The sequence below is a fragment of the Lysinibacillus sp. NPDC086135 genome (assembly GCF_044746345.1).
Classification (GTDB): Bacteria; Bacillota; Bacilli; order Bacillales_A; family Planococcaceae; genus Lysinibacillus.
On record NZ_JBIVCA010000007.1, the window covers coordinates 159769 to 215903 of the forward strand.

Below are 56135 nucleotides of genomic sequence, written 5' to 3' on the forward strand. Positions count from 1 at the left end.
ATTAGTGGCGTTCCTAGCTTGATTAGCGGCGGAATTTCGGGTTTTAGCGGCGTTCTTAGCTTGATTAGCGGCGGAATTTCGGGTTTTAGCGGCGTTCCTAGCTTGATTAGCGGCGCAACGCATACTTTTAGCGGCGATACCCAATATAAGCTGGACAAGTTTGACAAAACTAAAGTCAACTGTGAAAAACTTTGTATAGAGTTTTTCGCTATTTTATGGACTTGACGAAAACTACTCAAATAGGCTGAGGGAAATTCGCTTAAGTAGACCTCAGAACTGCTTGAGCAAAACTCAGATCAATAAGTGTTCCAATCTATAATTTCCACGCTAAGCAAACATCGCGAAATAATCATGCCATAAAAAAAGCCTTTCCACAAATATAAAGTGGAAAGGCTTTTATAGTTACTGAGTGCTATCTTTATCTGTTGAATCTTTGCCAGCAGCGTTATCTTTATCAGTATTTTTATTCGTTAAGCTACTAGATGCTTTACTAGTGTCAAGATGGTTCTTTAGCGTTTGTGATATTTCATCAACTGATTTTTGATTTAATTGATAGTAGTAAACACCAGTAGACATATCATCTGTACCATCTAATGTTAAAGAATCGATACGTGGCATCCCTTGTGATAAATAAGATAGGAATGACTTCATTTCGCTAAATGTCATATTTGTCTTCATGTTATCACCAAGTGCTCTAATGACATCATCGTATTTTGTAATGGATCCTACAGAAGAAACTTTATTGATGATCGCTGTTAAAATCTCTTGTTGACGTTTGCCGCGTTCAATATCACTGTCTTGCTTACGTGTTCTTGCTAGTGCAAGTGCTTGACTTCCGTTTAAATGCTGTAGACCTGGCTCTAAATTGATGGCATTGCGATCGAATTCGTCTTTTTCGTGTAACTTGTACGGTACTTCAGCTTCAATTCCACCTAATGCATCAACAACATCAATAAACGCATTAAAGTTCATACGAACATAGTAATCAATTGGCACATCTAATAGTTTTTCTACTGTATCAATTGTTGAAATTGTTCCACCATAGGCATGTGCATGAGTAATTTTATCCTTATGTTGTACAGAAGGGATATATACATATGAATCTCGAGGGATACTCAACATTTTAATTGTTTTTGTTTTATTATTTAATGTTGCTAGAATAAGGGCGTCCGAACGTGAGTGCTCAGAGCCTTGCCCGCGATTTTCACTATCATCAACACCGACAAATAGGATTGAAACGTTATCGTGTACGGGTTCTACCTTCTCACTACGAAGTGCAGAAATGTCTCGCCCTTTTAATTCTTCGTGTGCTGAGTCAGCTGCATGCTTTACTTGCTTCGTAATATATACACCATAAGCAGTTGCACAAATTAGTAAACTAGCAACAAGAAGAAGGGAAATTTTTATAATTAGGGAGGCTTTATACGACCTCTTTTTGCCTTGCTTTTTAATTCTATTTTTCATTTTTAATATATTCTCCTCTAAATTTTGGGAATAATAAAGCGATTAAACAAACTTATTCAAGTAATTTTAGAATATGCGTAAAAGATAAAATAGCTCAATATTAAAATTATACTATGGATATTTAGTATTCGACAATTAAAACTATTTATTTCACAACAAATTCAATAAATTGAGCATTCTCAAAAGTAATGTTTGCTTGTCCGTTTGTCATTTCAGTTACCCAGTTTTGGAACTGTTCTTCTTCCTCTTTTAATACGGATACAATAATTTCGACGCCTTCTAAATAGCGAATTTCTTCTAAAGTATATGAAGAACCTCGAATTTCATTTTCTACTTTACCTAGCCATGTGTAATCAATAGAAATGTTCATAAAATGGTGAAGCTTACGTTCTACTACTTGGGCAGCAAGTAATCCTTCTGTTGTCGCTTTTCCATACGCACGAATAAGACCGCCACCGCCAAGCTTAATGCCACCAAAGTAGCGTGTGACGACAACGACCGTATCTTTTAACCCTTGTTTTTTTAGGACTTCTAACATAGGGACGCCAGCTGTGCCACTAGGTTCCCCATCATCGTTTGCTTTTTGAATATGATCATGTTCTCCAATAATATAGGCTGAACAGTTATGTGTTGCATTATGATGCATTTTTTTTATGCTTTCAATAAAAGAAATTGCATCCTCTTCCGTTTCTGCACGTTCTATATAAGTAAGGAAGCGAGATTTTGAAATAACAATTTCACTTTCTCCGTATCCTTTTACAGTTAAATAGTTTTCTCTCATCAGTATCAATCTCCTTTAAAGTAGAGTTCTATTCTATAATTTTCATAAAGAAAAAGCATTAAATTTTAACATGGGAATGCTATAATAGGTATAGACTATGTAATTGGTCTATTGAAATAGTAAGTAATCATAAGACATTAGACTGGGGAGTATACTATGTTTTCAAATGATACCTTCGATTTAAAGTCGCTTGATGACATATTTAATCGAATGTTAGAAACAATCATGAGCTCAAAAGATGATATCTTTATTATAAGCGAACAAAGCCGAAGAAGTTTCGAAGATATGAAAATAGAGCTAGAAATTGTTCGAAAACAAGTTTCAATTGTTATTGATGAAGGCGATGCTTTAGAAAAAAGTACACAGCTTGCTAAGCAAAGACTTGTGTTAGTGAGTAAAGCTTTTGATAATTATACCGAAGATCAAGTTAGAGAAGCATATGAAACTGCGCATGATTTTCAAGTGAAGCTCTCCGTTATTAGAACACAAGAAAAGCAACTACGTGATAAAAGAGATGATTTAGAGAGAAGATTAAGAGCGTTACTCGATACGATTGAACGTGCAGATCATATTGTCAATCAAGTAAATGTCGTTTTGAATTACTTAACTTCAGATTTAAGAAATGTTGGTTTAGCACTTGAACAAGCAAAAATGAAACAAGATTTTGGTATACGTATTATTGCAGCACAAGAAGAGGAACGCAAACGTCTATCTAGGGAAATTCATGATGGACCTGCTCAAATGCTGGCAAATGTACTAATGCGCACTAATTTAATAGACAGAACGTATCGTGAAAAAGGCATTGAATATGCTTTAGATGAAATTGCTGATTTAAAGAAAACGGTGCGTAATGCATTATCAGAGGTGCGACGTATAATCTATGATTTAAGACCAATGGCACTTGATGATTTGGGGATTGTTCCGACATTAAAAAAATACTTATCGACAGTGACTGAATATAATCCTGGTGTTGAAGTTCATTTCCAATCGAGAAGCACCGAAAAGCGTATACCATCAAACTATGAAGTATCTATTTTCCGATTAGTGCAAGAATGTGTAACAAATGCCATGAAGCACGGGAAATGTAAAGATATTTGGGTAAGACTGGAGTGGTTGAAAGATGCCGTAAATATCGTTGTAAAAGACGATGGTATAGGTTTCAATCCACAGGAGGTTAAAGACCATTCTTTTGGGATTTTAGGTATGAAAGAACGTATCGAAATTTTGGATGGGACAATCTCAATTACAAGCGAGATAAATCGAGGTACGACGGTTTTATTTAAAATTCCGTTAGAAGTAGAGTAAAACGATTGTTGGAGAATTTTAGGGGGTAAAGACAAATGACGAAGATTATTATTGTAGACGATCACCAGCTATTCCGCGAAGGAGTAAAACGTATTTTAGATTTTGAAGATACATTTGACGTAGTAGCAGAAGGTGACGATGGTACAGATGTGGTTTCTTTATATGCTGAAAATCAACCAGATGTTGTACTAATGGATATTAATATGCCGGGGAAAAATGGAGTAGAGGCAACGGCAGAACTAATTAGTGAATTCCCAGATGCGAAGGTTATTATGTTATCTATTCATGATGATGAAACATACGTAACACACGCGCTAAAATCTGGATCACTTGGCTATATGCTAAAAGAGATGGATGCTGACGAAATTGTCGAGGCTATTAAAGTAGTTGCGAATGGTGGGTCTTACCTACATCCAAAAGTAACTAAAAATTTAGTAGCGGAATTCCGTCGTCTTTCTGAACATGAAAATAAAGGTAACTTCCATCAAACAGAAATTCGTCGTCCATTCCATTTACTAACAAAACGTGAATGTGAAGTATTACAATTATTAACAGATGGACAATCTAACCGTACAATTGGTGAGACACTGTTCATTTCTGAAAAAACAGTTAAAAACCACGTTTCAAGCATTTTACAAAAAATGAATGTAAACGACCGTACACAAGCTGTTGTTACAGCCATTAAAAATGGCTGGGTTGAAGTACGCTAATAGCATATATTGAAATTAAAGCTGTTTTTAAAGGCTACTATCTTATTTAGTAGTTTTTAAAGCAGTTTTTTTAACTTCTTTCAGCAAATTCTTTGTACCGAAAGTAAAGCGTAAGCTACAGATGCCTCCCGCCTCTAAGGTGGTGAGATGAATGCAGATTTAAGCTACTTTTCATCAGGTCGGCGGTTGTCACGGAATCAACTTTTGTGTCACAAAGCTGATTCCGGACGCAATTATGCCGAGGCATAATTGATTAAAGTGTACCGCTGTTCTTTTGTGGCGAAATCGTAGTGCTGTCCACAGAAGACTTCTGTAATGTTTACACCTATTGGACTACATTAGCTAAATGCCGTATAAAGGTGTAACAATTTATACATAGTGATTACATAAATAGTGCAACATTTTAAAACCATGGGCGTCATAAGGAAGATGTAACGCCTAAATGTTGAAAATGCACAACAAAATTCCTACAACGGAATTTATATGCTACAATATGCGCGGGAGGTTTTTTGATGTTAAAGAAAAGTTTTCTAGCAGTTTTAACCTTATTAATGTTAACTACATTAGTGTTAACTGCGTGTGGTAATAAAAAAGATGATGAAATGAGTGCAGAAGAAAGACAAAAAATCATTGATGATGGAACTGTCGGATTTGAAACGAATGGTGGGCAAATAACAAAGGCAGAAAATATCCCTGCTGAAGAAAACAAAGCGATAGTAGCAGCCTTTAATGAATATATTGCAGCTCTCAATTCAAAAGAAATTGATCGTTATATGGAAACACTCTCAAAGAATCCAAAAGGTTTCAATTATGAAGGAGAAAAGAACTACATTACAGATGTATTTAAACAGTCAGACGTTAAACGAGATGCGAAAAATACTACGATTATAAAATATAGCGAAAATGAAGCACAGGTCTATTCAAATATAACATCGCATTTTGTACAAACTACAACAAATGTAAAGCATGAAAGTGCAGGACAACAAGTTACAGTATTCGTCAAAGAAGATGGACTCTGGAAGGTCACTAGCGTCTTCTATACTGAATCAACTACTGGCAAATAAAATGAGGATATCTTCATTCGGGCTCACCACTAAGAGTTGAGGTTGGGTGATTTTCTGAAATTAGCGTCAAGAGCAAGCTAGATAGAGAAACGAAGGCAAAAAGCATCGCGCCCAACGACTCATTGGACTTGCCTAGCTGGAACGGAGATCACCCCCAAGTTATGGTGATGTGCCTTTACTTACTTAATAGATAGATTATTAAACGAAGATAAATCCGTATACATAGAAAATGAATGTGAAATGGAAGCTAAGTTATCAATTTAGCAGATGTCTAGAATGTTGAAAGGGGGAAGAGGACTGACCACTATTCGACATTCAGACGAGATTACGCAATGTCGTAATTCATTTCACATTCATTTCTTTTTATTGTAAACTATGTAGAATAGGAGAGTGGACATGGATGAGGACAGCAATCGTAACAGATAGTACTGCATATATTCCGGCTGAGGAACGAGAACGCTTAAACATTCATATGATTCCGTTAAGTGTAAATATCTCAGGGCAACTATTTGCAGAAGAAGTAGATATTACAGCATCTGAATTTTATGATAAAGTACGTGGGGCAAAGGAATTCCCAAAAACAACGCAGCCCCCAATTGGAGAATTTGCCTCTCTTTTTGAGGAGCTGGCAAAAGAGTATGATGAAGTAATATCTATTCATTTATCAAGTGGAATCAGTGGAACATATCAAGGTGCAATTCAAGCAGGCGAGATGGTGGAAGACATTGATGTATACGCTTTTGATAGTGAAATATCCTGTGCGGTACAGGGGTTTTACGCTCTAAGAGCAGCTGAAATGGCATCTCATGGCTTTTCTGCAAAAGAAATTCTCGCTACATTGGCGGACATGAAGCAATCGATTCGTGCTTACTTCATTGTAGATGACTTAGCGCATTTACAACGCGGGGGACGTTTGTCTTCAGCAGCTGCATTAATTGGCGGCTTATTACAAGTAAAGCCAGTACTGCATTTTGTGGACAAGGTTATTGTACCTTTTGAAAAAATTCGTACGCGTAAAAAAGCATTAAAGCGTGCGGAGGAGCTACTAGCTGAGGATGTTCAAAAGTATGAAGCACTAGACGCTGTCGTGATCCACGGCAATTGCCAGGCTGAAGCAGAAGAATGGCTAGCACAACTAGCAGCAACCTACCCGAGCGTTAACTTTAAATTAAGCTATTTCGGTCCCGTCATTGGCACACACTTAGGTGAAGGCTCAATGGGGCTCGGCTGGACAAAAAAATAATAGTAAATGAGACAGTCTCTACAACAAATTTGTAGAGGCTGTTTTTTTATTTTGAGTGCATACTGTTTTGCTGGGTAAGTGGGGAATCGCCGGTAAACCCGTGAATATCGCCGCTAAAAGTGCCAGAATCGCCGGTAAACCCTTAAATATCGCCGCTAAACCTACTAGAATCGCTGATAAAAATCACTCATATGAAAGGAGCAAAGCAATGAAATACAAAGGTTGGTTATTGCCACCTAAATTACGAGATTTTCATGAAGGACGTATTTGGTTAAAGGAGCATACCCCATTTTCAAAGGAAGATATCGAGAAATCGATCAATCACAAATATCTCCGTATAATAGAAGGAATCCAAAAAGAACCACATCTAAAATGCAATCGTTGCCATAATGATAATCCACAGCAATTTACAACGTTTGATTGTTCAAAGTGCCAACAGCAATGTGTATATTGTAGACATTGTCTAAAAATGGGCAGAGTGAGTAGCTGTACGCAATTGATGATTTGGACAGGCCCTCGTGCCATTAGAACAAGAAAGCATTCACTCAAATGGGCAGGGCAATTTACAGTACTTCAACAGCAAGCGGCAAACGAAATGCTAGAAAGTGTTAAAGCAAAACGTTCTCATCTCTTGCATGCAGTATGTGGAGCAGGAAAAACAGAACTGCTTTTTCCAACTGTACATTATGCGTTAGAGCAGGGCTTACGGGTATGTATCGCTACGCCCCGTACAGATGTAGTGCTAGAGTTATATCCACGTTTTCAAACAGTTTTCCCGCAAACAATAATCCATGCACTATATGGTGGATCACCGAAGCAGGAGGGTTATGCACAGCTTGTGTTGGCTACCACTCATCAGCTATATCGTTTTGAACGAGCGTTTGATGTCATGATTGTTGATGAAGCTGATGCATTTCCCTATACATTTGACGAAACCTTACAAAGCGCTGTGCAAAAGGCTAAATCGGAAAACGCAGCAATATTGTTGGTCACAGCAACACCTTCACATAAATTACTGACTCAGTATCAAAATGAAAGCTATTCATTTATTCCAAAGCGCTTTCATAACCGTCCATTACCGGTCCCTCGATTTCATTCTCTATGGAACTATGAAAAAAGCTTAAAACGGGGAAATATCCCGCGAAAGTTAAAGCGATGGACAGAGGAACGCCTTGCACGAAAAGAGCCTTTTCTATTATTTTTCCCGAAAGTAGAGTTAATGAAAATAGCTATTCCTCTTTTTCAGTTATTAGATGGAAGTATCATGGCGGTGCATGCGGAAGACCCGGATCGTAAAGAAAAAGTGCTTAAACTACGTCATGAAGAAGTTCCAGGTTTACTGACAACGACCATATTAGAAAGAGGAATTACGATAAAGAATGTACAGGTTGCAGTTATTGGGGCAGAGTCAACCATTTTCACTTCAAGTGCACTAATACAAATCGCTGGGCGAGTTGGGCGAAATGTTGATTTTTCGGATGGAGACGTCGTATTTTTTCATCATGGCATTACGACTGAAATGGATGATGCGCGTACTAAAATTCTTTATTATAATAAGAAAGGATTTTCACAATGAATAAAATTGAAACACTTTGCTTATTATGCTCACAGCCTTTGCCATCTGCAATTTCATGGAAAATACTTTTAACCAAACAATTTCAATCAACCATCTGTGATCGATGCTCGGCTCGGTTTGAATATTCCTCAACAGCAACAGCACTTTACCAATATAACGATGCGATGAAAGATTATTTGCATCAATATAAATTTCTTCAGGATGTCGCACTTGCTAAAGTATTTCGGCAGGAGCTACAAGCACGATTCAAACATGGAAAAGCAACCATTATACCGATTCCAATGCATCCTACTAAACAAAGGGAGCGTACCTTTTCCCATACGGAGGAGTTATTAAAGGCTGCTACTATTCCTTTTATACAACTTTTAGAAAAGACAACGGCAGAAACACAAAGCTCCAAAAATAGAGAGCAACGCATCCAAGCAGCTCCCCTATTTCGTCTGATGACTGGAGCATATGTAGAGCATAAAGAATATCTTCTTTTTGACGATATAAAAACGACGGGCACCACTTTGCAGCATGCCACCGAGATTTTAATGAATGCGGGTGCTAGAAATGTCAAAAGCTTCACACTAATTAATGGATGAAAATGCTAATGCATTGTGTATAATAGATTACGAGTAAATAAGATTCGTATCTAGCAGTTATTATTTTCATTCAGAAAAAGATCTCCACTTATGAAAGTAGGGAGATGAATACGGATGTGATCACTTTTCAGTGGGTTCCCAGACACCTACTGAATGAAAATAAAGCCTCCGGCGGATGTCACGGATTTTGAATTGTGCGGGCACAATTCAAAACCCGGACGTATTGTATATCTGTAGCGAAAGCAAAGCGTCAGTTACAATTACGCCAAGGCGAAATTGATTTAAGAGGAGGAAGAGTAGATGGCAGAGGTTCGTAATTGTCCGAAATGTAATGAGTTTTTTAATTATACAGGGGTCAGAGAAGTATGTCATAAGTGTGCGCAATCTGAAGAGGACTTATATCAAATCGTTTACCGCTTTTTACGTAAACGTGAAAACCGTGCTGCGACAGTAGAACGTATTGTTGAAGCAACTGGGGCTGAAGAGGAGTTATTGTATAAATGGGTACGTAAGGGGCGCTTACAGACTGCGATGTTCCCTAATCTTGGCTACCCGTGTGATAACTGTGGTCATCTAACGACAACAGGCAAGCTTTGTACAAAATGTCAGGATGAATTAAAGACGGAGCTACGTACATTTGAAGCGGCGAAGGAGTTCCGTGACAGTGTGGCAGAACGTGATCGTGTAACATATCATGCAGACCGAAAACGTTAACTTCTTTCAGCGAGTGTCCAAGCGACAGCAACAACGACTGAGTGACCAACATCACGTTGGCCCAAATCCTCCGGACGCAAATATGCCGAAGAATAATTGATAAGCCTGAAGTGTGTTAATTTTAAACAAAATTAGCACACTTTTTTACATTTGAAAACTTAACATTATGTGAGACAATCCGAAATAATAGGAAGATAAGCTTTTTAGATAGGGGGGGATTAAATGAAAATTACATCTTATGGGATTAATGCAGTGAACGCCTATAAAAATCAGGTGCGCAATGTAAAATCAAGTACGAACAAAGCATCCTTCGCAGATAAAATCGAAATTTCTAAGACTGCACAGGAGATGCAAGGAGTTTCAACATACAGCTCAGAGCGTGCAGAACGCGTACAACAACTAAAAAAAGATATCGCTTCTGGTGAATACAAAGTGGACGCTCGCAAAGTTGCAGAAGATATGCTGAAATATTATCGTTTCTAAGGAATATCAGAAAGGGTGCTTAGCAAAATGTCTACAGAAACGATTTGTTCTACACTAACAAAACTAGAAAGAATGCATAAAAGCTTATTTGAACTAGCCGTAAAAAAGACTGAAATCATTACAGCTGGTGATATCGAAGCACTGGACCAAATGCTCAAGGATGAGCAGGCGCATGTAGCGGCCATCGATAAGCTCGAGCAACAGCGTCAGAAACAGGTAACGGACTACCTTGAAGCAAAAGGACTTGCTTCAACTGACAAAGCAACTGTCGCTGATGTCATCGAGGCTGCTGAACAACAGACAGAAAAAGATACGCTCTCAGCAGTACGCAATCGATTATTGCAAATCATTAACGGCTTAAAAATACAAAACGATTTAAATCAGAAGCTAGTGTTCCAATCGCTACAATTTGTCAACTTTACATTGGATGCTTTACAACCTCGTCCTGAGCAAATCAACTATTCTGGCAATGAGGTTCGTGGCACAAATACAGTGGCAAAAAAATCATATTTCGATTCTCAAGCATAGTCTTTTTAAGAAATCAATTGCTGAAAAACGGTTATTAAGGGAGGAAAAAGAATGCGCTCTACATTTATGGGCTTAGAAGCTAGTAAACGTGGCTTATTTACACAACAAACAGCTTTATACACAACAGGACATAATATTTCCAATGCAAATACATTAGGTTACACTCGCCAACGAGCAAATATGCAAGCAACTCCTGGTTTTCCAAGTCCAGGCTTAAATCAGCCTGTCTATCCTGGACATCTTGGAACAGGGGTAGAAGTAAGCTCGATTCAACGCATGCGCGATCAATTTACCGATCGACAATATCGCCAGGAAACGAATAAGTTAGGTTATTGGGATTCAACAGCAAAATCGATTTCGCAGATGGAAGATATCATGTCAGAGCCTTCAGAGTTTGGTATTAACCAATCATTTACAGATTTTTGGAAGTCGATGGAGGATGTTATTGATAATCCAAAAGATACTGCTGCACGTCAGGTATTAATTTCTAAAGGAAAGGCAATTGCTGAGTCCTTTAATTATATGGATAGACAGCTAAAACAGATCCAAGGCAATATCGGGAATGAAATTAATGTATCGACGGATAAAGTGAATTCAATTCTTAAACAAATTGCAGCTCTTAATAAACAAATTCAAGAAGTTGAGCCGAGTGGTTATGTGCCAAATGATTTATATGATGCACGTGATGTATTAGTAGATCAGTTAAATGAATATTTTCCTGTAACGGTTTCATTGCAAAAATCAGGCGGTTTAGCAAAAGATGTTGCTGAAGGTTCAATGACGATTACATATGTATCAGCGGACGGTACTCCTATTAAATTAGTGGATGGTAGACAATATGCTGCACTTGCAACGATGGACACGAACGATCAGCGCATTGATGGTGATGTAGATGATCAAGCGACAGGGAGCTATGCTAATTTTAAGGAAATTAAAATTGCAGCTGTTGGCGAGCCACCAGGAGATCCAGCGACAGGAATCGCAATTGATTACAGTAAAATGGACCATGGTAAAGGTTCATTACGTGCATTAATTGATGCGTATGGACATAGCGGTGGACAAGGCACTTATCCAGAAATGCTTGCTAATTTAGATAAACTAGCAAATGAATTTATAACAAAATTTAATGAAGTTCATAGTAAAGGTTTTGGTTTAGATGATACTACAGGTCAGAACTTTTTCTCTGGGACGACTGCACGTGATTTTAACGTAGTGATTACCGATCCGAAGCAAGTAGCTGTATCTGATACGAAGGGTGAGGAAGGTAATAACGGAAACATGCGCAAGTTAGCGGCGCTACAATCGCAGGCTCAAGATAACTTAAAGAAAGGTACATTCCAAAACTATTATAAATCATTAGTAGGGGACTTAGCGGTTAAGGGACAGGAAGCTGAACGTAGTGCATTTAATTCTGAAACAATGCATTTGGAAATTTTTAAGCGTCGTAATTCTATGAACTCAGTTTCCCTAGATGAAGAGATGACTAATATGATTACATTCCAGCAAGCATACAATGCCAATGCACGTATGATTACAGTGGTAGATGAAACATTAGATAAAATCATCAACGGTATGGGAAGAGTAGGGCTATAATAGCCACTTAACTGAGAGGAGATAAATTTATGCGCGTTACACAATCAATGCTATCGAGTAATATGCTACGCAATTTAAACACAAGCTACAGTAAAATGTCTAAATATCAAAATATGTTGGACTCAGGTAAAGTAATTACTAGACCATCCGATGATCCAGTTGTAGCAGTAAAGGGAATGGGCTATCGTATAGATCTTGATAAAAGCCAACAATACCAACGTAATCTACGTGAAGCAAATACATGGCTAGATACAACAGACGAAGCGCTTGATCAAGTAGGCGGTGCATTAAAACGTGTAAAGGAGCTTATTGTACAAGCTGCTAACGATACAAATACTGCTGATGATCGTCAAAAAATCAATGCGGAAATGCAACAAATTAAGGGGCAATTGCGTGATATCGCCAATACAAAAGTGGGCGAAAACTATATCTTTTCAGGCACGCATACAAGTCAGCCGCTTTACATTGATAAAGCAGGTCCGCAAAATCCAGATATTACCACAGGAGGACAAAAGCCGATTGAAATCAACGTTTTTGATGGGATCTCAATGAATATTAATACTCCGGGTGCTGAGTTATTTGAGAATATTGATGGGTTTATGACGCACGTAACAACACTTTTAGAAAGTGGAGCAACAGGTCCGGAGATTGGCAATGCACTCGGTTTAGAAGTTACAAATGGTGCTAATAAAATTCCTGGTTTAGATGGGATTTATGAAAATACATTGACTTTAAGAGCAGATGTCGGCGCTCGTCAAAATCGTGTAGAGATGATGGAAAATCGACTAAGTCTTCAAGAAGTAAATGTAACAAAACAACTATCTAAAAATGAAGACACAGACTATGCAAAGACGATTACAGATATGGTTACACAGGAATCTATTCACCAAGCCGCTCTATCGGTAGGAGCAAAAATCATTCAGCAAACTTTAGTAGATTTTATCCGATAAAATCTACAAGGTTCTGCCCCGAAAGCGAAGCGACAGGGGTAAACTTTATAATGAATAACAGAGCGTTTGAACAATATGTTCAGGCGCTTTTATTGAAAGGAGAATAGTAAATGCGATTTCCACAAATTCAAATTCAAACAACCGATGCAAAAATAGAACTTGAAATTAGCAAGCCTCAACAGCAAATTGAACAGCCAAGAGCTACTCAATCTATTGAACAACCAGCTGCTATCTTGGAGATTCATACAACTAAAGGTGTTTTACAAATCGACTCTTCTCAAGCAAGACGAGATATAGGGATGATTAGTCCTTTGGAGTCAAGTGCAAATTATGCGGAAGAAGGTAAACAAGGGGCACTTGACGGGATGGCACGTAGAGCAAGAGAAGGCCGTCAATTAATGGAGAATGCAGGGAAAGGACAGGGGCGAGCGACAATTCAAAATATCTCAAAACAAAATCATGGTCCTCATCGTGCGCCATTCAACATTAAATTTGTGCCTTCTGTAGGCTCTGTTAAAATCGACTATACACCAGGTACTACAGACATCAATATTGAGAAAAGAGATCCAATAATTGACGCAAAGGTGAATAAACCTATACATGACTACACACCTGGTAAAGTAACTAGTACAATGGTACAAAGACCAGATGTTAACATCGACGTAATTATTTAAAGGAGCGCATAAAAGAATGAAAATAGCTACTAAATTTTTAGGTGAAATCGAAATTGTAGAACAAGATATTCTGACATTTGAGCAAGGCTTATTAGGTTTGGAAGAATACAAAAAATTTGTGTTACTACCTATAGACGCAAACCTGCCATTAGTATTACTTCAATCAGTTGATCAAATGGAAATTGGTTTTGTCATAGCGTATCCATTTGCCTTCAAAAAAGATTATAGCTTTGATATTAGTGAAGATGATCGTGAGCAACTACAAATTGAAAAAGAAGAGAATGTTCTTACTTACACTATTGTTACAATGAAAGAAACTTTAGAGAATTCTACTATTAATTTGTTAGCACCTATCATTATTAACATGGATAAAAAACTTGGTAAACAAATTGTTCTACAAGATAATAAGTGCTATCCGTTACGCTACCCAATGCAATCATTGGAAGGAAGTGCGAAATAATGCTAGTCCTTTCACGTAAAAAAGATGAATCTATTATGATAGGTGACCAAATTGAAATTAAAATATTAGCAGTGGATGGCGAACAAATTAAAATTGGTATTGTTGCACCAAAAACAGTAAAAGTACATCGCTACGAGGTTTTTGAAGCTATCCAGGCACAAAATAAGGAAGCTTTATCAGCATCATCAAGCTTCTTAGAACAGCTAAAGAAAAAATAAAAAATATGTACTTTAGCTATATATTTAAACAAGTAATTTATTACATAAAAAAATAAAAAAAATTTTATTAAAAAACTATTAAACATTTCCAACTAATTACGATATATAGATTGTAAGGGGCAGGAAGTACATACATACTTCCTAATCCGATATTCCACACGGATGTGGAATAACAAAAACAAACATTCAAGGAGGAATTCCAAATGAGAATTCAACACAACATTTCAGCTTTAAACACACACCGTAACCTTTCTTTCAACAACACTGAAGCTTCTAAAAACTTAGAGAAATTATCTTCAGGTTACAAAATCAACCGTGCTGGCGATGACGCTGCTGGTTTAGCAATCTCTGAAAAAATGCGCGGACAAATCCGTGGTCTTGACATGGCGACTAAAAACGCTCAAGATTCAGTATCTTTAATCCAAACTGCTGAGGGTGCTCTTAACGAAACACACGCTATCCTACAACGTATGCGTGAATTAGCAGTACAATCTGCGAACGATACAAACGTATCTACAGATCGTAGTGCACTTCAAAAAGAAGTAGATGCATTAACTTCTGAGATTACTCGTATTTCAACAGATACAGAGTTCAATACTCAAAAATTATTAAACAGCAGCTTTAAAGGGAAAGTATTCCATATTGGTGCGAACAAAGGCCAAAATATTTCATTAACTATTACAGACATGAGTGCTAAAGGTGTTGGTGTAAGTGGAGTTAAGATTGATAAACAATCTGCAGCTAACAAAGCTATCTCGACTATTAACAAAGCTTTAGAAACTGTATCTACACAACGTTCTGCTCTTGGTGCTGTACAAAACCGTTTAGAGCACACAATCAACAACTTAGGTGCAACTTCTGAAAACTTAACAGCTGCTGAATCACGTATCCGTGACACAGATATGGCTAAAGAAATGATGGGCTTCACTAAGAACAACATCTTAATGCAAGCTGCTCAATCTATGTTAGCTCAATCTAACCAACAACCTCAAGGAGTCCTACAATTATTACGATAGTATATAAATGAAAAGAAGGTTCTCTCTAAATTGAGAGAGCCTTCTTTATTTTTCAAAAAGAATGCCGATATACACATAGAGGTGACATCTATATGGAATTGCAAAATATAAAATACATAACAGCAAAAGATGGCAATGAAACAATTGAAGTTAATGGTTATTTGTTGCATAGTAAATATAATCCTAATCGAGAAGCGGAAAGCTTGATCAAGAAAGAGATTAATAAGAATTATGTTAATGTCATTTTTGGATTTGGAAGAGGATATGTTTCAAATGCTCTAGCTAAAGAAAAAATAAGTAGAGACAAAATATTATTTATTGAACCTATAACTTCTTTTGAAAGATATGATATTAAACAATACGATATTGTTTTTGGTGATAACTTAGAAGATATTCAAATTGCGATAGAAGGAAAATTACGCTTTTTTAGTAGAAAAATTAATGTAATATGCGCACCGAATTATGATAAAATTTTTTCTTCTTTATATCTTAATATACTAAAGAAAGTAAAAGATATACAGAATATAAATATTGTTTACAACAATACAATAAGGGATTTGAGTGTTTCATGGCAAGAAAATAGTATTCGTAATATGCAGTATATGTATAAATATGATTCCATAAATGTATTGGAAAAATACTATTATTATCCATTTGTGGTAGCCTCAGGGGGGCCTTCGCTAACTAAACAGTTGCCACTGCTCAGAGAAATTCGTGAAAATGTTGTGTTAATTGCTTCAGGTTCGACAGTGAACACTTTAATAGCCAACAATATAGAGCCTGACTATATTATTAATATTGACGGATCCGAGGCTAACTATGAAAGACATTTTAAAGAGTTGAAAGTAACATCAGCAGAACTTATGTATGCTTCGACTAGCCATTTTAAAATACAGCAAAATTTTAATAATAGAAAGTACGCATTTTTAGATACGAGAGAAAACAAATATAAAAACCATCTCAAAAAAACGTTAGAAATCGATTTGCCAAATATTCTTGGTGGTGGATCAGTGGCTAATTTTGCATTAAGTATTGCACGATTTTTAACAACGGGACCTATTGCAATTATCGGACAGGATTTAGCCTACACAGATGGTAAAACACATGCAGAAAGCAATAATAATTACAAAGAGGCGGATGCGGAATATTTGGCGATGCAAGGTGCTTTTGAAATAGAAGGATACTATGGTAATAAGGTAATGACTAATTATTCATTATTTTCTATGAAAGAAAGTTTTGAAGAAATCATGCAACAGATTGAGAGGCCTGATACAATTTTTAATTGTACAGAAGGTGGTATAAAAATTGAAAATATACAACAACAGCCCTTTGAGTATTTCTGTCAGCAATATGTAAATCCCGATGTAAAAGTGAAATTATATAACACTATGGAAAACGAAAAAGATATAGCGGTTTATATACGCACTGTAAGGGATGAGATTAAGGTTTATAAAAAAATTATTGTAGAGTTAAAATTAGCTTTACATGCTTTGAAAAAAAATACTTTAACTACAGAATTCGCTCCTAACATTTTAAAAACGTTAGATGATGTAGATCGTAAAGTTGAAAAACTAATGGGGAAAGTAGTCATGGAGCGAATAAATGACCCGATTACGTTAGATGTTATGACGAAATATGAAGCACAAGGTGAGGAAACACCAGAGGAAACGTATGAGCGTGTTTTTCAACAAAATAAAGAGTTATATGAAAGATTATGTAAGGCAACTGAACAATCTATTCAATATACACAAGATGCAATTAGAGAAGCTGAAGTGCTAATGGAGGAGTAAACAATGGAAATTAAAGATCTTATCGAGAGCTATAATGAATATGTAAATAAGGTACCAACAGGGGCGATATATATTGCAAACTGTCTAAGAGAGGACAAATTAAATGATGCATTAATGGCAATCAAAGATTTTTCTGAAGGAGTGCTCTGGCTTACAGAGGCAAATGAGCTAATGAAGAAAAATGGAGCAATGGCGGAACTTAGTATTGAACAAATTCAAGAATTTTTAATAGAGGTAAACAAAGGTTTAGAAAAGCAGGATTATATACTTGTTGCAGATATGTTTGAATATGAAATTGCAACTTTTTTCGAGGCAGTAGCATATGCGGAAGGTCCGGTTAAGTAAATTGCATTGGCATGTAGAGCAAGCAAAAAATGGAGAGGTAACTTTACGGTTAAATGAGGTCTTTATTTACAGTAAGTATCGTCCAAAAGAAGATGCGGTGCGTTGGATAGACGCAGAGTTTGATGAAGAAGCTGAAAGTTATTTGTTAATTGGTTTGGGCTTAGGCTACCATTTAAGAGAGCTTATTGGCAAGAGTAAAGATAAGCCAGTGACGGTGTACTATTTTGATAAAAATGAATATGAATTGTTTTTAAACTATAATAGAGATTTGTGGTGGAAGAAAGAATGTGTGCAGATTGTTCATGATTTAACTCAAACTGAGCTTCATGGTAATGTTCAGATTTTGCTTCCAAACGTCTGGGTTAAGGGGATCGGTGAAAACCATCCACTATTTTTAACACTAGAAGTGATAAAAATAAACCAACTTTCTTATAAAAAAAATGCCGAGAAATTGGAAGATAATTTTTTTCGTAATAAAGCACTAAAAGACGAGTCAATCAAAAAGCAAAAACAGGATAAAGTGGCATGCTTAGTGGCTGCAGGGCCTTCTTTGAATGATACAGTATCGTGGTTAAAAGAGTACCAATATAAAGTTGATATTTATGTTGTTGGAGCTGCATTAAAAAAGTTATTAGCAAATGGCATTGTGCCAAAAGCTACGATATTATCGGATGCAAACGATGGAACACTATCGCAATTTCAAAATACTCATTTTAAAGGTGATATGTATTATTTATCAACTGCAAATTATAATAGTGTAGCTGCTCATAAAGGCAAGCGTTATATTCTTTATCAACAAGGTTATAAATTAGCTGAAAAAGAAGCCGAGAAGAGGAATGCTCCGCTAGTAGAAACAGGTGGATCAGTAGGTACGACAACATTTAGTCTACTTGAAAATTTAGGCTATGAAATTGTAGTTTTATTTGGACAAGATTTAGGTTTTGTAGGGGTGCAAACTCATGCTACACTCTCTACGTCTGGGAGAGATGCTTCTAATGATGTTTTTGTACGAAAAATAGAAGCAAATGATGATAGTTATATTCATACAACAGCAATTTTTCAAACATTTTGGTACTGGTATGAGCAAAAGATGGAAACTACTAAAGTAAAGGTATTTAACACAGCTACTAAAGGAGCTAAAATTAGGAATACCCCATTAATAAGTGAAGAAAAATTTAAAGAATTAATTGTACGAAATGAAAAAGGTGTTTTATAATTTTCTGAATATAAAGGAGAAAACTAATGATAAAGTTACCGGATTTTGATATGTCTTTTGAATACGAAAATAATTTTTACTTATCTTGTGATATAACTCGAATGAGCAAGGTCCTAGCTCATTATGAACTATACAAACAAGTAATCGATTTACCAGGAGAAATAGTAGAGTGTGGTGTATTTAAGGGCGCTTCTTTTTCTCGATTTGCAATGTTTAGAGAATTGCTTAGTAATCCCTATTCTAAAAGAATGATTGCTTTTGATATGTTTGGAGGATTTCCTGAAACATCTTATGAGGAAGATAAAAAACTGAGAGAACGCTTTATTCAGGAAGCGGGTGCTGAAAGTATTTCTACAAATCAATTAATGAAGGTGTTAGAACATAAAAGAGTGGAAAGAAATATAGAATTAATTGAAGGAGATATCACAAAGACTGTTCCGGAATATGTAAATAAACACCCTGAATTAAAGTTATCTTTAATTAACTTAGATACTGATATTTATGAACCGGCAGTTACCATTTTAGAGAATTTATATCCTAAACTTGTTAATGGTGGGATATTAATTTTAGATGACTATGGTACTTTCCCTGGGGAAACTAAGGCTGTTGACGAATACTTTAAAGATAAAAATATAGAAATAAAGAAATTTCCTTTTGCTATGACTCCATGCTACATAATAAAAAAAGATTAGGAAATGTAAAAACTTTTAACAAGTTAAGACATGCAGACGTAGTTATGATGTGAATTTGCTGAACTGTTGTTTGCTGACTATTCAGCATTCTATAGTTGTTCATTGGAAGGAAGACATTAAAGTGAGAAAAAATCCGTGTATAGAAATTGCAGGACGTAAAATAGGTTATGATTATCCCCCTGTAGTAATTGCAGAGATTGGTATTAATCATGAAGGCTCACTAAAAGTAGCAAAAGAAATGGTTGACGCTGCTTGGGAGATGGGTGCAGAAATTATTAAGCACCAAACACATATTGTCGAAGATGAAATGAGTCCTGAAGCAAAAAAAGTGATTCCTGGTAATACAGATGTATCTATCTATGAGGTTATGGAACGTTGTGCGTTAAATGAAGAAGAGGAAATCGAATTAAAGCAATATGTTGAAGAAAAAGGAATGATCTTTATAAGCACACCTTTTTCTCGTGCAGCGGCAGACCGACTAAACCGAATGGATGTATCTGCCTATAAGATTGGTTCTGGCGAGTGTAATAATTATCCTTTGATTAAGCATATTGCATCATTTGGGAAGCCAATGATTGTTTCAACAGGTATGAATGATATTGAGAGTATACGTAAAACCGTTGAAATAATTAAAGAGTATAATGTGGAATATGCGCTATTGCATTGTACAAATATTTATCCAACACCTCCAAATCTTGTCCGTTTAGGTGGGATGCAACAATTGGCAGAAGCGTTTCCTGACGCTGTTATTGGATTGTCGGACCATTCATTAAATAACAATGCTTGTTTAGCTGCGGTTGCTTTAGGTGCGAGCATACTAGAACGTCATTTTACTGATACGAAAGATCGTCTAGGGCCAGACATTATTTGTTCTATGACACCGGAGGAAATGAGTAATTTAATTCAAAGTGTTAAGGAAATTGCTCAAATGCGTGGTGGACATAAAGAAGCTGCAAAAGAAGAACAAGTTACAATTGATTTTGCATTTGCGACAGTAGTAACAATTAAAGATATTAGCGAAGGCGAGATATTTACTGAGAAAAATATTTGGGTAAAACGTCCAGGTACAGGAGAGATTAAAGCTATTGATTATGAAGGAATATTAGGAAAAGTATCCGCAAAAAAGATTCCAGCTAATACACATCTTGAATGGAGTATGGTGAAGTGAAGAAAATTGTTTTTATAACAGGGACACGTGCCGACTATGGAAAATTAAAAACACTTATGCATGCGGTAGAAGATCATGAAAACTTTGAACTTCACGTTTTCGTTACGGGTATGCACATGTTGGCGAAATATGGGTCTACTTATAAAGAAGTGGTGAAGGATCGCTTTAAATATATTTACCAATTTGTTAACACCCGTGATAATCAAAGTATGGATATGACATTAAGTAACACTATAGTAGGTTTTAGTAATTACGTTGAAGAGTTCAAGCCTGATTTAATTGTTGTTCATGGTGATCGTGTCGAAGCATTAGCAGGTGCTATAGTAGGTGCAATTAATAATGTACGTGTAGCGCATATCGAAGGGGGAGAGATTTCGGGGACTATAGACGAATCTATTCGCCACGCTATTACAAAATTTGCACATTTTCATTTAGTGGCGAATGATCAAGCTGTCCGATATATTATTCAGCTTGGTGAGCGTCCAGAAACTATTTTTGCTATTGGATCGCCTGATATTGATGTTATGCAAGCAAATAATCTTCCTTCCATTGATAAAGCTAAAGAACGCTATACGATACCATTTGATAGATACAATATTTTAATGTTTCATCCTGTTACGACAGAAATTGATACGATTAAAAGTCAAATTGATGAGGTAGTAGAAGCGGTATTGGATTCTCAACAAAATTTTATAGTTATTTATCCAAATAATGATGAGGGTAGTCGATATATTTTTGACGCTTATGAATATCTAAAAGGAAGGGAGAATATTAAACTATTCCCTTCCATTCGGTTCGAACATTTCTTAACTTTATTAAAGCATGCAGAATGTATTATTGGTAACTCTAGTGCAGGGATACGAGAAGCAGGTGTGTATGCCACACCTACTGTAGACATAGGGAACCGCCAAAAAGGACGATACACTCTTAATGAGTTACCACATATTGTACAGAGTCAGCCAAAACGAAATGAAATTTTAATTGCGATTAAAGAAGCTCAAAATAGAAAACTAATACCTCAATCTTTATTTGGCAATGGTGAAAGTGTGGCAAAGTTTATTGCTGTTTTAGAAAACGTGAACTTTTGGACACAATCTATTCAAAAGCAATTTATACCAATGTGAGGTGTTGACATGTACAAGGATAAGCGCTTTATTGCAATCATTCCAGCGCGCGGAGGTAGCAAAGGAATACCAAATAAAAATATCGTTGAAGTAGTAGGAAAGCCATTGATTGCTCGTACAATTGAAACGGCTTTACAATCAAAATATTTAGATAGAGTTGTTGTTTCAACAGATAGTGAGAAAATCGCATGTATAAGTAAAGATTGGGGAGCGGATGTTCCATTTTTACGCCCGTCTTATTTAGCAACTGATAATGCGAAAACAATAGATGCGATTATTCATACACTAGAGCAGGTTGAAGAGAAATATGATTATGTGATACTTCTTCAACCGACACAACCATTACGCAAAGTTAAACATATTGATGAGGCTATCGAGCAGATTGTTGAGAAAAATCAACACAGTTTGGTAAGCGTATCACCAGTAAAACAACACCCTATTTTAATGCGTAAAATTGATGAAAACGGTCGGGCAATTTCATTATTAGGAGAAAATAGTACAGTACGTAGACAAGACTTTAGTGAAGTATATATCGTTGATGGAACAATCTATATAAATAAGATTGATGAAAATTTAACATCTGAAACAAGTTTGAATGATAATGAATATGTTTACTATACAAATGATAATTCAATAGATATCGATACTTTTGATGATTTAGAAATGTTAACTAAATATTTAGGTGGTAATACATGATATATATTGGCCAAGCAAAGGATTTTAGAGATTTACCAGCTTTAATAGATATAAATAAAGAGAAATTTTATTTAATTAAAAGTCAGACAAAATATAGATTAGTATCCACGATTTGCCCACATCAAGGTGGAACTGTTGAGTTTTGTGACGAAAAAGAATGTTTTGTATGTCCTATACATCAATGGGAATTTGATAAAAACACAGGAATGCAAATTAACTCTGATAAAATGAGATTAAAGTCCTATGAAATTGTTGAAATTGAAGGAGAATTGTATGTAAATATAATTAGAGAAACTGTGGATAATAAGATTTTACAAAAAGTAAATGAATATCCGATAATTAAACTACATGCTCATGCTTGTATAGAAGTTATATATAATGATTTTCACTTGCTTTGCGATCCATGGCTAGAAGGTCCGGCCTTTTTAGGTGCATGGTTACAATATCCTCCTGCCAATGTGAGTATCAAAGATTTAAAACCAGATGCAATTTGGATTTCACATGAACATTCGGATCATTTTCATATACCGACTTTAGAAAAAATAGATAAAAATATACCAATATATATTCCTGCTTTTCCTAATTGTCGCATGGAAATAGAATTAGGAAAATTAGGTTTCAAAAACATCCATATCATGCCATGGGGTGAAAAAGTAAATATCAACACTAGTATCTCTATAACTACCTATCAACCTTCGAGTTTATGGAACGATGCTTTTGTTTTAATTGAGATAGGAAACTTTAAGCTTTTGAATTTAAATGATGCTGGTATTAATCATCAAGTAGCTAAATTAGTTGGTCCTGTGCATGCAATTGCTTCTAGTTTTTCTCCGGGTGCATCAGGTTATCCTCTGACCTGGGAACATATAAGTGAAAAACAAAAGAGAGCTATAATGGCTAATAGTAGACAAGGTATACTTAAAATGCTGGAACAGGCAGCAGAAATTTATGGTGCAACATATATTTTTCCTTTTGCTAGTCATTTTACATTATGGAAACCAGAGCACGATAAGTATATGAAACAACTATTACGTAATACAGTTTCAGATGTTGTGGAGTACTTTAAAGATAAGCCATATAAAGTTATCGACATTTTGCCTGGAGGGGTATGGGATACATCTACAAACAGTGTAGAGAATATTGCTTCCCACTCAAAAAAGGAACAAGTCTTAGAAGCTTACAAAAAATTTGTCTCTAATGAACAGCCTATTTTAGAAAAACGTCGTTTAAGTAAAGAAAAATTGATAGATTACTTTTTAAACTTAAATAACATTCCTGAAATGATTTTTTGTGAGGACTTAACATGCAGTATACAAACTGTATATGATAGCGAAGTTACACACACACTATACTTTAAGGTCGAACAAGGTGTTTTAGAAATAGTTAATAAGATTGCAGACGTACCTAATATTACTATGAAAATTCCTGAAAATATTATGTATTATATTATTGAAAATAATGAATCATGGGATGAAGCTACAATAGGTTACTGGTGTGTATTCAGTCGTAATCCTGATGTTTATCATGCTGATTTTTGGCGTATTTTACAAGCGCCTTATTATAAAAAGAGTACTAAATTAGATAGAATTACAGAGAATATCTCCATAGCGGAAATTCTTGAACAAAAAGGTGAACTTGCAGAGCGTATACTAGGTAGGGCCGGTTTATATTGTGGAGGTTGTCAAGGATCTATTTATGAAACATTGGAACAAGGTGCTGTTGCACATGGGTTAAGTACATTAGAAATAAATCGAATGGTTAAAGCATTAAATAGAATTTGAGGAGGTTCTTATGAACAGTTGGGACGAATCTTATAAAAGAAAAGACAATTATTTATTTTATCCACATGAAGAAATAATTCGTTTTTTTAATAAATATCTTGTGAAAAGATTAGATGTTGACGAGTACAAATTTCACCACGGTTACAATAAAGGAGATAAACTTTTAGATCTTGGTTGTGGAGTTGGTCGCCATTTAACTTATGGTCTGGATATGAAATTTGATGTACATGGCATCGACTTATCAGAAAACGCTATTGTCAAAGCGAAAGAAGTTATCCGGAGTCATAAAAATTTCATAAGTGATGAAAATGTAGTTAGTGGAAGCGCAGCTGATTTGCCTTGGGAAGATAATTATTTTGATGTAGTTGTTTCTCATGGTGTCCTTGATAGCATGCCTTTTGATGTAGCAAAAGATGCTGTTAAAGAAGTGAACCGCGTAATTAAAGATGACGGTTTATTTTACTGTGATTTAATATCAGGTAACGAGTTAAACTTTTTTGGTGAGAAAGAAGTAACAATTGAACATGAAAAAGGAACAATACAATCTTACTTTAATTTGAGCAAAATTGAAGAATTAATCAAAGGCTATTTTGAAATTATAGAGTGTCGTGTAAATGAAACAACTTTTTTAATAGGTGATTACCATGGGGAGAAAAAGTATGGTAGATATCATATTATCTTAAAAGTGATTAAGTAATTTTATAAGATTTGAAAATTAAAGTATTGAAAACTACATCAAGTAACTGTATATAGGGGAATATTTAGATATTTTCTGTAATCTAGAAAAGCTACTGATTCTTTTTGTTGGTTAATTTTCCTAATTCTACTAATTTTTGGCTAAGGTAAAATAGGTCAAAAATTAGTAGGTTGTAGGTTTGGAACTTATCGTGACCAGATTAATAAAAGTTATGGCTAAAGAAATAGTAGCAAATTTATATATTAATTTTGGAAAATGAATCCTTTTATCGTTGGGTTAAACAAAATTTTAATGTACCGATTTTGTTGGGGCCTTGCCAAACGTGATATTCATCATGTATTTGACACGTTAAATATCTATGTGTTACAGAAGTTTTTACATACATATATGTAATACTTATTCTTTTCAGGTTTTAATTCTATCGAGCGTTACAAATAGAAAGAAAATATATTATTTTTGTTTTAGTTAACACATATAATACTAAAAAATTAAAAAGAGATGAATCCTATGAAAAATATAGCAATTATAGGTGCAGGACAGTTAGGTAGTAGACATCTGCAAGCTATGGCTAAAGTAGAAGACGAAATTATGTTGTATATTGTTGATCCTTCTGAAAAAGCACTACAAATTAGTAAAGAACGTTTTAAAGAGGTGAACACTTTAGGGAAAGATTTAATATGTTTGAATCGTATTGCTGATTTGCCTAAAGAGTTGGAGTTTGTTGTTATCTCAACAAATTCTAAACAACGATTTGATGTGCTTAAAGACTTGATGTTTCATGCAAAAGTAAAGTTTTTATTGCTAGAAAAATTTCTATTTCCAACTGTACAAGAGTTTAAACAAGCTACACAAATTTTAGAAGCTACTAATACTCATGCATACGTTAATTGTGCTAGAAGAATGTGGCCAGCTTATCAAAAGTTGAAATCGTTTCTTGATACATCAACAAAAGTTACACTTGAAGTCACTGGTGTGAATTGGAATTTAGCTTCTAATTCGATTCATTTTTTGAATTTGCTATTATATTTGATGAATGAAAAAAATGCTATATTGGATACTGCCATGCTAGATAATGAGTTACTAGAAAATAAAAGACCGGGATATATTGAAATTTCAGGAACATTAAAAGCGATTACTCCAAAACAACATAAACTTATTTTAACATCGAAAAAAGTAGGGAATGAACCCATTGTTATTTCAATTAAATCCGTAACTCAAAACCTAGAAATTCGGGAAGCCGAGCAAGTCATTTTTATAAATGGTGAGAAACAAGAATTTAAGATGCATTATCAAAGTAACTTAACAGATAAAATATATGGGCAGTTACAAGAAGTAGGGGAATGTTCACTTGTGTCGTACAAAGAATCTGCTAAAGAACATTTAATGCTCCTTGAAGCATTTAATGAATTTTTAGGTGATAGAGAAGGTGCAATCACATGACAGATGTTTTAATAGTCGGTGCGGGTTACATGGCAAAGGAATATGTAAAAGTATTGAAGGATATCAATATACCATTTGAAGTCATTGGCAGAAGCGGAAAAAATTCCGAAGACTTTGAAAAAGAACTGGGTGTACAAGTTAAATATGGTGGTCTAGAGGTGGTATTTGATAGTTTAGAGCAAATTCCAACTTATGCAATAGTAGCGACGACACTAGAAAGTTTAGAAGAAAACACAATATTTCTTTTAGGTAAAGGAGTAAAAAATATTTTAATAGAAAAGCCGGGTGCGGTTACTAAGGAGGGAATGCAGAGAATAGAAAAACTGGCAGAAGAAAATGAAGCAAATGTTTATATAGCATACAATAGAAGATTTTATGCTTCTGTTCTAGAAGCTAAAAGAAGAATTGATGAAGATGGGGGTTTGTCTTCTTTTATCTTTGAATTTACTGAATGGAGTCATTCGATTACTAACTTAGATAAAACAAAATTCCAGTTAAATAACTGGTTTATTGGAAATTCTACACACGTTATTGATGCAGCATTCTTTTTTGGTGGCAAACCTAAAAAAATTAGTACATTTGTACAAAGTCATTTAGATTGGCATCCTAAAGGCAGTATTTATACAGGATCAGGTATTACAGAGAATGATATTTTATTTTCTTATCATGCAAACTGGTCTGCCCCGGGAAGTTGGAAGTTAGAGTTACTTACAAAAAAAAATAGATACATATTTAGACCTTTTGAAAAGTTACATGTTCAAAAGCTAGGATCAATTTCCATAACCGAGATAGAATTAGAAGACGAAATAGATATTCAATATAAACCAGGTTTATATGAGCAGACTAAAACATTTTTATATAAGGGTATACTATCTTCTAATCTATTAAATATTAAAAATGGAGTTGAGGCATTTTCTTTTTACGAAAAGATAAATGGAGGACAAGTATGAGAATATTAGTTGCAGGAGACTCTTTAGGGCTACCACGACCACATCGAATTAATGATTATTCTTTAAGTGAGTATGATTTGGCTGTTTCCTACGGAGATACTTATTCATCTATTATTAATAAAGAGCTATTGACGCTATTTAAAATGGATCCTTATATCGAGATTATTAATAAGTCCAAACGCTCTCAAACTATTGCTGGAGTGTATTCGGATTTTATTGATAATTTATTTTTTCATCAGCCCGATGTAATAATAATTCATGTTGGAATTGTAGACTGTTGGTTTCGAGATGAACTTGGAGGCAAACAGTATGTTCCTCTCGTTCAATACAACGAGTACTTAATTAAAATTTTAACTTACATGAGTTTCAGAGATGAGTGTAAATTAATTTTGGTCGGCATATCTCCTACGTCATTAAAAATGGAAGAAAGATATCCCGGAATCAATAGTGAGATACGATCATATAATGAAGTCCTTCGCTCGAAAGTGAATTATAGGAATGTTTTTTATATCGATATGGAGAAATATACTAATATTGAAAACATACATCAATACTTGTTACTTGATGATCATCACTTGAATGTAGAAGGAAATAAACTAATTGCCAATGAGCTACTAAAAATTCTAAAAGGAATTATATATACTCAAAAAGGTGTTGAGTTAGAAAAAAAAGAGGATTTTTCGAAGATGAATGAATTCTTTTTAAAAGGGTTCCACTCATATCCTTATAATATTGATACATTATATAATCTAATTATTACCCTATATGAAAAGGGAGATAAAGCTACATTGAATTTTGTGGAAGAATTTATAAAAACTAATAAGATAGTAGACCCTGACTTGCAATATTTATTTAATTCTATATATAGAATCATTTAACATTGTACTAGAATTTTATTATTCATGAAATGAAAGCGAATGAGGATGTGCAAATATGAGACCAATTTTAATTCCAGAGTATTTTGCAGAGTTTAGTTGTATTGGCGGTGCTTGTGAAGATACTTGTTGTGTTGGCTGGAATATTACGGTAGATAAAAGGACTTATCAAAATTATCGCAAAGTAAAACATCCAGAAATAAGAGAGAAGTTACAACGTTATGTGAAGCGTAACCGAAGTCAACAAGACGATTCGAGTTACGCAAAAATAGTGTTAGATGAAAATAAGAAGTGTCATATGATGTTAGAGGATGGGCTATGTAGTATTCATAAAGAATTGGGAGAACAGTTTTTATGTAATACTTGTGCTACTTATCCAAGAATATTTACTAAAGTAGGCTCATTTGTTGAAAAAAGTTTAACCTTATCTTGCCCTGAGGCAGCAAGAGTTGCCCTCTTGCGTGAAGAAGGTTTAGGTTTTATTGAGACAGAGGAGCCCAAAGATACTCGTGGATTAATGGGTAGAGAACTTAATTTGGAAAATCATCCACTATTTTGGGATTTAAGAGTGTTTACGATTCAGCTGATGCAAAATCGTAAACAACCTATTGAAATCCGATTAATAATTTTAGGTCTATTTATTCAGAAAATTGAGCGATTAAAATTAAGTGACTTAGAGCAACAGCTACCTACAATTATGGAAGATTATTTAAACCGCTTAGATAACGAAGAATTCATTGAGTCATTAAAAAATATTGAAGGGAACTTAAATTTCCAGTTAAATTTGGCTCGAGACTTAATACGTTATCGCATGTCTGATGGAGGAGTGTCATCGGAAAAGTATTTAGCGATTCTACATCAATTATTAGATGGGTTACTATTAGAAGAAAATGAGAATAAAGAAGTGCAGGACATGGATCGATCAATTGCTAAATACCAACAGAGCTATCTAGAATTGTATGAACCATTTATGAAAAAGCAAGGCTATATGCTTGAAAATTATGTTGTCAATTATATATTTAAAAACCTATTTCCATATGATTATAATACAATGTTCGAGAGTTATATGATGCTTGTTATTCATTTTACACTCATAAAATTACATATGATTGGTATGGCTTCAAAGCAGCAAAAATTAACTCAAGACATGGTAATTGAATGTATACAACAACTTGCAAAAGTAATTGAACATAATTCTTCTTATTTACAAGGCGTTCGTGAGGGTATGGAGGACTCGGGTTATACTACAATGGGACATATGTTTGTGATGATTAGTAATTAAATATAGTTAGTTGTGGCAACGTAGTATAAAACCCGGATTAGATATGAAAAAATTTTTTAAAAAATAAACTTGGATTATTTTATTATGGAGGCCATAACGACCTCTCTACAAAAATTAAGGAATAAAATCCTCTGGATTTAAAACACTAGTACACACGTTTACCATAATAGTGAGTATTTATATTATTTTAATATGAGAATTTCAGTTTTTATCGATGATTTTTAGAAAAACTGAAATTCTTTTTTTTTTGTCCGATATTATGAATAGTGACGCTTGTAATAGATTCAAGGGGGATGGAAAACATGCGTGTTTCGGGGGATGCAAATATAGATTCAATGTTAAACAAATCCGCTTCTACTAATATGCAAAAAGTGGGAACTGTGGTGGAGCAAGGAAGCAAAGCTACTAGTGATGTGTCTACATCCATTGCTGAACAAGTACCACCATTCGAAAATACTGAGGAAACAAAGGCAAAAGTTCAACAAGCTGTAAATACAATGAACCAAATGTTAGAAGTTACACACAGCGCAGCGAAGTTTGTTTATCATGAAGGGTTAGAACGATATTATGTGACGGTGGTTGACCAAAATACCGAGGAGGTAGTAAAAGAAATACCTCCAAAAAAGCTATTGGACGCATTTTATGAAATGCAGAAAATGCTTGGTATGATTGTAGACAAGAAAATATAAAAACATTAATGAGGAGGAAAAGAGTATGGTAACAAGAATTGGCGGTTTAGCGTCTGGTATGGATATTGATTCACTTGTAGAGAAATTAATGAAGGCAGAACGTATGCCTTTGAATAAAACGTTTCAACAAAAACAATTATTAGAATGGAAACGTGATGCATATCGTAATGTTAATGCAAAGTTAAAAACATTCGATACTTTCTTATTAGATAAAATGATTCTTTCAGGAAAAATGAATCAAAAAACTGCAACGTCATCAAATGAAAATTTAGTATCAGTAAAGGCTACTTCAGGAGCAACTGGTAATATTACAATTGGTGGTGTATCACAATTAGCTTCTGCAGCTCAAGCTGTAGGTAATCAAACAGAATATACCGGTGACTCAAAGTTAAGTGAGCTAAACTTGAATGTAAATTCTATTTCTATCCAATCAATTGGTAAGGATGGTAGATTAACAACAGAGGCAACAAAAATTAATTTTACTAACGATATGACAATTAATGATTTAGTAAAGACAATTAACGGTACTAGTGCAGGTGTTACTGCTTTATTTGAAGGTGGAAAATTGTCCCTAACTGCTAAAAATACAGGTAGTGAAAAAGGTGGACAAGGTGAAATTATTGTTACAGGTGGATTGGGAGTATTTAATAAATTAGGCTTGGCATCAACTGATGGTAAATTAGCTAGCAATGGTAAAAATGCTATGTTTGAAGTGAATGGTATTCAAACAGAGCGTTCATCTAATACTTTTACAATTTCAGGTTATGAAATGACATTAAAACAGACTTTTAATGCTGGTGATGTTGCTTTAAAGCAATATGAGGCAGCAGAATTAGAGCTTAAAAATGCACAAGATGCTATGGCAGGACCAAATGGGCTTACTCAAAAATACATCGATGCTGCGAATCGTTACTTTGGCACATCTTTTTCTACGATAGATGAATTGAAAAATGCTACATTACCTCCTAGCGCATTTAAGACAAATTTTGATACTGCATACAATGGTAAATTTGCTTCAACTTTAACTGAGCAGGAGCAATCAGTTTACAAAGATTTTGCTGATAAAAATCGTATTGCGAAGTTAAGTGATGATGATATTGATACAATTAAAAATAATGATTTTGATACATTAAGAACGATGAGCCAGTTTAGCGCTTATAGTGATGCAGATTTAAATAGAATGAAAGATAATGCAGATAGCCTTGAGAAATTCCGTAACCAAGCGAATAAAGAAGCAGATGAAAGACTTTATCAAGCAACTAATAAAAATTTACTTACAAATGATCAGGCAATTACGTTTTTAAATAGCATGAACGGTAAGACAACAGAAGAAATTACAACTGCCATTAATAAGCTTGCAGACGGGTCCTTAAAAACAATACTGGAAGGTACAAATGTAGAACAATTACAGTTCCTTGCGCAGGATTCTACTAGACTAACTGAATTTAAAGATATTGCGGCCAAGCAAGTTACTTATGAAAAAGAAAAAGCAAGTTATGATAGTCCAAAAAACAGCTATGAAGCTGGCTTCCAACGCCAAAAAGATGCGGAGCAAGCTTTAGCTAACGCTGAAGAAGTAAAGAACAATACATCAACAGGTGGTGTGACAGTAGCCCCTGTCACAATGCAGGCTACCTCTGATACAAAGGCTGCTAAGGAACAAATCAAAGAGTTTGTTGAAAAATATAACGAAATGATTGATGAGTTTAATAAACAGCTAAAAGAAAGTAAATATCGTGATTATGCACCTCTAACAGCTGAGCAGCGTAAAGATATGAGTGAAAATGAGCAAAAGCTTTGGGATGAAAAAGCGAAGAGTGGTTTATTGCGTAGTGATTCAATTATTCGAGATGGTGTAGCAAAAATGCGTGAAACATTTATGGGTAGTGTTGCAGGCCTTGGAGATAAATTCATGGATTCTTTAGCTGAAATTGGTATTACCACATCTAAAGATATGAAGGATAATGGTAAGCTTGTTATTGCTGATGAGAAGAAACTAGATGCGGCATTAACAAAAGACCCAGACCAAGTGTTTAAAATGTTCTCTCAAACTGGTAGCGTCACTGCAACAGAGGATAGTCGTGGAATTGCATGGCGTTTACGCGATGAGATGAAAAAAATGACAACTCAAATTGAGAAACAAGCAGGAAGAGATGGAGCTGTTAATAATACATTTAGTTTGGGTAGGGCAATTAACGAATCAGATACGCGTATGACGAAATTACAAGCTAAACTAAGAGATGTCGAAGCTAGATACTGGAAACAATTCTCAGCCATGGAGTCAGCAATCAATAAAGCAAACCAGCAATCTAGTATGTTCATGCAAGGTTAAAGTTTTGACGTTGGTTTCTAATTAGCAAGGTAGGAGAAAATTATGCAACTAATAGATCAACTATTGCAAGTATCAGCTAACTTATTCAAACTTATAGGAGACATTCCAAAAGGTGAAGAGCGCGATGAATATATAGATAGTATTAACAATATGTTAGACAAGCGTGGAAAAATTATTGAAGATTTGGTTCAAGAAGGCTTTCAATTCGACGAACAGAATCGTATTCATCAAACGTTACTTGAATTAGATAATGGAATAAAAGAACGATTGGCTACGGTCATGAGCGCCGTAAAGCAGGATATGGCAAATCTACAAAAGACGAAAAAAAGTGAAGGACAATACTTCGATCCCTACTCGAATGTTCGTGTCATGGATGGAATGTATTATGACAAAAAGAATTAACATTTACCTATTAGCTTTTCTTCGAAAGATGGTTTAAAATAGTAAATAAGTAACCTTTTAAAAGGAGTTGTCCTTTATTGGCAGCAAATTTAACAGCACAAAACGCGTATAAACAAAATAGTGTTACCACTGCTTCCCCTGGTGAGCTGACGTTAATGCTTTATAATGGATGTTTAAAGTTCTTGCACAAGGCTAAACTAGCAATTCAAGAAAAGAATATCCAAGAAAAAAACACAAATCTTCAAAAAGCACAGGCGATTATTAGCGAGCTAATGGCGACTTTGAATATGGATATCGAAGTGTCAAAAAATATGTTTGCCCTTTATGAATATATCAACCGTCGTTTAGTAGAAGCAAACATTAAAAATGAGATCGCTATAATTGAAGAAATTGAAGGATTAGTGACGGAATTCCGTGATACATGGAAGGAAGTTATTCGCATCAATCGACAGCAGCAATTCGGTCAGGGAAACACTGGACAAATTTAGACAACATAGAGACCATCGATTCATGATGGTCTCTTTTCTTTGCAAGAAATACGAGACACGGCATTTTATATCATACAAAAGGGAAACATTTAACTAGAGATAAAATAGGTCTTTATCCTGTATAATATGTTACTTATTCCCTCTAGATGTAAAACATGCACCGTGTCATAATCAAGCTAAATAGATGTTTAGAATAGTATTGAGGTGGGAAGATGATATTTAAACGCCAAGAAGGCTTTCGATATAAATTTGAGGAGCCTGTTAAAATGACTTTTGCGATATACGAGAATGGTAGAGTTAATCAAGCACAAACGGCAATGGCAGACTTGCTTGATATTAGTCCACGAGGTTTAAAGATGTTTACTGAAGTGGATTTAGGTGTTAATCCTCCTCCTTTAGATTTACGCTTTGTTCTTGATACTAGAGAGGTACGAGCTTATGGTGAAATAATTTGGAGCCGTCCTTTTGGCAAGGGCAAACAATATGGTGTGAATTTTAATGATCAAGAATCGGTTGAGGATTTGATTGTCGAAGAGTTGAAACTACGCCGAAGAAGAGAAGCTGATGAGGCAAAACTAAATAGCATTAATTCATAAAGTGAAACATTCATCAGTGGGGACTTTGTTCAACCCATATCAGCAGATGCAGATGCTACACATTATTGTAGGAAAAAATTTTTTTGAAAAAAAGAATTATTTTAGAGGAATTTCGCACACTTGTGTAGAAGTATAAAGTATAGCAGTTATAAAGGAGGAGTTTACATGTTAAACTTTAACATTCGCGGTGAAAATATTGAGGTAACTCCAGCTATTCGAGAGTATGTTGAGAACAAAGTCGAGAAAGTTGAACGTTATTTTAACGAAGATGTTAACGCCAACGCTAACGTAAATTTAAAGGTTTATAATGACAAGCAAACTAAAGTGGAAGTTACAATTCCAATGAAGAACTTAACTCTTCGTGCAGAAGAGCGTCATAATGATATGTATGCTGCGATTGACTTAATCGTTGATAAATTAGAACGTCAAATCCGTAAGCATAAAACAAAAGTAAACCGTAAATTCCGTGAGCGTGAAGGTACAGGCCTTTATTTTGCTACTTCTCAAGCAGCAGCAGATGCATCAACAGAGGAAGACGAATACTCTATTGTTCGCACAAAGCAATTTGATCTAAAACCGATGGATCAAGAAGAAGCTGTCTTACAAATGAATATGCTAGGGCATGATTTCTATATCTTTACAGATGCAGAATCAAACGGCACAAATATTGTCTACAAACGCAAAGACGGTAAATATGGCTTAATTGAAACAACTTAAACTTTAATATGCACAAGGGCTCTCGCGAAAAGCGGGAGCCTTTTTATCTTCATTCAGTAGGAATTCCTGCCTCAATAGTAGTGGGGAATATATCTTTATCAAACAACTTTTGAATGAAGATAAGACTCTAGCAGATATCACGGATTTTGAAAGGAGGCACTATAAGGATGTTAGCCTAAAACCGTCGCTTCCTGGGACAACGACTAAAGGACCTACATCGGTGCCGCTGTCGCTACGCTTTTGCGCAAAAAAGATCTGCCGCTGCCGCTACGTTAGCACTGCGCTTTCGCACAAAAAAGATCTGCCTGGCCTAAACACAATTCAAAATCCGGACGGCATTGTTTATTTGTAGTGACAGCAACAACAATTACGCTAGGGCGTAATTGTTATGATTTCCTTTCATGCTAGGGACTCTGTTTGCATGAATCTGTTATACAATGGTAAAATGAAAGTTGAGACTATATAGGAAGTGAAAAAATTCATGGTAAACCTATTAAATAAATTATTTGATTTCAATAAACGTGAACTAAAAAAATTAGAAAAAATCGCTGACCAGGTTGAGGGATTCGCTTCTCAAATGGAACAGCTTTCAGATGATCAATTACAAGCGAAAACAGAAGAGTTTAAAAAACGCTATGCGGACGGAGAGCATTTAGATTCGATTCGTGCGGAAGCTTTTGCGGTTTGTCGAGAAGGGTCAAAGCGTGTGTTAGAGATGTACCCATTCCGAGTGCAAATTATGGGTGCTGCGTCATTAGATGAAGGTAATATTGCGGAAATGAAAACCGGTGAAGGTAAAACGTTAACGGCTACAATGGCTGTTTACCTAAATGCCATTACTGGTAAAGGTGTACATGTTGTGACAGTCAATGAATATTTAGCGAGTCGTGATGCTGAAGAAATGGGGCATTTGTATAATTTCTTAGGCTTAACGGTTGGTTTAAACTTGAACAGCCTATCAAAAGAAGAAAAACGTGCAGCCTATGAAGCTGATATTACGTATAGTACAAACAATGAGTTGGGCTTTGACTATTTACGTGATAATATGGTGCTTTATAAAGAAGAGCGTGTACAACGTCCGCTACATTTTGCAGTAATCGATGAGGTTGACTCGATTTTAATTGATGAAGCGCGTACGCCATTAATTATTTCGGGTCAGGCTGGGAAATCGGCGCAGCTATATAAACAGTCGAATGCATTTGTTCGTATGTTAAGTGCAGAAACAGATTACACATACGAAGAGTCGACAAAAGGTGTTACGTTAACAGATGCTGGTGTTGAAAAAGCAGAGAAAGCATTTGGCATTGATAATCTGTTTGATTTAACACATGTGCGTTTAAACCATGCGATTAACCAATCGTTAAAGGCACATGTAAGTATGCATAATGATGTTGATTATGTTGTACAAGAGGGCGAAATCATTATTGTTGACGGCTTTACAGGTCGTTTAATGAAAGGTCGCCGTTACTCAGATGGACTACATCAGGCAATCGAGGCCAAAGAAGGCGTAGAGATTCAAAATGAATCGATGACGATGGCAACAATTACGTTCCAAAACTACTTCCGTATGTATCAAAAGCTTTCGGGTATGACAGGTACTGCGAAAACAGAGGAAGAGGAATTCCGTAATATTTATAATATGAGTGTTGTCGCGATTCCTACGAATAAGCCGATTGCTCGTGATGACCGTCCGGACTTAATTTTTGCTTCGATGGAAGGGAAATATAAAGCGGTGGCGGCAGATATTGCAGAGCGCCATAAAGCTGGACAACCAGTTCTTGTAGGTACGGTCGCAATTGAAACATCTGAAATAATTTCGAATTTATTGGATAAACATAAAATCCCACATAACGTCTTAAACGCGAAAAACCATGAGCGTGAAGCCGAGATTATTGCGAATGCAGGTACAAAAGGTGCAGTAACAATTGCAACAAACATGGCTGGTCGTGGTACAGACATTAAGCCTGGAGAAGGTGTAATGGAGCTTGGTGGTTTAGCGGTAATTGGTACGGAGCGTCATGAATCTCGTCGTATCGATAATCAGCTGCGTGGTCGTTCTGGTCGTCAAGGGAACCCAGGTATTACTCAATTCTATCTATCACTAGAAGATGAATTAATGCGTCGTTTTGGCTCCGATAATATGAAGAACATGATGATGAAATTAGGGATGGATGATTCACAGCCATTACAATCTAAAGTTGTTTCAAGAGCAGTAGAATCAGCTCAAAAACGTGTTGAAGGTAATAACTTCGATGCTCGTAAACGCTTATTACAATATGATGATGTGTTACGTCAGCAACGTGAAATTATTTATAAAGAGCGTTACGACGTATTAGAAACAGAAAATATGCGTGTGCTTGTAGAGTCTATGATTCAAGAAACGATCGACAACATTGTCGCATTGTATACGCAAGGTGAGCAAAAAGATTGGCATTTAAAAGCAATTGATGACTTTGTCGCAGCAAATCTATTAGATGAAGGCGATCTAAAGGTGGAAGATTTCCAAGGTAAATCCGCAGAAGAGATTAACCAGCTAATTTCTAACGCTGTCCAAACGCGTTATAATGAAAAAGAAGAACAGCTTACACCAGAACGTATGCGTGAATTTGAAAAGGTAATCTTACTTCGCTCAATTGATACAAAGTGGATTGATCATATTGATGCAATGGATCAGCTACGTCAAGGTATCCATCTTCGTGCATATGGTCAAAATGATCCACTTCGTGAGTATCAACAAGAGGGCTTTGCTATGTTTGAGGATATGGTCGCTTCCATTCGCGAAGATGTAGCAAAATATGCGATGAAGGCAGAAATCCATAATAATTTAGAGCGTGAAGAAGTTGCAAAAGGTCAAGCTGTTAATCCGAAAGAGGATGGCGGCTCAGCTCCGAAAAAGCAACCTGTCCGTAAAGCTGAAAATGTTGGACGTAATGATTTATGTCCATGCGGAAGCGGTAAGAAATTTAAAAACTGCCATGGTGCAGCTCAATAATATTCGAAAAAGATCATTTTAACTGTATGTTAAAATGGTCTTTTTTTCGATGTTTTAGGATATTTTCACGATCCGCCTGCTGCTAGCAAAGACTAAAGCGAATGTGCGTACAACCGCAAGTTAGTAAGTAGGAGGTTTTTTCAAGCAGCGTTTAAATGAGTAGGAATATTAGAAAATTCAAAAAGAGGTATATGATACTACAACAATAGGTAAATAGTTCAATGAAAAGGGTAATGTTTATAACTTTCTTGTGATTTATTATGAATATGTGAATAGTTGAAAAGTTTTGGGTATTTGAATCTGTTTTTAAATAAAGGGGGGATTTATGGATATATATAATCCTCGAGGAAACATTGGAGTTTACCAATATATTTATTAGTATACTCCTCTTTACTAGAAAAACATACAATTTTGAGGAGGATTGACATGCATAGTGATGACATTATGAGTAGTAAAACGATGCTGTATATACCGGAATATGATGCCAATGGTAACTTGGGTACACGTGTAATAGAAAGGGATCGCGAATATATATCAAAATTAGCGCCGACAAAATTAATGGATTATAATCTACGTTATTTCGGTTCTAGCTTAAGAGGGGCTTTCGATGGATCAAGAATGATACTTGGAAAGTTGAATAAAAATCCAATAGTTGTTCATGAACAAAGTAATATTGTATGGTTTCCAAGTAAGTCTTATTTACGACGTGACTGTAAATGGTTTGCTGTTCATCATATTCAGGACTATCTAGCTATCGATAAAAAGAATACAAAAGTAATTTTTATGAACGGCTATGAAACTAATGTGGATCTAAGTGTTAGATCATTTGAAAACAGAATTCAAAGAGCTTTTCTACTAAAATATAAACTGGAAAAACGAACAAAGAATTTATTAGTTCAATATGATCAAGGTAAAGTATTTCAACGTATGGCAAACGATGTTATCTTTGAGGATGAAGCTGAAAAAGACTGAAACGAATGCTGAGGTTGTAAAAAAGTATGTTTTCCGCTGTAAAAACGTTATAATAAAGAGACCGGGGCTTTAAAAATGAAGTATCAGTATTTTAAAAGTTTGCCCCATAAATAATGTTCGGAGGATTTAACAATGATTGAATTAGCAGATGTACGTAACGCGTTAGACACTTCAGCCAAAAAATTGGCGGATTTTAGGGGGTCTCTTTGACTTAGAAAACAAAGAGGCACGCATTCAAGAATTAGATGAAATGATGCTTGAGCCAGGTTTCTGGGATGATCAGCAAGGGGCACAGGTAATCATTAATGAGAGTAATGGCTTAAAGGCAACTGTTAATGAGTATAAAGATTTATTAGAAACATATGAGAACCTAGATATGACGTTAGAGCTATTGCGCGAAGAGCCTGATGAAGAATTGCAGGAGGAGCTAGGCAATGAATTAGTAGAATTCCAGCAAAAAATGGGCGATTTTGAGCTGCAATTACTATTAAGCGGTCCATACGATCAAAATAATGCAATTTTAGAGCTGCATCCAGGAGCAGGTGGTACGGAATCTCAAGATTGGGGCTCGATGCTGCTTCGTATGTACACACGCTGGGCGGAAAAACGTGGCTTTAAAGTCGAAACAGTTGATTATCTTCCAGGCGATGAAGCAGGGATTAAATCTGTAACATTGTCCATTAAGGGTCATAATGCTTATGGCTATTTGCAAGCAGAAAAAGGTGTCCATCGTTTAGTACGTATTTCACCGTTTGACTCTTCTGGTCGTCGTCATACATCGTTCGTTTCTTGTGATGTTATGCCTGAATTCGATGACAATATTGAAATTGATATTCGTACAGAGGATTTAAAAATTGATACGTATCGTGCAACAGGTGCAGGTGGTCAGCATATTAATACGACAGATTCAGCTGTTCGTATTACGCACATTCCAACTGGTACTGTCGTACAATGTCAGGCAGAACGTTCACAAATTAAAAACCGTGAAAAAGCAATGACAATGTTAAAAGGGAAACTTTATCAATTAGAGATCAATAAGCAGCAGGCACAGCTAGATGAAATTCGTGGTGAACAGAAGGAAATCGGCTGGGGCTCACAAATTCGTTCCTATGTATTCCATCCATATTCAATGGTGAAAGATCATCGTACAAATGAAGAAACAGGTAATGTAGGAGCGGTGATGGATGGTGATGTAGATCCATTCATTAATGCATATTTACGTTCAAAAATTGGCTAATGAAAGCCCCTCAGAGACACAATGAAATTGTGCTTTGAGGGGGTTTTTTAGTTTCTAAATCAATTGTACCTCGGCATAATTGTGTCCGGAATCGGCTTTGTATTTATTACAAAGAACTCCTTGCCGTTTCCGTGACATCCGCCGGAGGCTTAACGTCTATCAGCGGATGTTGGAACACCCGCTGATAAGTGACCTAAAACCGTATTCATCTCACCACCTATGGGGGTAAGAGACTTCTGTACCTGTCGCTACGCTTTCGGTCAAAAGACATGTGCTGAAAGAAGTTAAAAAGGTGGATGATAAGGAGCGTCTTGGCTAATCTCCTTGCGTTCATTCATGTAATGTTTATAGAGCATCGATGCATTGACAAATTGCTTGCTGATTGAAGCATATTGAATAGGTAGCTCAATCTGTTTATCATTTTTCAGTGTGACGATACAGCCCGTTTTACTCGCTACAATATTTGAAATGGCGTGAAGTCCAATCCAAATATTATGGATAGAGTTTGGAGAATACGTTGGTAGAAAAATACAAGGATAACCATAATCATAAGCAACAACGATTGGAAGCTTATGTTGATTGCCGAAAAAGCGTTTGGCGGAATGTCTTGCTGCTTCATAGGTTGTTCCGAGTGAGATACAAGATTTTCGTAATATATGCATTGGTTTCCTGGTGACGATAAGCTCATTATGCTTATCAATTACCCGTGTGAAAATTTTAGAATCATACTGCATTGGCTGAAGTAAATAGGTGTTGAAAGACATTAAATACCCATTGATGTAGTTTGCTGACATCTATGTAAACCTCCCTTTTCTATTTGTTATTGAAGTGTAGAACATAAAATTGAATTCTGAAAGTATAGACAAAAGGAGAAAACCGTTGATATTTCAAGCGATTGTATAGAGAAATTGCTTGAAATTGCACGAGATTAATAGTAAATCGAAGTGATTTTCAGTTCTTAAGCATTGCATTTTAACTTCAATTTTCTTATAATTTAGAAAAGGATCGAGGTGAGATCGTTGGATAAATATTATTCGTATACAGATTTTCTAAAAGCCGTTGGTCAGTCAAAGAAAGTTGATGAGGCAGAGAAATTATTAAACGAGATTTATTTAGATTTATTTTTAAATCATATCCAGCGTATGCATCGTGAAGAGCAGCTCATGGTTCTGATAGATAGAGCACTCGATGAAAAAGATGAAAATGCCTTTCATCTATACGCAGCCGAACTAATAACCTTACACCAAGATGCAAGTGAATAATATGACGAGCCCGCTCTCCACTTATTGGGGAGCGGGATTTTTTTGCTATTTTTGTGCCAGCTGATCAGATTTACCGGTAATAACCCGAGATTCCCTCTAAGGTAATGCATTTACATTTTTCCATCTCGATTAGCTAACATTTGGGAAGGGTAATCTATTGATAGATAGGTTGTAATTAGTACATACGTTCTATCGTAATTACCTTAAATAGAGTAAACGGAAAAATTTTTACAAACATTCGTTCGTTAAATGTTCGAAATTTAAATAATGCTATGCTAAAATATATGTATCAAATTGGTAGGAAAGGACGGGGACATGTGTGCAAACATTTGATTTACAAGCGCCATATACGCCTGGTGGAGATCAACCACAGGCAATTGCGGAATTAGTGGAGGGTGTACGTGCAGGTAAACGTCATCAAACGTTGCTCGGTGCAACAGGAACAGGAAAAACGTTTACGATTTCTAATGTCATTAAACAGGTAAAAAAACCGACACTTATTATGGCACACAATAAAACATTAGCAGGTCAATTATATAGTGAGTTTAAAGAGTTCTTCCCTAATAATGCAGTTGAATACTTTGTCAGCTACTATGATTACTTTCAGCCAGAGGCATATGTACCGCAGACGGATACTTATATCGAGAAAGATTCAAGCATTAATGATGAAATTGATAAGTTGCGTCACTCTGCAACATCCTCATTATTCGAGCGTGATGATGTCATTATTATAGCATCCGTGTCCTGTATATATGGTCTAGGTTCTCCAGAAGAATATCGTGAAATGGTCGTATCGGTGCGGACTGGAATGGAAATTGAACGTAATCAGTTGCTTCGAAAATTGGTCGATGTACAGTACGAGCGTAATGATGTGAGTTTTACACGTGGGACGTTTCGGGTGCGTGGAGATGTAGTGGAAATATTCCCTGCATCTCGTGATGAGCATTGTATTCGCGTGGAGTTTTTTGGGGACGAGATCGATCGAATTCGTGAGGTGGATGCGTTAACTGGTGAAATATTAGCGGACCGTGATCATGTAGCTATTTTCCCAGCATCCCACTTCGTTACACGAGAAGAAAAAATGCTAATGGCCATTGAAAATATTGAAAAAGAGTTGGAGGAGCGTTTAACTCTTTTACGTGCAGAGGATAAATTGTTAGAGGCACAGCGTTTAGAGCAACGCACTCGCTACGATTTAGAAATGATGCGTGAAATGGGCTTTTGCTCAGGTATCGAAAACTACTCGCGTCATTTAACATTGCGTGAAGCGGGGGCAACTCCATATACGCTACTCGACTATTTCCCTGAGGATTTTTTACTTGTTGTCGATGAAAGTCACGTTACGTTACCACAAGTTCGAGGGATGTATAACGGTGACCAAGCACGTAAAGGTGTGCTAGTTGAGCATGGATTCCGTTTGCCATCAGCACTAGATAACCGCCCTTTACGTTTTGAAGAATATGAGAAACATATACATCAAGCTATTTATGTATCAGCAACACCTGGCCCATATGAGCTTGAGCATTCTCCTGAAATGGTGCAGCAAATTATTCGACCAACAGGGCTACTTGATCCACAAATTGACGTACGTCCTATTGAAGGGCAAATAGATGATTTAATCGATGAGATTCAAGGTCGTATTGCTCGTAATGAACGAGTGCTTGTAACAACATTGACGAAAAAAATGTCAGAGGATTTATCGGCTTATTTGAAGGAAATGGGCTTGAAGGTGGAGTACTTGCATTCCGAGATTAAGACGTTAGAGCGAATTGAAATTATTCGCGAGCTTCGCAAAGGTACTTATGATGTTCTAATCGGTATTAACTTATTGCGAGAAGGGCTAGATATTCCTGAGGTTTCGCTTGTGGCGATTTTAGATGCTGACAAGGAAGGATTTTTACGTTCAGAGCGCTCACTCATTCAAACAATTGGACGTGCTGCACGTAATGCCAATGGTCATGTCATTATGTACGCAGATAATATGACGGATTCGATGAAAAAGGCGATTGAGGAAACGAAGCGTCGCCGAAAGCTGCAAATGGCGTATAACGAAGAGCATGGCATTACACCGAAAACGATTGTTAAGAAAATTCCTGATGTTATTCGTGCGACACAGGTGGCAGAGGAAGAAGAGTCTTATGTAACGAAGGCAACAAAAGGTAAGAAGCTGACGAAGGCGGAAAGAGAGCAATTACTTGCAACTCTGGAAGTAGAAATGAAGGAAGCGGCAAAAGCACTCGATTTCGAACGTGCTGCTGAGCTGCGCGATACAATATTTGAATTGAAGGTAGAAGGGTGAATGGCTTGTGAAAAATACTGAAATTGTCGTGCAAGGTGCACGAGCTCATAATTTAAAAAATATTAATGTCACAATTCCACGCGATCAATTAGTCGTGTTAACAGGGTTATCGGGCTCAGGGAAATCATCATTAGCGTTCGATACGATTTATGCCGAGGGCCAACGTCGTTATGTTGAATCCCTTTCAGCTTATGCCCGTCAATTCCTTGGTCAAATGGATAAACCAGATGTCGATGCAATAGAGGGATTATCTCCTGCTATTTCAATCGATCAAAAAACGACGAGCCGTAACCCACGTTCAACAGTTGGGACAGTAACGGAAATCTATGATTATTTACGTTTGCTATTTGCCCGCATCGGTAAACCTATTTGCCCTAATCATGGTATTGAAATTACGTCCCAAACGATTGAGCAAATGGTCGATCGTTTATTAACTTATTCAGAAAGAACGAAAATGCAGTTGCTTGCTCCGATGGTATCAGGGCGTAAGGGAACGCACGTAAAGCTACTGGAAGATTTAAAAAAGCAAGGCTTTGTTCGGGTACGTATCGACGGTGAGCTACGTGATTTAGATGATGCAATTGAACTTGATAAAAACAAAAAGCACTCAATAGAAGTAGTCATCGATCGTGTTGTGATGAAGGAAGGTGTCGCGGCACGTCTTAGTGATTCTTTAGAGACAGCATTACGTTTGGCAGATGGGCGTGTACTTGTCGATGTGATGGAACATGAGGAATTATTATTTAGTGAGCATCATGCTTGTCCTTTATGTGGATTTTCAATCGGGGAGCTAGAGCCTCGCATGTTTTCATTTAATAGTCCGTTTGGAGCTTGTCCAAGCTGTGATGGTTTAGGCTCAACACAAGAGGTAGATCTTGATTTAGTAGTGCCTGATTGGGACCGTAGTTTATTAGAGCATGCTATAGCACCGTGGGAACCAACAAGCTCTCAATACTATCCACAATTATTAAAGGCTGTGTGCGATCATTATGATATTCCAATGGACGTCCCAGTAAAGGATCTTCCGAAAGAAAAGATGGATAAAATTTTATATGGTTCTGGTAAAGATAAAATCCACTTCCATTATGAAAATGAGTTTGGCAATGTGCGAGATCAAATGATTGAATTCGAAGGTGTTGTCCGTAATGTGGAGCGCCGTTTTAAAGAGACAACGTCTGACTACGTGCGTGAACAAATGGAAAAATATATGGCGCAGCAAGCATGTCCATCTTGTAAAGGTTATCGCTTAAAGCCTGAAACATTAGCTGTAAAATTAGCAGATAAACATATTGGTGAAGTAACACAGTATTCGATTCAAGAAGCTGATACATTTTTCAAAGAGCTAGATTTATCAGAAAAGGATATGAAAATTGCTCGACTTGTTTTACGTGAAATTGAAGAACGACTCGGCTTCCTTGTCAATGTAGGGTTAGATTATTTAACGTTAAGTCGAGCAGCAGGGACACTTTCAGGTGGAGAAGCGCAACGAATTCGCCTTGCGACACAAATCGGCTCGCGTTTAACGGGCGTCCTCTATATTTTAGATGAGCCATCAATCGGCTTGCATCAACGTGATAATGACCGTCTTATCAGTACATTGCAAAATATGCGTGATATAGGCAATACGCTTATTGTTGTTGAACACGATGAAGATACAATGCTGGCGGCTGATTATCTCATTGATGTTGGTCCTGGTGCAGGTGTGCATGGCGGCCAAATTGTAGCGGCAGGAACACCGCAGGAAGTAATGGGAAATGAAGATTCTTTAACAGGGCAATATTTAAGTGGCAAGAAGTTTATTCCACTGCCAATTGAGCGACGCAAACCGAATGGGCGCAAATTATCGATTAAAGGTGCTAAGGAAAATAATCTTCAAAATGTGAAGGTTGATATACCACTTGGTTTATTTGTTGCAGTGACAGGTGTTTCAGGGTCAGGTAAATCAACGCTTATTAATGAAATTTTATATAAGTCATTAGCTCAAAAGCTTAATCGTTCAAAAGTGAAGCCTGGCGAACATAAAGAAGTAACGGGAATGGAAGAGCTCGAAAAGGTAATTGATATTGACCAATCACCAATCGGTCGTACACCTCGCTCTAATCCAGCTACGTATACAGGCGTTTTTGATGATATTCGAGATGTTTTTGCCACAACAAATGAAGCAAAGGTACGTGGCTATAAAAAAGGTCGCTTTAGCTTCAACGTTAAGGGAGGCCGCTGTGAGGCTTGTCGTGGTGATGGTATTATAAAAATTGAAATGCATTTCCTACCAGATGTTTACGTGCCGTGTGAAGTCTGTCATGGGAAGCGTTATAACCGTGAAACGCTTGAAGTGAAATATAAAGATAAGAGCATTGCAGATATTTTAGATATGACGATTGAAAATGCAGTAGTATTCTTCGAAAATATTCCGAAAATCCAGCGTAAGCTACAAACGATCGTGGATGTAGGATTAGGCTATATGAAATTAGGACAACCTGCTACAACTCTATCCGGTGGTGAGGCACAGCGTGTGAAATTAGCCTCTGAATTACACCGTCGTTCAACAGGTAAATCATTCTATATTTTAGATGAGCCGACAACGGGCTTACATGCGCATGATATTGCACGTTTACTCGTTGTTTTACAGCGTCTTGTAGAAAATGGCGATTCCGTGCTAGTAATCGAACATAATTTAGATGTCATCAAAACAGCAGACTACATTATCGATTTAGGACCAGAAGGTGGAGATAAAGGTGGTACTATTGTTGCGACAGGTACACCAGAAGAGGTCGCTGAAGTAAGTGGCTCTTATACTGGGAAATATTTAAAACCGATATTAACAAGAGATCGTCTACGTATGGAAGCTGTTTTAGCCAAAGCTTCTCAATAAAGTCCCAAAAAGTTCGTAAATTTCCTAAGGAGATTTGCGAATTTTTTTACGATAAGGGGCATACTGCGAAGGCGGATGTCGATAAAAATTAAAAGTTGGGTGATAAAACGTAAAAGTTAGTCGATAAACTTCAAAAGTTGGGTGATAAAACGTGAAAGTTAATCGATAAACTTTAAAAGTTGGATGACATTCTATTAAAACGTATGTCATGTGAATAAGTTGATTGGAGTGGAGGCTGGGCGACTCCTCGGGGATCAGCAATAGAGGAACGAAGGCGTTATCACATCCTGTGATAACGCCTTCGTGACCAACATCGTGTTGGCCCGAGACCCTGGAGCGAGCTTTGCGAGTGAAGCGGCTCATCGGACGCCCCCAGGAAAGGGCCCAGCCGGAACGGAAATCAACCACACGTTATGGTAATGAGCCTAAAATAAGATATATTCCCAATTTTTCGTTTTTTGGTGAAACTTTTCACAATGTGTTTCGTATAAATAATATAACGAACTGAGGGAGGCTATTTTTATTATGCAAAATGAACGTCAACGAATTTTAGAACTTGTGGAAAAAGGAACAATTTCAGCGCAAGAGGCGATTACATTATTAGAAGCATTAGAGCAACCTAGCAAGTCCACTCAAAATGTTATGAATGATGTGGTAAATGAGGACCAGTATTCCTCAACAGAAAAAGAGTCAGTATTTAAAGATGAGAGTCAAAACGAACAACAATCGCCAAAAGACGAAGATTACTCTAAATATTTCCAAGAAGAAATGCGAGATTTCCGTAAAGATTTAACACAAATTGGTTCCCTCTTTATGGATATGATGAATACGGCAGTAAAAAAGGTTAAAGAATTTGATGTAACTTCTCCATTTGGTGATAAATTCGAGTTTACACATACGGAAGAAGTTTCAGCTGAACGTGTAGACAAAATAATTGCTGAATTACCGAATGGCAATTTTTCATTAGAAACTGCTGAAGGAGATAGCTTCCAAGTCATTTGCAAGGTAAAGGCACCTCTTGTTAATGATAGTGAAGAAGAAACGCGCGCTAACTTCTTAGAGCAATTCGTTGTCAAAGAAGATGGAGATTCATTACGAATTTTAAGTCAACTTAAGCTTGTTCAAGTAAATGTTAAAGTACTTGTTCCAAAGGATAAATTAGAAAAATTATCAGTACGTTTAATGAACGGTAGTGTTACTTTACAAGATACGGATTTCGAGCAATTAAAAGTAAAAACATTAAACGGTGCGATTAAAGGCTCTAAGTTTAACTTTGGAAAGGCAGAAGTAGATTCGTCAAATGGTTCCATTGAATTAACAAATGTTCGTGGTAAAGATTTAGAGGCTGAAACATTGAATGGCCGTGTCTATTTAGATGGTGCATTGGATGAAGTTGCAGCAAAATCGGTTAATGGACATGTTGTTGTCACTACTTGCTCAACTAATTCATCGAAAATCAAAGCACAAACAGTCGCAGGAGCCGTTGAATTGTATGTGCCACGTACAATATCGTTAAGCGGTAAAATTGTTACGAATTTTGGTAAAGTAGATGTTGGTATTCAAGACGCTTCAAAAATTGAATCACAGGATCAATTTTTATCAAAAGTAGTACGTTTTGATAAAGAAATAGAGAATGCTAATCGTTTATTTATTGAAGGTGAGTCTAAAACAGGTGCAGTTTTAGTACGCTATACAACAACTGACGAGCAGCATATTTAACTAATAAAAAGCATTCAGGCTAAGCATAACAGCATAGCTGAATGCTTTTTTGCTGTTTGAAAACATTAGAAAAGCAGAAATCGACTTTCCACTATTGGGCTCGATTTCTGCTTTCTTGTATGTCGAGTTTATGTTAGTTTTGTGGCAATGAAATAACGAAATAGCAGGAACTACCACGGAATGAAATGAAACTGTAATAATAAAGGGAGAAATAGAGTGCTATAATAGAGAACGAAATACCTCTTACATGGTAAGAGATTTAGGTGGTTTAAATATGATAGAAATGAAGAATGTGACAAAGAAGTATCCAAATGGCGTTGTTGCGACAAATGGGATTTCTGTTAACATAAAGCAGGGTGAATTTGTCTATGTTGTAGGTCCAAGTGGTGCAGGTAAATCTACATTTATTAAATTAATGTACCGCGAGGAAAAAGCTACTTCTGGAGAAATCACTGTTAATGGCATAAATTTAGCAGAATTGAAAAATAAAAAGGTACCTTTTTTACGCCGCCAAATTGGTGTCGTTTTCCAAGACTTCAAACTGCTACCTCGTTTGAATGTTTATGAAAATGTAGCGTTTGCACTAGAGGTAATTGAGGAAGACCCAATAGAAATTCGCCGTCGGGTAATGGAAGTTTTAGAGCTCGTGGGGCTAAAGCAAAAGGCAAGAATGTTCCCTAATGAGCTTTCAGGTGGCGAACAGCAGCGCGTTTCGATTGCACGATCTATTGTGAATGTGCCAAAGGTCGTTATTGCAGATGAGCCTACTGGAAATCTTGACCCTGAGACATCATGGGACATTATGAATTTATTCGAAGAAATTAATGCAAGAGGTACAACTATTGTGATGGCAACCCATAACCGTGAAATCGTAAATACGATTCGTCGTCGAGTAATTGCAATTGAAGGCGGAATGATTGTCCGTGATGAGCACGGAGGTGACTACGGCTATGAAATTTAATACAGTAAAACGCCACTTCCGAGAAAGTGTAAAGTCTCTTGGTCGTAATAGCTGGATGACTATTGCCTCAGTTAGTGCAGTTACAGTTACATTAATATTAGTAGGCGTATTCGCGCTTATTATGATGAACTTAAATAAAGTAGCATCTGATTTAGAGAACGATGTTGAAATTAAAGTGTTAATTGATGAGACAGCAGATAAAACTGGTGAAAAAGCGCTCATGGAAAAAATAAAAAAATTGCCAGATGTCGCAGAGATGACTTATTCGACAAAGGAAAATGAATTAACGAAATTAGTAAAAGATTTTGGGGACGATTTTAAACTATTTGAGCAAAGTAATCCATTACGTAATGTTATTTATGTGAAGGCTTCAAATCCTCAACAAACAGCTACTGTTGCTAAAAAAATTGATAAATTTGAGTATACATATGACGTTATGTATGGTGAAGGCAAAGTAGAAAAACTATTTAATTTCTTAAATATTAGCCGCAACGTAGGGATAGTACTTATTTGTGGATTATTGTTTACAGCAATTTTCTTAATTTCTAACACGATTCGAATTACTATTATTGCACGTCGTGATGAAATAGAAATTATGAAACTTGTTGGAGCAACGAATTCGTTCGTGCGTATCCCATTTTTATTAGAAGGAATGTGGCTCGGAATTTTAGGTTCTATTATTCCGATTGCGGTCATCGCAACCCTTTACCACAATATATATAGAATTATTGCGCCCCGATTAAAAGGCGAACTTGTTCAAGTACTTGATTTCTCACCTCTTGTGTACCAAGTAAGCGGTCTACTATTACTCATCGGTGTACTAATTGGTATTTGGGGAAGTTTCATGTCCGTACGTAAGTTTTTAAAAATCTAGCTTTCGTTAGGCTCCACAAGTTGTGTTAGCCGGAATGACAATCAATCAAAATAATAGTCGAAAAGGAGTTCAACCGGTGAAAAGTATGGCGAAAAACTCATTGAAAACACTTGCTGCAGCATCTGCATTATTTCTTTTTATCCAAACTCCATCAGCGTATGCAACTAGTTTATCGGATTTAAAAGATGAAAAAAAACAAATTGAATCAAAGAAAGATGGCTTAAATTCATCCATCAATAATAAAACAAATGCTATTAATGCAAATGAAAACAAGCAACAAAAATTATTAGATCAAATTCAATCATTAAATGCTGAAATTGATAAAACAAATGGCAATATCAAAAATGTGAGGGCGGAAATCCAATCTACAAATGCAGAAATAAAAACATTAGAAGATTCTATTGCGGAGCTTTTGCACAAAATTGAAGAGCGTGATTTATTGTTAGAGGATCGTGCCCGTGCCATTCAGGCAGGTGGCTCGGTTAGCTATTTAGACGTGTTACTTAGTTCTAATAGCTTCGTAGATTTTATCGATCGATTCTCTGCTGTCAATGCATTGCTTGAAGCGGATCGACAAATTATCCAGGATCAAAAAGATGACAAGCAAAAATTAGAGGAACAAAAGCAAGTCCTAGAAAGTAAACGTCAAAAGCTCGAAGATAAAAAAGCTGAGCTTGATCGTTTAAAAGCATCATGGGATAGACAGAAAGCTGAGAAAAATAAATTAATTGATCAATTAGAAAAAGAGCAAGAAAAGCTGAAATCAGAAAAAGTATTGCTTGAGAAAGAATATTCTGAGGCCCTTGAGGTTAGTGCAGAATTACAACAAAAAATCATCGATGAACAAAATCGATTAGCTGAAATTGCTCGTCAACAAGAAGCGAAACGTAAGGCAGCCGCTGCTGCCGCAGCTAAGGTAGCTAATTCAAACAATAGTGGTGGTGGGGCAGGATCAGGATCTTCAACAGTGGATGCCCCACAATCGAATGGTACATGGATTAAGCCAACAAATGGTCGTTTAACATCACCTTATGGCTGGCGTAATATTGGTGCAGGTCCAGAATTCCACTATGGAGTCGATCTTGCAAATAGTACAGGCACGCCAATTTGGGCAGCTGCTGACGGTGTTGTTGCCTATGCTGCACCACTTAGCACGTATGGTAATGTTGTTATCATTACACATTCTATCAATGGCGAAATTTATACAACAGTGTATGCACACTTAAATTCTTTCAATGTTAGTGTTGGTTCAGAGGTATCCCAAGGTCAGCAAATTGCAACAATGGGTATGACTGGACGCGTAACAGGACCGCACTTACACTTCGAAGTGCATATTGGCGCTTGGCGTGGACAAGCAGTCGGTAGTGTAAACCCATTGAAATATATTCCAGTATAAAAATATTGAAAGCTATACATTAGGATTACGCTAATGTATAGCTTTTTTATATTTCTATTAAACTTCTATAATATTGATTGGGTATCGACACATCAAGATGAAAGCGAATGTTCGACACTTACTTCTACCAAAAAGATTTGTTAGTCAAGATCGAGTAATGTCAATAAACTGAGGAAGATTGGCAGTTAGTCAGCGCAAAATATTGGGGAATCTTCACATTGTGCGCTTAAAAATGATTGATAGAAAAGGCAAAGTGACGGATAGAACATCAACTGAGTTCATGTAGGTAGGAGCAGTCTGAATAACGTTTGGGAAAGCAACATATATGCTCATCTCGATTTTTGAAGTTTAAAATATACTCATCTGTACTTATTTTATTAGCAGATGCATAATTTGGAAGCCTTTTTCCTAGTATGCCATCATTTTATGTAATATATTTGTAGTGTGAATACCTAGATGGGTATTTCAATAAAATTGTTTATCAAGAGTCTATTCTTTGATGTTTCAGGAAGATTTTTTGAACACGGTGTGAAATGACAGTTCATATAAAGATTATATGCTATGCTGTAGCTATCTGGAGGATTTATTAGATGAATAACACAGAATGGTTCTCTATTCGAGCACTAACATTACCAGCAACAGCTGTTGCTTTACTTGTGGCCTTTTTCATTGTATGGCTAGTTTTACAGGTACAATTTTCTAAGAAATGGGCGGGGGTATATGGTGACGCGGTCTTAACCTTTATTGTCGTTTGGAAATTTAGCATAATTGTCACTGATTTTAAAGCTGTTATCGCTCAACCATTTTCGCTCCTTTATTTTAATGGTGGAACAATGGGTGTCTTATTAGGGGTAGTGGTAGCGTCGTTACAGCTTTGGTGGAAGCGACAACAATTTCAGTTTGACGCAACTGGAGTCGCTGCCTGTAGTTGGGCAATCATTTTAACGCAATCGATTTATCAATGGCTTGTAGTGTTACTAAATGATAATCAAACCACTAGCGAAGTGATAACTTTACTTGTGCTAAGTACACTAACAGTCCTCATATTATGGAAAATAACAGCTATCAACCGTGCTTTATTTTTATATACGATTGGTTTTATAATTGTTGCTCTCTTTCAGCCATATGGTTTATGGCAACCGGCAGTAAGTGTGAGCGTCATATTACTTATATTAGGTATAGTGATTCAGCGTTTTGCTGGCACGTCTAAATGATACGGTTCAAAATAAAGTACTAAATTATTGGGAGGTAAGGAATGAAAAAAAATATTGGGCTACTTATCGTTGTATTATTAGTAGCTGTGATGATTGGTACATATGTTAAACAGCAGATTGATAAGGATCGTGAAATTGAAACAACTTCTCTTGGAAAAGAAATAGATGAACGAAAGATTGGTTTAAGCAATGGAGATACGCCACCGGATTTTACTTTAACAAGTTTGGATGGTAAAAATGTAACTTTGAGTGAGCTTCGTGGAAAAAAAGTTGTGTTAAACTTTTGGGCAACATGGTGCCCACCGTGTAAGGCAGAAATGCCACATATGCAAAATTATTATGAACAATATGCTAAAAAAGATAATGTAGAAATAATAGCTGTCAATTTAACAAGTGAAGAACGAGATGTTACAGCTGACGCAAAAATAGATTCTGTGATGACATTTAGAGATAGCTTTGATTTAACATTTCCTATTTTACTTGATCAAGACCCGAAAAACTCAATCGGCATTGCCTATCAAATATTGACGATTCCTACAACCTATTTTATTGATTCAAATGGATATATTCAACGTGCTATAAAAGGGCCGATGAATGTAGAAATGTTAAAAAAATATGTAGATGCATTAGACTAATCAAATCAAAGAATCTGCTCCTTTTCTTAAAAGAAACGAAGCAGATTTTTTATTTGTTTATAAAGCGCCCACGATTCGTGATGGGTACCCGCGATTGTCGATAGAGTACCTGCACTAGAAATCAAATACTCACGATATGCAATAGAATACTCTTGAAACAAAAATCATAGTATTCAACAAATTATTTTGAAGTTTAATCTTGTATGTTTGAAAAATAAACTTCATACAGTAGAAGAGACGGAGGAGGGAAGGTTTGCGCAAAATAATGGCTGGTGTCGGTGTACTTGCTAGTAGTCTATTGCTAGGTAGTGGAGTTTATTTTGACTGGTTTAATTTAGGGGATAAAAAGGAGCCGGTCGTTACAGAGGTTGATTCGATTAATGAAGCGTTGAATTTAATTGAGGAAAAATCTGTATACAGTACGAAAAAAGATGTTTTGGTGGAGGGGGCACTTCGTGGTATGGCCGATGCTATAAAGGACCCTTATAGCACCTATTATTCGAAGGAAGAGGCGGAACAGCACCGACAAATGTTAGCCGAGGAAAGAGTAGGCATAGGGATTGAGCTATCTGAAAATAACGGAAAATTTATTGTTGTATCTCCAGTCCGTTCGTCCCCGGCAGATAAGGCAGGAATGCGCTCTCTCGATGAAATTGTACAAGTTGATGGCGTTCGGGTAGATGGAAAAACGATGAGTGAATTAATGCATTTAATTCAAGGGGAGAAGGGGACGAAAGTAACTATTGTCGTCTATCGTCCAAGTGAAGATAAACATATTAAAATGACGATGGAACGAGCTGCAATTTCTAATAAAACAGTAACGAGCGAAGTAGTGAACGTAGAAAATACTCCGCTAGGTTATGTGGAAATCTCACTTTTCGGTGAGAAAACAGCAAATGAGTGGGTTGCCGAAACGAGTAAATTGCTTCGAAAAGATATAAAAGGGTTAGTGATTGATGTGCGGGATAATCCAGGTGGTTATTTACATAGCGTCGCAGCGCTACTGAGCACAGTATTGGAGAAAGGCAAAGTGTTTGCCTATATGCAAAATGCTGAAGGTGCTATGGAACCATTAAAAACGGAATCAAAAAGCTTTGATGAAAAGTATTTACAGACAATGTACAAGATACCAATTGTTGTTTTACAGAATGCGGGCAGTGCATCTGCTAGTGAAGTACTTAGTGGCGCTTTAAAAAGCTGGGGACGTGCCTCCCTTATTGGTGTCAAGAGTTTTGGAAAGGGAACAGTTCAGGAGTCTTGGTCGCTGAAAAATGGTGGAGAGCTTAAACTGTCCACAAATAAATGGCTGACGCCAAAGCGCGAATGGATTCATGGGCAAGGTATTGAGGCTAATTTAGTGGTTGAACCAAATGAATTATTCGCTTTCCAAATGCATCCATTATCAGGGAAATTTAAAGAGGGAGATATGAGTGAAGAAATTGCTTATACGCAAAATGCTTTGAAAAAGCTAGGCTTTAAAATTGCTCGTTTAGACGGTTACTTGGATGAATCGACGGAGGAGGCAGTTAAACTTTATCGGGAGGATAAGAAATTGAAAAAGGCAGAAGATAATTTTAATTTGGACACTACCTTCTTTAACAGCTTAAACGAAACGTTGAAAAAATATAAAGAGGACCGTCAAAATGATTTACAGTTCCAAATGGCGACAAGCTTTTTACTGCACAATATTAAAGGAGAATAATAAATATTAGGTATGTTGATTTTAAGAAGGTAGATCGGTAAAAGGATTTTTTGTTGATTGTAGCGGAGAGCTACTTCGTGCTCTTGTCGCAGAGCGAAGCTTTCCACAGAAAGCGAGTAGCCCGTTGTAGCTTTAATCATTAGGTCTAATTAAATTTATGATATTAACCTTGATATAGGAGCATATCTAAAGAGCATGTTTTGAAAAAAACGATCAAAGCATGCTCTTATTTAATTATAAATAAGTTGTATTATTTTTAAAATCTTAGTTCACTAAAGCCCTCATTAGCTTAATAAGGAAATGTAAAAATGATTTTCTTATGACTCATATAGGAGTGGTAATATCGTGATTGCAGCATTTGATTGTGTCAGGAAGTTGAATTCAAATGTCACAAGAGCTTATCCTCATTCTTCATATGCTTCTTGTAAAGTATCAAAACTATAGTTTGCATCAGAAGATACATCTTTTCTTTTTCCGCAATTCAATTGGTCCCTAAAAAACAATGTACTTTCTTATTTAATCATTTTATAAGTGGAGATCTTTTTAATTTTATCCCCTTATTGAACTAAACTGAATTTTAGATAACAATAAAACATTAAATTTACTAGATTGTGAGTCTAATATTAATTTGTTTTCTAAATCATATTAAATAGGTAATTTCTCAGTGGAATGAAAAACTACCGATTTTTTTAGAAAAAAGTGTTGACCTTTTTAAATTAAGAGTGTATTATTATACAAGTCGTTAAGGCAGCTACTGAAAAACAACTAAAATAGTTGTTGACATAGAGTTTGCGACATGGTATTATATAAAAGTTGCCACTGAGAAAACGGCAACAAAATGAACCTTGAAAACTGAACAAGCAAAACGTAATCAATAAAGTTTTTACTAGCTAACCTTGAGTTAGTGAACGAAACAAAATTTTGGACATCAAACATGATGCCAGCAAAACAATTTGAGCTAATCAAATTTCTTTTTATGGAGAGTTTGATCCTGGCTCAGGACGAACGCTGGCGGCGTGCCTAATACATGCAAGTCGAGCGAACAGAAAAGGAGCTTGCTCCTTTGACGTTAGCGGCGGACGGGTGAGTAACACGTGGGCAACCTACCTTATAGTTTGGGATAACTCCGGGAAACCGGGGCTAATACCGAATAATCTATTTTACTTCATGGTGAAATACTGAAAGACGGTTTCGGCTGTCGCTATAAGATGGGCCCGCGGCGCATTAGCTAGTTGGTGAGGTAACGGCTCACCAAGGCAACGATGCGTAGCCGACCTGAGAGGGTGATCGGCCACACTGGGACTGAGACACGGCCCAGACTCCTACGGGAGGCAGCAGTAGGGAATCTTCCACA

At 36.2% G+C, this 56135-nt stretch carries 51 protein-coding genes and 1 rRNA gene; 49 read left to right on the forward strand and 3 right to left on the reverse strand.

Annotated features, from left to right (window positions below):
- Window positions 1–225: hypothetical protein (locus ACIPKN_RS11475; protein ID WP_400936097.1), on the forward strand; the 225-nt coding region annotated here is incomplete at its 5' end.
- Window positions 226–402: 177 nt separating this feature from the next.
- Here ACIPKN_RS11475 and ACIPKN_RS11480 read toward each other — a convergent pair.
- The gene (locus ACIPKN_RS11480; protein WP_400936099.1) at window positions 403–1464 is read right to left on the reverse strand and encodes an LCP family protein; all 1062 of its coding nucleotides are present in this window, start codon (window positions 1462–1464) and stop codon (window positions 403–405) included.
- A gap of 145 nt (window positions 1465–1609) precedes the next feature.
- Window positions 1610–2245, reverse strand: coding sequence for a YigZ family protein (locus ACIPKN_RS11485; RefSeq protein WP_400936101.1), 636 nt, complete (start codon window positions 2243–2245; stop codon window positions 1610–1612).
- Window positions 2246–2401: 156 nt separating this feature from the next.
- Between ACIPKN_RS11485 and ACIPKN_RS11490 the strand changes: the two genes are divergently transcribed.
- The 37 genes from ACIPKN_RS11490 (at window position 2402) to prfB (ending at window position 39847) form a co-directional block, all read left to right on the forward strand.
- Window positions 2402–3550 carry a sensor histidine kinase gene (locus ACIPKN_RS11490; RefSeq protein ID WP_400936103.1) on the forward strand — a complete coding sequence of 383 codons (1149 nt, stop codon included), beginning with the start codon at window positions 2402–2404 and terminating at the stop codon, window positions 3548–3550.
- A 35-nt stretch (window positions 3551–3585) separates the two neighbouring features.
- Entirely contained in the window at window positions 3586–4260 is a 675-nt protein-coding gene (locus ACIPKN_RS11495) for a response regulator (RefSeq protein WP_132360514.1), read from the forward strand.
- Window positions 4261–4772: 512 nt separating this feature from the next.
- The gene (locus ACIPKN_RS11500; protein WP_400936105.1) at window positions 4773–5324 is read left to right on the forward strand and encodes a nuclear transport factor 2 family protein; all 552 of its coding nucleotides are present in this window, start codon (window positions 4773–4775) and stop codon (window positions 5322–5324) included.
- A gap of 400 nt (window positions 5325–5724) precedes the next feature.
- Window positions 5725–6567, forward strand: coding sequence for a DegV family protein (locus tag ACIPKN_RS11505; protein ID WP_400936107.1), 843 nt, complete (start codon window positions 5725–5727; stop codon window positions 6565–6567).
- Window positions 6568–6775: 208 nt separating this feature from the next.
- Window positions 6776–8143, forward strand: a complete 1368-nt coding sequence (locus tag ACIPKN_RS11510; RefSeq protein ID WP_400936109.1) for an ATP-dependent helicase ComFA — start codon at window positions 6776–6778, stop codon at window positions 8141–8143.
- Window positions 8140–8730 (forward strand): ComF family protein, encoded by a 591-nt coding sequence (locus ACIPKN_RS11515; protein ID WP_400936111.1) that lies wholly within the window; start codon window positions 8140–8142, stop codon window positions 8728–8730. The genes ACIPKN_RS11510 and ACIPKN_RS11515 overlap by 4 nt, the downstream gene beginning before the upstream one ends.
- A 300-nt stretch (window positions 8731–9030) precedes the next feature.
- The gene (locus ACIPKN_RS11520) at window positions 9031–9444 is read left to right on the forward strand and encodes a TIGR03826 family flagellar region protein (RefSeq protein ID WP_400936113.1); all 414 of its coding nucleotides are present in this window, start codon (window positions 9031–9033) and stop codon (window positions 9442–9444) included.
- Window positions 9445–9666: 222 nt separating this feature from the next.
- On the forward strand, window positions 9667–9927 hold the full coding sequence (flgM, locus tag ACIPKN_RS11525) for a flagellar biosynthesis anti-sigma factor FlgM (protein ID WP_323657238.1): 261 nt from the start codon (window positions 9667–9669) through the stop codon (window positions 9925–9927).
- Between the two features lie 27 nt (window positions 9928–9954).
- Window positions 9955–10455: a flagellar protein FlgN gene (locus tag ACIPKN_RS11530; protein WP_400936115.1), complete on the forward strand. Its 501-nt coding sequence runs from the start codon at window positions 9955–9957 to the stop codon at window positions 10453–10455.
- 51 nt (window positions 10456–10506) lie between these two features.
- A complete protein-coding gene (gene flgK, locus ACIPKN_RS11535) occupies window positions 10507–12048 on the forward strand; it encodes a flagellar hook-associated protein FlgK (protein WP_400936117.1) in 1542 nt (513 codons plus the stop codon).
- A gap of 29 nt (window positions 12049–12077) precedes the next feature.
- A complete protein-coding gene (gene flgL, locus ACIPKN_RS11540) occupies window positions 12078–12998 on the forward strand; it encodes a flagellar hook-associated protein FlgL (protein WP_400936120.1) in 921 nt (306 codons plus the stop codon).
- A 110-nt stretch (window positions 12999–13108) separates the two neighbouring features.
- Entirely contained in the window at window positions 13109–13672 is a 564-nt protein-coding gene (locus ACIPKN_RS11545; protein ID WP_400936122.1) for a DUF6470 family protein, read from the forward strand.
- Between the two features lie 16 nt (window positions 13673–13688).
- Window positions 13689–14132: a flagellar assembly protein FliW gene (gene fliW, locus ACIPKN_RS11550; protein WP_400936124.1), complete on the forward strand. Its 444-nt coding sequence runs from the start codon at window positions 13689–13691 to the stop codon at window positions 14130–14132.
- Window positions 14132–14350, forward strand: coding sequence for a carbon storage regulator CsrA (csrA, locus tag ACIPKN_RS11555; RefSeq protein ID WP_323657245.1), 219 nt, complete (start codon window positions 14132–14134; stop codon window positions 14348–14350). Before fliW ends, csrA begins: the two co-directional genes overlap by 1 nt.
- A 203-nt stretch (window positions 14351–14553) precedes the next feature.
- Window positions 14554–15366 (forward strand): flagellin N-terminal helical domain-containing protein, encoded by an 813-nt coding sequence (locus tag ACIPKN_RS11560; protein ID WP_400936127.1) that lies wholly within the window; start codon window positions 14554–14556, stop codon window positions 15364–15366.
- 92 nt (window positions 15367–15458) lie between these two features.
- On the forward strand, window positions 15459–17156 hold the full coding sequence (locus tag ACIPKN_RS11565) for a motility associated factor glycosyltransferase family protein (protein WP_400936129.1): 1698 nt from the start codon (window positions 15459–15461) through the stop codon (window positions 17154–17156).
- Between the two features lie 3 nt (window positions 17157–17159).
- Complete coding sequence (locus tag ACIPKN_RS11570) at window positions 17160–17501, forward strand: DUF8042 domain-containing protein (protein WP_400936131.1); 342 nt, start codon at window positions 17160–17162, stop codon at window positions 17499–17501.
- On the forward strand, window positions 17479–18717 hold the full coding sequence (locus tag ACIPKN_RS11575; RefSeq protein WP_400936133.1) for a motility associated factor glycosyltransferase family protein: 1239 nt from the start codon (window positions 17479–17481) through the stop codon (window positions 18715–18717). Before ACIPKN_RS11570 ends, ACIPKN_RS11575 begins: the two co-directional genes overlap by 23 nt.
- Before the next feature lie 26 nt (window positions 18718–18743).
- A complete protein-coding gene (locus ACIPKN_RS11580) occupies window positions 18744–19409 on the forward strand; it encodes a TylF/MycF/NovP-related O-methyltransferase (RefSeq protein ID WP_400936135.1) in 666 nt (221 codons plus the stop codon).
- A gap of 121 nt (window positions 19410–19530) precedes the next feature.
- Window positions 19531–20577 (forward strand): N-acetylneuraminate synthase, encoded by a 1047-nt coding sequence (gene neuB, locus ACIPKN_RS11585; protein ID WP_400936137.1) that lies wholly within the window; start codon window positions 19531–19533, stop codon window positions 20575–20577.
- Window positions 20574–21701: a UDP-N-acetylglucosamine 2-epimerase gene (neuC, locus tag ACIPKN_RS11590; protein ID WP_400936139.1), complete on the forward strand. Its 1128-nt coding sequence runs from the start codon at window positions 20574–20576 to the stop codon at window positions 21699–21701. The genes neuB and neuC overlap by 4 nt, the downstream gene beginning before the upstream one ends.
- A 9-nt stretch (window positions 21702–21710) precedes the next feature.
- On the forward strand, window positions 21711–22397 hold the full coding sequence (locus ACIPKN_RS11595; RefSeq protein ID WP_400936141.1) for an acylneuraminate cytidylyltransferase family protein: 687 nt from the start codon (window positions 21711–21713) through the stop codon (window positions 22395–22397).
- Window positions 22394–24178, forward strand: coding sequence for a Rieske 2Fe-2S domain-containing protein (locus ACIPKN_RS11600; protein ID WP_400936143.1), 1785 nt, complete (start codon window positions 22394–22396; stop codon window positions 24176–24178). The genes ACIPKN_RS11595 and ACIPKN_RS11600 overlap by 4 nt, the downstream gene beginning before the upstream one ends.
- Window positions 24179–24188: 10 nt before the next feature.
- Window positions 24189–24875 (forward strand): class I SAM-dependent methyltransferase, encoded by a 687-nt coding sequence (locus ACIPKN_RS11605; RefSeq protein WP_400936145.1) that lies wholly within the window; start codon window positions 24189–24191, stop codon window positions 24873–24875.
- 507 nt (window positions 24876–25382) lie between these two features.
- The gene (locus tag ACIPKN_RS11610; protein WP_400936147.1) at window positions 25383–26315 is read left to right on the forward strand and encodes a Gfo/Idh/MocA family oxidoreductase; all 933 of its coding nucleotides are present in this window, start codon (window positions 25383–25385) and stop codon (window positions 26313–26315) included.
- Window positions 26312–27265, forward strand: coding sequence for a Gfo/Idh/MocA family protein (locus ACIPKN_RS11615; protein WP_400936149.1), 954 nt, complete (start codon window positions 26312–26314; stop codon window positions 27263–27265). The genes ACIPKN_RS11610 and ACIPKN_RS11615 overlap by 4 nt, the downstream gene beginning before the upstream one ends.
- Window positions 27262–28143, forward strand: a complete 882-nt coding sequence (locus tag ACIPKN_RS11620; RefSeq protein WP_400936151.1) for an SGNH/GDSL hydrolase family protein — start codon at window positions 27262–27264, stop codon at window positions 28141–28143. Before ACIPKN_RS11615 ends, ACIPKN_RS11620 begins: the two co-directional genes overlap by 4 nt.
- A gap of 55 nt (window positions 28144–28198) precedes the next feature.
- Entirely contained in the window at window positions 28199–29422 is a 1224-nt protein-coding gene (gene fliB, locus ACIPKN_RS11625) for a flagellin lysine-N-methylase (protein WP_400936153.1), read from the forward strand.
- Between the two features lie 302 nt (window positions 29423–29724).
- Window positions 29725–30111, forward strand: a complete 387-nt coding sequence (locus tag ACIPKN_RS11630) for a flagellar protein FlaG (RefSeq protein ID WP_400936156.1) — start codon at window positions 29725–29727, stop codon at window positions 30109–30111.
- 25 nt (window positions 30112–30136) lie between these two features.
- Window positions 30137–32443, forward strand: coding sequence for a flagellar filament capping protein FliD (fliD, locus tag ACIPKN_RS11635; RefSeq protein ID WP_400936158.1), 2307 nt, complete (start codon window positions 30137–30139; stop codon window positions 32441–32443).
- A gap of 42 nt (window positions 32444–32485) precedes the next feature.
- Complete coding sequence (fliT, locus tag ACIPKN_RS11640; protein ID WP_400936160.1) at window positions 32486–32845, forward strand: flagellar protein FliT; 360 nt, start codon at window positions 32486–32488, stop codon at window positions 32843–32845.
- A gap of 77 nt (window positions 32846–32922) precedes the next feature.
- Window positions 32923–33333, forward strand: a complete 411-nt coding sequence (fliS, locus tag ACIPKN_RS11645; RefSeq protein WP_400936162.1) for a flagellar export chaperone FliS — start codon at window positions 32923–32925, stop codon at window positions 33331–33333.
- A gap of 212 nt (window positions 33334–33545) precedes the next feature.
- Window positions 33546–33929 (forward strand): PilZ domain-containing protein, encoded by a 384-nt coding sequence (locus ACIPKN_RS11650; RefSeq protein ID WP_400936164.1) that lies wholly within the window; start codon window positions 33546–33548, stop codon window positions 33927–33929.
- A gap of 165 nt (window positions 33930–34094) precedes the next feature.
- A complete protein-coding gene (gene hpf, locus ACIPKN_RS11655) occupies window positions 34095–34646 on the forward strand; it encodes a ribosome hibernation-promoting factor, HPF/YfiA family (RefSeq protein ID WP_132360578.1) in 552 nt (183 codons plus the stop codon).
- A gap of 481 nt (window positions 34647–35127) precedes the next feature.
- The gene (secA, locus tag ACIPKN_RS11660) at window positions 35128–37638 is read left to right on the forward strand and encodes a preprotein translocase subunit SecA (RefSeq protein ID WP_142509105.1); all 2511 of its coding nucleotides are present in this window, start codon (window positions 35128–35130) and stop codon (window positions 37636–37638) included.
- A 426-nt stretch (window positions 37639–38064) separates the two neighbouring features.
- A complete protein-coding gene (locus ACIPKN_RS11665; protein WP_400936167.1) occupies window positions 38065–38610 on the forward strand; it encodes a competence protein ComK in 546 nt (181 codons plus the stop codon).
- 132 nt (window positions 38611–38742) lie between these two features.
- Window positions 38743–39847 (forward strand): peptide chain release factor 2 gene (prfB, locus tag ACIPKN_RS11670; protein ID WP_400936169.1). Its coding sequence is split into 2 segments (ribosomal slippage): window positions 38743–38817 and window positions 38819–39847, totalling 1104 coding nucleotides; the frame shifts between segments, so codons are not numbered across the junction.
- A gap of 284 nt (window positions 39848–40131) precedes the next feature.
- Here the strand turns inward: prfB and ACIPKN_RS11675 are convergent.
- A complete protein-coding gene (locus tag ACIPKN_RS11675; RefSeq protein WP_132360585.1) occupies window positions 40132–40641 on the reverse strand; it encodes a competence protein ComK in 510 nt (169 codons plus the stop codon).
- Between the two features lie 225 nt (window positions 40642–40866).
- Here ACIPKN_RS11675 and ACIPKN_RS11680 point away from each other — a divergent pair, with 225 nt between their 5' ends.
- The 11 genes from ACIPKN_RS11680 to ACIPKN_RS11730 all read left to right on the forward strand — a co-directional run.
- Window positions 40867–41109 carry an IDEAL domain-containing protein gene (locus tag ACIPKN_RS11680; RefSeq protein ID WP_274068068.1) on the forward strand — a complete coding sequence of 81 codons (243 nt, stop codon included), beginning with the start codon at window positions 40867–40869 and terminating at the stop codon, window positions 41107–41109.
- A gap of 319 nt (window positions 41110–41428) precedes the next feature.
- A complete protein-coding gene (gene uvrB / locus ACIPKN_RS11685) occupies window positions 41429–43408 on the forward strand; it encodes an excinuclease ABC subunit UvrB (protein ID WP_400936172.1) in 1980 nt (659 codons plus the stop codon).
- Window positions 43409–43415: 7 nt separating this feature from the next.
- Complete coding sequence (uvrA, locus tag ACIPKN_RS11690) at window positions 43416–46280, forward strand: excinuclease ABC subunit UvrA (RefSeq protein ID WP_400936174.1); 2865 nt, start codon at window positions 43416–43418, stop codon at window positions 46278–46280.
- A 525-nt stretch (window positions 46281–46805) separates the two neighbouring features.
- A complete protein-coding gene (locus ACIPKN_RS11695; RefSeq protein ID WP_400936176.1) occupies window positions 46806–47999 on the forward strand; it encodes a DUF4097 family beta strand repeat-containing protein in 1194 nt (397 codons plus the stop codon).
- A gap of 274 nt (window positions 48000–48273) precedes the next feature.
- Window positions 48274–48960, forward strand: coding sequence for a cell division ATP-binding protein FtsE (gene ftsE / locus ACIPKN_RS11700; protein WP_142509099.1), 687 nt, complete (start codon window positions 48274–48276; stop codon window positions 48958–48960).
- Window positions 48950–49834, forward strand: a complete 885-nt coding sequence (ftsX, locus tag ACIPKN_RS11705; RefSeq protein ID WP_142509098.1) for a permease-like cell division protein FtsX — start codon at window positions 48950–48952, stop codon at window positions 49832–49834. Before ftsE ends, ftsX begins: the two co-directional genes overlap by 11 nt.
- A 76-nt stretch (window positions 49835–49910) precedes the next feature.
- Window positions 49911–51230, forward strand: a complete 1320-nt coding sequence (locus ACIPKN_RS11710) for a murein hydrolase activator EnvC family protein (RefSeq protein ID WP_400936179.1) — start codon at window positions 49911–49913, stop codon at window positions 51228–51230.
- 590 nt (window positions 51231–51820) lie between these two features.
- A complete protein-coding gene (locus ACIPKN_RS11715; RefSeq protein ID WP_400936181.1) occupies window positions 51821–52444 on the forward strand; it encodes a hypothetical protein in 624 nt (207 codons plus the stop codon).
- A 41-nt stretch (window positions 52445–52485) separates the two neighbouring features.
- Window positions 52486–53079, forward strand: coding sequence for a redoxin domain-containing protein (locus tag ACIPKN_RS11720; protein WP_400936184.1), 594 nt, complete (start codon window positions 52486–52488; stop codon window positions 53077–53079).
- Window positions 53080–53332: 253 nt separating this feature from the next.
- Window positions 53333–54781, forward strand: coding sequence for a S41 family peptidase (locus tag ACIPKN_RS11725; RefSeq protein ID WP_400936186.1), 1449 nt, complete (start codon window positions 53333–53335; stop codon window positions 54779–54781).
- A gap of 973 nt (window positions 54782–55754) precedes the next feature.
- Window positions 55755–56135 (forward strand): 16S ribosomal RNA (locus ACIPKN_RS11730); the annotation flags it as partial.

Coding starts and splice junctions, on each gene's coding strand:
- ACIPKN_RS11480 (WP_400936099.1), bottom strand. CDS start 1,464: ATGAAAAATAGAATTAAAAAGCAAGGCAAAAAGAGGTCGTATAAAGCC.
- ACIPKN_RS11485 (WP_400936101.1), bottom strand. CDS start 2,245: ATGAGAGAAAACTATTTAACTGTAAAAGGATACGGAGAAAGTGAAATT.
- ACIPKN_RS11490 (WP_400936103.1), top strand. CDS start 2,402: ATGTTTTCAAATGATACCTTCGATTTAAAGTCGCTTGATGACATATTT.
- ACIPKN_RS11495 (WP_132360514.1), top strand. CDS start 3,586: ATGACGAAGATTATTATTGTAGACGATCACCAGCTATTCCGCGAAGGA.
- ACIPKN_RS11500 (WP_400936105.1), top strand. CDS start 4,773: ATGTTAAAGAAAAGTTTTCTAGCAGTTTTAACCTTATTAATGTTAACT.
- ACIPKN_RS11505 (WP_400936107.1), top strand. CDS start 5,725: ATGAGGACAGCAATCGTAACAGATAGTACTGCATATATTCCGGCTGAG.
- ACIPKN_RS11510 (WP_400936109.1), top strand. CDS start 6,776: ATGAAATACAAAGGTTGGTTATTGCCACCTAAATTACGAGATTTTCAT.
- ACIPKN_RS11515 (WP_400936111.1), top strand. CDS start 8,140: ATGAATAAAATTGAAACACTTTGCTTATTATGCTCACAGCCTTTGCCA.
- ACIPKN_RS11520 (WP_400936113.1), top strand. CDS start 9,031: ATGGCAGAGGTTCGTAATTGTCCGAAATGTAATGAGTTTTTTAATTAT.
- flgM (WP_323657238.1), top strand. CDS start 9,667: ATGAAAATTACATCTTATGGGATTAATGCAGTGAACGCCTATAAAAAT.
- ACIPKN_RS11530 (WP_400936115.1), top strand. CDS start 9,955: ATGTCTACAGAAACGATTTGTTCTACACTAACAAAACTAGAAAGAATG.
- flgK (WP_400936117.1), top strand. CDS start 10,507: ATGCGCTCTACATTTATGGGCTTAGAAGCTAGTAAACGTGGCTTATTT.
- flgL (WP_400936120.1), top strand. CDS start 12,078: ATGCGCGTTACACAATCAATGCTATCGAGTAATATGCTACGCAATTTA.
- ACIPKN_RS11545 (WP_400936122.1), top strand. CDS start 13,109: ATGCGATTTCCACAAATTCAAATTCAAACAACCGATGCAAAAATAGAA.
- fliW (WP_400936124.1), top strand. CDS start 13,689: ATGAAAATAGCTACTAAATTTTTAGGTGAAATCGAAATTGTAGAACAA.
- csrA (WP_323657245.1), top strand. CDS start 14,132: ATGCTAGTCCTTTCACGTAAAAAAGATGAATCTATTATGATAGGTGAC.
- ACIPKN_RS11560 (WP_400936127.1), top strand. CDS start 14,554: ATGAGAATTCAACACAACATTTCAGCTTTAAACACACACCGTAACCTT.
- ACIPKN_RS11565 (WP_400936129.1), top strand. CDS start 15,459: ATGGAATTGCAAAATATAAAATACATAACAGCAAAAGATGGCAATGAA.
- ACIPKN_RS11570 (WP_400936131.1), top strand. CDS start 17,160: ATGGAAATTAAAGATCTTATCGAGAGCTATAATGAATATGTAAATAAG.
- ACIPKN_RS11575 (WP_400936133.1), top strand. CDS start 17,479: ATGCGGAAGGTCCGGTTAAGTAAATTGCATTGGCATGTAGAGCAAGCA.
- ACIPKN_RS11580 (WP_400936135.1), top strand. CDS start 18,744: ATGATAAAGTTACCGGATTTTGATATGTCTTTTGAATACGAAAATAAT.
- ACIPKN_RS11595 (WP_400936141.1), top strand. CDS start 21,711: ATGTACAAGGATAAGCGCTTTATTGCAATCATTCCAGCGCGCGGAGGT.
- ACIPKN_RS11600 (WP_400936143.1), top strand. CDS start 22,394: ATGATATATATTGGCCAAGCAAAGGATTTTAGAGATTTACCAGCTTTA.
- ACIPKN_RS11605 (WP_400936145.1), top strand. CDS start 24,189: ATGAACAGTTGGGACGAATCTTATAAAAGAAAAGACAATTATTTATTT.
- ACIPKN_RS11610 (WP_400936147.1), top strand. CDS start 25,383: ATGAAAAATATAGCAATTATAGGTGCAGGACAGTTAGGTAGTAGACAT.
- ACIPKN_RS11615 (WP_400936149.1), top strand. CDS start 26,312: ATGACAGATGTTTTAATAGTCGGTGCGGGTTACATGGCAAAGGAATAT.
- ACIPKN_RS11620 (WP_400936151.1), top strand. CDS start 27,262: ATGAGAATATTAGTTGCAGGAGACTCTTTAGGGCTACCACGACCACAT.
- fliB (WP_400936153.1), top strand. CDS start 28,199: ATGAGACCAATTTTAATTCCAGAGTATTTTGCAGAGTTTAGTTGTATT.
- ACIPKN_RS11630 (WP_400936156.1), top strand. CDS start 29,725: ATGCGTGTTTCGGGGGATGCAAATATAGATTCAATGTTAAACAAATCC.
- fliD (WP_400936158.1), top strand. CDS start 30,137: ATGGTAACAAGAATTGGCGGTTTAGCGTCTGGTATGGATATTGATTCA.
- fliT (WP_400936160.1), top strand. CDS start 32,486: ATGCAACTAATAGATCAACTATTGCAAGTATCAGCTAACTTATTCAAA.
- ACIPKN_RS11650 (WP_400936164.1), top strand. CDS start 33,546: ATGATATTTAAACGCCAAGAAGGCTTTCGATATAAATTTGAGGAGCCT.
- hpf (WP_132360578.1), top strand. CDS start 34,095: ATGTTAAACTTTAACATTCGCGGTGAAAATATTGAGGTAACTCCAGCT.
- secA (WP_142509105.1), top strand. CDS start 35,128: ATGGTAAACCTATTAAATAAATTATTTGATTTCAATAAACGTGAACTA.
- ACIPKN_RS11665 (WP_400936167.1), top strand. CDS start 38,065: ATGCATAGTGATGACATTATGAGTAGTAAAACGATGCTGTATATACCG.
- ACIPKN_RS11675 (WP_132360585.1), bottom strand. CDS start 40,641: ATGTCAGCAAACTACATCAATGGGTATTTAATGTCTTTCAACACCTAT.
- ACIPKN_RS11695 (WP_400936176.1), top strand. CDS start 46,806: ATGCAAAATGAACGTCAACGAATTTTAGAACTTGTGGAAAAAGGAACA.
- ftsE (WP_142509099.1), top strand. CDS start 48,274: ATGATAGAAATGAAGAATGTGACAAAGAAGTATCCAAATGGCGTTGTT.
- ftsX (WP_142509098.1), top strand. CDS start 48,950: ATGAAATTTAATACAGTAAAACGCCACTTCCGAGAAAGTGTAAAGTCT.
- ACIPKN_RS11715 (WP_400936181.1), top strand. CDS start 51,821: ATGAATAACACAGAATGGTTCTCTATTCGAGCACTAACATTACCAGCA.
- ACIPKN_RS11720 (WP_400936184.1), top strand. CDS start 52,486: ATGAAAAAAAATATTGGGCTACTTATCGTTGTATTATTAGTAGCTGTG.